We start from the raw sequence: 57671 nt of genomic DNA, 5'->3' as shown, positions 1-57671 counted from the left end.
GAAAGCGGCGCCGGCGCGCGGCAAACGAAGGAACCGCCGCGAGGCCGCACATGCCGCGTTTAAGATAGCAAGCACACTAACGATTCTCGCGAAGCGGAGCTCTAGCGAGGCGGTCAGCGGCGGCATCTCCGAGAAGTGTCTACCGGCTCATCACCGAGGTAATTCGCGCCGCGTTCGTTCGTCGTCCTTAACACTCATCGAAATAAGTCGCGTTCAGCAACCTGATTCAGCTAGCGCGTTTGCCGAAGGTTTCAATCCACCGGCAGAGCAATTCTTTCCCGAAGCTCGATGCGTGCACCATGTTGGCCGGTCATTCACGGACGCAGAGAACGGAAGCACCAACCGCACTTATGTAAGCGTGCACGACTCGAGTCGCCTGACATTCATTAGCTAGTTCACTATGCACGCGGGCATGCGGATCGCTGCAATGAGGGCACGCACCTCAAGCAACGCGCAATCGATGCTTCGATAGTTTTTTAGTAATCCTAGATTTCTCACCCACGAGATTATCTATGTCGTGGACAGACAGGAAGAGCAGGAACGCACGCCGACGCGTTAGCGCCAGAAAGGACGTACCGATAGATCAGGAGACCACTCGTCCCACGGGTACGCCTGTGGGTTCATCGACGCCGTCCACCGCGAAACGGTGCGAACGGCTCAGGCTTTCAATCGCCCTCTTTAGGAGAAGAACATGAAAGCAGTTGTATATCGCGGCCCGCACCAGGTCGCCGTAGAGGATGTACCTGATCCGAAAATCGAACGTCCAACCGATGCCATCGTCAGAATCACCAGTACCAACATCTGCGGGTCCGACCTGCACATGTACGAAGGCCGAACCGACTTCGAGCAAGGCCGCATCTTCGGTCACGAGAATTTGGGCGTGGTCGAAGAGGTAGGACCCGCCGTGGAGCGAATCAAGCCCGGCGACTGGGTGTGCCTGCCGTTCAATGTGAGTTGCGGCCACTGCGTGAACTGCGAGCGCGGCCTCACCGCGTTTTGCCTTCACGCGAACGGGCCGGGTATCGCGGGCGGCGCGTTCGGCTTTGCGGACATGGGACCGTGGCCGGGCGGACAGGCCGAGTATCTCAGAGTGCCCTGGGCGGATTTCATGTCTCTGAAGCTGCCGCCGGGCGCCGAGGAGAAACAGACCGACTACGTGATGTGCGCCGACATCTTCCCCACCGGTTGGCACGCCACTGAACTAGCCGGCATGCGGCCCGGCGATTCGGTCGTAATCTACGGCTCGGGACCGGTGGGCCTGATGGCCGCGCATTCGGCCATGATTAAAGGAGCGCGCAGCGTCATGGTGGTGGACTGCCACCCGGACCGGCTGAAGCTCGCGGAGTCGATCGGCGCCATTGCGATCGATTATTCCAAGGACGACCCGGTGCAGCGAGTGATGGACCTGACACACGGAATAGGCGCGGACGTGGGCTGTGAATGCGTAGGTTACCAGTGTCACGATCCGGCTCCGCAACGCCATGAACATCCCAATCTGACGATGAACAATCTGGTGTCGTCGGTCAAGTTCACTGGCGGGATCGGCGTGGTCGGCGTGTTCGTTCCGCAGGATCCGGGCGCGCAGGACGAACTGGCGAAGCAGGGAAAGATTGCGTTCGACTGGGGCAAGTGCTGGTTCAAAGGCCAGCACATTGCCACGGGTCAGTGCAACGTCAAGGCGTACAACCGGCAGTTGCGCGATCTCATTTCAGTCGACCGCGCGAAGCCATCGTTCATCGTGTCGCATGAGTTGAAGCTTGACGAGGCGCCCGACGCCTATCAGCACTTCGACGTGCGTGACCACGGCTGGACCAAGGTTGTGTTGCACCCCGGAGGCTAGTGCAGCGACGCGGCGATCGGGGCCGCAGGAGCATCCATCGACACCCGGATAGAGACGCGAACCGGCTAGCTGAGTCTTGGCGATGCAGACACGGTGCAGTTCCGCGTTTATGGGAACGTTCGGGTGAGCGCACGTGTCGCGATCGACTTAGCCTCCCGCCTGCGCACGCATGAGTGCGCATCTTCCTGACCCGGCCGCGTGTCTGCGGTCAGTAAGGCGGCTCGCAGATAAAGCCATGCAACGTCGCTGGAGGCGAGTGCTACGTGAGCATGGCTCTGCGAACTCGCCGCGGCCGATGCAAAAGGCTACGCCTTCCGCGCGGCCCTTCAGGCACCTCAGCGATTCAACAGAATTCGTAGAACCACAAAGTTTCAGACGTGCCCTCCGACCCCTTTGAACTTCTCGACGAATGCTGCGATCTTTTGAAATACGCTCTGCTTCTTAGTGAGGTATTGCGGATTAAGCGGGCTCATCTTCGGAAGAACGGCGTTAAGTTCCGTCCCGTTGTCGCTGGCGTACTCCCGCTTCAGTGAGTTGGTGATATAGCGCCTGGCCGCCTCGGCGTGCAGGTTCTCGGTGCTGATCAACTCTTGAGCCTCACGCTGCTGTTCCGACTGCGCAAAAGTGAAGAAGGCGTCGATCACACTCGCTTTATCGCCAATCTGGTCTAGATCGGTCTGGTTGATGAAGTCCACGACTAAGCTCTCTTTGGCGCGGTTGCCGAGGCTGGCGCGAATCACCCGGCGCACTTCATCCACTAGCTCCGATTTGCTCTTGGTCTTCTTGTTGTGCTCAAAAATCAACTCCAGGATGTAATCCAAGTTGATCTCCTGAGACCTAAGCAGATCCACCTCGAAGACCACGTCATCCCAATCAATCGTAGACTTTTCTCGCCCGCCAGAATCCTTTTCCCGACGCAGCCAATCGCGCACGTCGTTGTAGGTCGAACGGTAATCTTGAATCTTCCGCTCAGCGGGAAGCGTGATGGCTTGCATTTCGGCTAGATCGTCGTCGCTCACATAGTACTTTGACTTGAACGCCTCCACCGCCGCAGCGTCATCCATATCAAGATCTTGCAAGGCCTTGAGGCTGGCGAACTCGTCATAGTTTTGCAGCAGGTTTTCCACGCGCAAATATTCGCCAAACAGTTTCGCGAAAGCCTTCTTGTCAGCTTCCTTCTCAATGGCAGCGGGGTCGGGAAAGCGTGATTCCAACTCCTTCACCACGTCCACGAAGCCACGCCGCGCTTCACCGGTGGCCACGTCGGTGTAGCCCTCCATGTATTCCTTGTAGCTCTTCTCCAGCACCACATTCTTCGTGTTCTTGTCGCCAAAAAGGGTAATGGCGTCGATGGTCGCCTGCTCCAGGTCGCGGAAGGTAACGATATTGCCGAACGTTTTAGTGGCGTCGAAAATGCGGTTGGTGCGCGAGTAGGCCTGCATCAAACCATGGAAGCGCAGGTTCTTGTCGACGAACAAGGTGTTCAGCGTGGGAGCATCAAAGCCTGTCAGAAACATGCCGACCACAATCAGCAGGTCGACTTCCTTAGCTTTGACTTGCTTGGCCAGATCACGGTAATAGTTCTGGAAGCCATTGCTGTCCACGCTGAAGTTGGTTTTGAACATCGCGTTGTAGTCAGCAATGGCTGCGCTCAAGAACTCCTTTGCGCTGCTGTTCATGGCGGAGACATCGAAGCTCTCGTCCTGTATATCGCCTACCGCGTCCTGCTCTTCGTTGGCCGCATACGAGAAAATGGTGGCGACTCTCAGCGGCTTATCGCTAGTCTTCTGTAAGTCCTTGAAGCACTCGTAATACAGCTTGGCTGCATCCACGCTGCTTACCGCGAACATGGCATTGAAACCCTTATTGCCCGGTTGAAGCCGGTGGGTCTTCTGCCGGAAGTTCTTCAAGATGTATTGAGTGATCTCGCGGATACGGTCGGGGTGCAACAGGGCCTGCTTATTCTCGGCCGCGCTCAGCTTCTTCTCGTCCTGCTCGGTTTCAATCGCCTTGAACTGCGGTCGTACGTCGTTGTAGTCCACCTTGAACTTCAACACTTTTTCGTCCCGAATCGCATCTGTGATCACATACGAGTGCAGTTCACGGCCAAACACGCTGGCCGTCGTATCCGCGCCCAGCGCGTTCTGCGGGAAGATCGGCGTTCCGGTAAAGCCAAACTGGCAGAACTTCTTGAACTTCTTCTTCAAGTTCTTCTGTGCCTCGCCAAACTGGCTGCGATGGCACTCGTCAAAAATAAAAACGACCTGCTTGCCGTAGATAGGCAGGTCCGTCTCACTCTTCATGAGGTTGTTGAGCTTTTGGATGGTAGTGACGACGATCTTGTTGTCGTCCTTGTCCAGGTTGCGCTTGAGACCAGCAGTGCTGTCCGACCCATTCACGCTGTCCGGTGAGAAGCGTTGATATTCCTTCATGGTCTGGTAATCCAGATCTTTCCGGTCTACCACGAAGAACACCTTGTCGATGAAATCCAGCTCAGTGGCAAGACGCGCCGCCTTGAAACTGGTCAAGGTCTTGCCCGACCCAGTGGTGTGCCAAATGAAGCCACCACTTTCCGTATTGCTCCAGTTCTTACCTTGATGGCTACTTCTGATCTTCCAGAGAATGCGTTCCGTGGCAGCAATCTGGTAAGGGCGCATCACCAGTAGCGTGTTGCTGACATCAAACACCGAGTAGTTGAGGAGCACATTGAGCAGCGTGTGCTTCTGAAAGAAGGTGGCCGTGAGGTCCTTCAGGTCTTTGATGAGCGTGTTGTCCGCCTTCGCCCAATTCATGGTGAAGTCGAAGCTGTTCTTGTTGCGCTGGGTGGTGTTTGCGAAGTAACGGCTATCCGTGCCGTTGGATATCACAAACAGTTGCAGGTACTTGAACAAGGAACGCTCAGTGTTGAAGCTTTCCTTGCTGTAACGATGCACCTGATTGAACGCTTCGCGAATGGCAACACCGCGCTTTTTCAGTTCCACTTGCACCAGTGGCAAGCCATTGACCAGAATCGTCACGTCATAGCGATTGGCGTGCGTGCCGGTCTGCTCGAACTGCTTGATCACCTGCACTTTGTTGCGAGCGACGTTTTTCTTATCCAGAAGGTAGATGTTCTGGATACGACCGTCATCGAACACGAAGTCGTAAATGTAATCGTCGTGGATCTTCCGCGTTTTTTCGACAATGCCGTCGCTGGGCTTGTCCAACCACGTTTCCACGAAGCGCAACCATTCGCCTTCGGCAAACTGCACGTTATTGAGCGTTTGCAGCTGGACGCGCACGTTGGCGAGCAGGGCTTGGGGCGAATTCAGGCCGGGCACGTACTCATAGCCCTGATCCTGCAAATCCTGAATGAACTCTCGTTCCAGATCACCTTCGGTCTGGTAGCTTTCCGCGGCACTCCATTCCTGGACGTATCGGTCCAGTACGATGAAGTTCTTCGACTCGGCGATGGTGTTGTATTCGATCATTTTGTTTTTCTCCTGCCAGAATCGATGGCGGTCGATGACGTGCTTGAGCAATGTCATGAGACCTGTGTCCCGGTCATCTTTTACGCCATCGGTTCAGGCGTGACGGCTGCTTGAGCTTGCGCGACAGGCGTGCGCCTTCCGTGCCGTTGCAGGCTTAGATAAGCTTGACCGTTTATCCGCAAGACTCGGTTGCCGGCCGTATATCGTCAGCGTCTTCATCACACAACGCCTCCATCTCTGACGGCTTCGGGAAGCTCAACAGGAGGTTGCGGTAATACTCGTATTGCTTCTGACGCAGTTCGATCTCGCGCGGTAAGCCCTCGCTGATGGAGTTCGTCAGAGCGTCGAATTTATCGAGGATAGCGACGATGCGAGCTTGTTCGGCGAGTGATCTTTCAGGGTCGTCGGCGTATGGAATCGGGATCTTGAAACTTTTTATGATGCTTGAATTGAGGTCGCCTCTGGCCCCCTGACCAAGCGACTTGATGTTCTCATAGTTGTAACTTACCCAGTGAAAGACATAGCGATACAGTGCCTTCGCTTCGTCTATCTCCAAGCAACCACAGTGCTGATTAGTTGTCAAAGGTATCTTGTTGATCGCGGATCGACCAGCGGTTGCACCGGATATCGCAATGATCACGCAATTCCGCGGAATCCACTTGGCAGCCGAATTTCTTAACGCCGATTGGGTGATTCGCACTTCTGTGTTATGAATGTCATTGAACTTTACCTCTTGGGTCCTCAACCACGGAATGTCGCCACCATCGTAGAATTCCGGATTGCCGGCTGTTGGCGTGCCGCCTGAGTACCACTTTTTAGTTACGTCCCCCAACGTCTTCCACTCCACACCCCTTTCGTCGAAATTCAGCAACTGATCCCGATAGTAGTTGTATTGTTTCTTACGAGCGGTGAGCTCGGCGGTGAGCTCGGCGGTGAGCTCGGCGAAGCTATCTAAAACGCGGACAATTTCGGCTTGAATTTGCAGCGACCTTTTCGGGCTCTTTGGGCAAGGCACGGGAATTCTTATTTTCGCCATGTCAGTCGCTGAGACATCAATCACCTTTGTCCCTTTGGCGTACTTTCTTTTTTCGCTTGCAAATATTTCTGTCTGCGTGAAATAGGCAAAGTATTTACCCAATAGGCATTCGCCGGGCTTCAGAATAGTTGCATGCCCCCCAGTGACAGCCTGACGTTCACCGAGATACACCAAAGCCTTGCCTACATCTTCAAGGTTTTCGCTCGTGTTAGTAACTACAACATCACCTTTGTCGACCTTGCGCAACTGCTTGGCCAATTCCGGTGACACGAAAGACTTTGTTGTTGTGGTAGATAGATCGTAATACGTATAAATTTGACCATAGTGAATGGCAGGCACCCCTGTTTCTGTGAAGTCTTTCTTTTGCAGCCCGTTGCCGCGAACCAGCTCGCCAAGTTGGCCTAGCGTTCTCCACTCAACCGCCACTTCACCCAGCAGCTTTTGCAGAAAGTTCACGTTGCTCATGCCCCCGCCCCCTCTCCCTCAATCTCCGCGACAATGGCATCAATATCATTCCGAAGTTGGTCAATCTTGGCCACGGTTACTTTGATCTCGGCATTAAGCTGCGCAATGTCCACCACTTCGCGATCGTCCTTCGCTTCAACATAGCTGCTGACCGACAGGTTGTAATCGTTGCCGACGACCTTCTCAAAAGGTACCGACTGTGCAAAGTGATCGACATTCTCCTTGCTATCGAACACCTTCATGATCTGTTCGATATGCGCATCCAGCAGCACGTTGTTGTTTGTCTCTTTCTTGAAGAGGCCACTGGCGTCGATGAACTGCGTATTGGTATCGGTCTTGTGCTTGGAGAGCACCAGAATATTCACCGCGATGGTGGTGCCAAAAAACAGATTGGGCGCGAGTGAAATAACGGTTTCAACATAGTTGTTATCCACCAAGTACTGGCGGATCTTCTGCTCAGCTCCGCCGCGATAGAAGATGCCCGGAAAGCACACAATGGCCGCACGCCCTTTACTGGAAAGGTAACTCAACGCGTGCAGCACGAACGCAAAATCGGCCTTGGACTTGGGAGCCAACACACCTGCCGGGGCAAAGCGCTCATCATTGATCAGCGTGGGATCGTCCGCGCCAATCCACTTAACCGAATAAGGCGGGTTGGAGACGATCGCATCGAAGGGTTTGTCATCCCCAAAGTGCGGGTCGGTCAGCGTATTCCCGAGTTGGATGTTGAACTTGTCGTAGTTGATGTTGTGCAAGAACATGTTCATCCGCGCCAGGTTGTACGTGGTGTGGTTGATCTCTTGCCCGAAGAAGCCTTCTTCGATGATGTGCGCATCAAAATGCTTCTTGGCTTGCAGCAACAGCGAGCCGGAGCCGCAGGCCGGGTCATATATCTTGTTGACGCTGGCCTGCTTGTGCATGGCGAGCTGGGCAATCAGCTTCGACACATGCTGCGGAGTGAAGAACTCGCCGCCGGATTTGCCGGCATTGGCGGCGTAGTTGGAGATAAGAAATTCGTAGGCATCGCCGAACAGGTCGATATGGCTGGCGTCGAAATGCCCAAAATCCAGTTCCGCGACACCCTTGAGCACGGCGGCCAGACGGGCGTTTTTGTCTTTGACCGTATTGCCGAGACGATTGCTGGTCGTGTCGAAGTCCGCAAACAGCCCTTTGATGTCGTGCTCGGAGGGGTATCCGTTGGCGGATGACTCGATTGCGGCGAAGATGGTGGCCAGGTCGGTATTCAGGCTGTCGTTGGTGTTCGCGCCGGCTGCGATCTTGGCAAACAGTTGACTCGGGTAGATGAAATAACCCTTGGTCTTGATGGCGTCGTCTTTGATGGCTGGCGTGATGACGCTGTCGGGCAGGTCGGCGTAATGGACGCTGTCGTCGTCTGCCTCGATGTAGCTGGCGAAGTTTTCGCTAATGAAGCGGTAAAACAAGGTGCCGAGCACGTATTGCTTGAAGTCCCAGCCATCGACTGCGCCTCGGACATCGTTGGCGATTTGCCAGATTTGGCGTTGCAGGGCTGCGCGTTGTTGCGTGCTTGTCATAGTGTTATTTCTGTTCCGATACTGGTTTTCGCAATCATTCCGTTGCAGTTGGAAATGACTTAGATCGGGTTGATTGTGCGTGGCTGTGCCCGATGGCATAACAAGCTCGGAATTCTACGTGCCCCGCGAATGGATGTCGTACCCAAACAGGCGTCGTGGAACTAGAAAGCAACACCTAGCGACGCGACGTCGCGTTGTTATGGCATCACTGGGTGATTACGAATTGCACGCTGCCTTATGCCGGGAAACGAATGACTGTTCGTGCGCGCATGGTTGAGTCGTTACCTTCGAACGCCCTCGCCCGCCCGAGCCCGAACGCAAAGAAAGGCGCCAGCGCGCGTCGCCAAAGCTCGAGCGCGGAAATGGAGGAGCCGCTCCAACTGCCAAGGTCTTGCGCAAGCGGCTGTGAGTGGCCGGCTCAATCCTGTTCGCAAGCAGTCCCGCGATCCGCCAACCACCAAAAACAAAGCCCGGCACATTGGCCGGGCTTCGCAACAAAGCGACTGAGCAAATCACCCAGCCACAGCAGCCGACGCCGCCTGCGGCGTACTCGCCGCGCCGACATCGGCGGGCGCTGCGGGCGCTACGGGCGCTGCAGGCGCATCCGCCGGGCGCGGCGCATCGCCGGTATGCTCGATCCACCCGCCGCCCAGCGCCTGATAGAGATTGACGAGGTTGGCGAGCCGCTCGGTGCGCACAGTGATGAGCGTCTGCTGCACCGAGTACAAGTCCTGCTGCGCGGTCAGCACGTTCAGGTAGCTATCGACGCCCTGCCGATACCGCATCGTCGACAAATCCAGCCGGCGCTGCTCCGCCGCCGTGTCGCGCTCGAGCGCCCGGATCTGCTGATCGTAGGTGCCGCGCGCGGCGAGGCCATCGGCGACATCGCGGAAAGCGGACTGAATCGCCTTCTCGTACGCCGCGATCTGGATGTTCTTCTGGATGTTCGCCAGATCCAGATTCGCCTGATTCTGACCGCCCTGGAAGATCGGCAGTGTGATCGTCGGCGCGAAACTCCACGCCGCCGAACCGGGCTTGAACAAGCCGCCGAGCGTCGGACTGAGCGTGCCGAAGCTGCCGGTGAGCGAAATGCTCGGGAAGAACGCCGCCCGCGCCGCGCCGATGTTCGCGTTCGCCGCGAGCAGGTTCTGCTCGGCTTCCATGATGTCCGGACGACGCGTGAGCAGATCCGACGGCAAGCCAGCGGGAATGTCCGTCAGCAAGTCCTGCTCGTTGAGCGGCATGCCGGTCGGCAGATCGTCGGGAATCGGCTCGCCGATCAAGAGCGCCAGCGCGTTCACCGCCTGCGCCCGCGCGCGCTGCTGCGCCTGCAAGTTAGCCGCCGCCGTTTCCACCGCCGTCTGCGACTGCGCGAGATCCAGCTCGGATGCCGTGCCGTTGTCGAACTGCAGCTTGACGATGTTGTACGACTCCTGCGTCGTCTTAAGCGTCTGCTCGGTGACTTGCAGCAGGTCATCCGCTTGCAGCACCTGCAGATATTGCGAGGCCACCTGCGACACGAGCGAAATCTCGAATGCCTTGCGCGCGTAGGCCGTGGAAAAATACTGCGCGAGCGCCTGATCCTTCAGGCTCTGCACGCGGCCGAACAAGTCGAGTTCCCACGACGCGTTCAGGCCCACGGAATACGTGTTCGAAATGGTCCGGTCGAAGAACGACAGATTGCGCGGCGTGCGCTGCTTCGACTGATCCGCCTGCGCCGTGATCGACGGGAACAGCTCCGAGCGCACGATGCGGTACTGCGCCTGCGCCGCCTGAATGTTGAGCACCGAGGCGCGCAGATCGCGGTTGTTCTTCAGCGCGATGTCGATGAGCCGCTGCAAACGCGCATCCACGAAGAAATCGCGCCAGCCGATCTCCGCGCCCGCGACACCGTTCGCGCTGCGCGCGCCGGCATCCGCCGCGCCCGGCTGCGTCGAGTACACGCCGCCGGTCGGAAACGTCGACGAGACCGGCGGCGCGGGACGCTCGTACTTCGGGGCCAACGTGCAGCCCGCCAGCACGGCGACGGCCGCTGCAATCAAGGAAAGTCTACGCATTTCAATGTCCTTCGTTGGAGCCGCCGCCATCGCGCGGACGGTGCTCATCGGGATGATGCTGCTCGTAGTGCTCGAGCGCCGTCTCCGGATTTTCCTTCTCGCCGCTGAACTGCGCGCGGATCACGACGAAGAACATCGGGACCATGAAGATCGCGAGGAAGGTCGCGGTCAACATGCCGCCGATCACGCCGGTACCGATCGCGTGCTGGCTCGCGGAACCCGCGCCGTTGCTGATCGCGAGCGGCATCACGCCGAGAATGAACGCGAGCGAGGTCATCAGAATCGGGCGCAAGCGCAGCCGCGCCGCTTCCATCGCCGCTTCGATCGGGCCCATCTTCTCCGACATCTGCAGTTCGCGGGCGAATTCCACGATCAGAATCGCGTTCTTCGCCGACAAGCCGACCGTGGTCAAGAGACCCACCTGGAAGAACACGTCGTTTTCCAGACCGCGCAACGTGACGGCAAGCAGCGCGCCGATCACGCCGAGCGGCACGACCATGATGACCGAGAACGGAATCGACCAGCTTTCATACAGCGCCGCGAGACACAGGAACACGACGAGAATCGAGATGCCGTACAGAATCGGCGCCTGCGAACCCGACTGGATTTCCTGATACGACAGCCCCGTCCATTCGTAGCCGATGCCCGCCGGAAGCTTCGCCGCGATGGCTTCCATCGCCTGCATCGCCTGACCCGTGGACTTGCCGGGGCCGGCCGCGCCCTGGATTTCGACCGACGAGATGCCGTTGTAGCGTTCGAGCTTCGGTGAACCGTACGTCCAGTCGCCGGTGGCGAACGCGGAGAACGGCACCATTCCGCCCGATCCGTTGCGCACGTACCAGTCGTTCATGTTCTCCGGCGTCATGCGGAACGGCGCGTCGGCCTGCAGGTACACCTTCTTGATCCGGCTGTCCGTATCGAGGAAGTTGTTCACGTACTGCGAAGCCCACGCGATCGAGAACGTCTGGTCGATCGCGGCCGCCGTCACGCCCAGCGCGAGCGCCTTCTCACGGTCGATGTTCACCTTGAACTGCGGCGTATCGTTCAGGCCGTTCGGACGCACCTGCGCGAGCGTCGGGTCTTTCGCGGCCATGCCGAGCAGCTGATTGCGCGCGGCCATCAGCGCGTCGTGGCCCACGCCTGCGCGGTCCTGCAACTCGAAGTCGAAGCCCGCGGCCGTGCCGAGTTCAGGAATCGACGGCGGATTGACCGGGAACACCACCGCGTTCTTGTAGCCCGAGAAGCGGCCAAAGAGCCGGCCGACCAGCGCCTGCACCTTCTGGTCGCCCTTCTGGCGCTGCGCGTAGTCCTTCATGCGCACGAACACGAGACCCGCGTTCTGACCGCGGCCCGCGAAGCTGAAGCCGTTGACCGTGAAGGTCGATTCGACGATGGACGCTTCCTGATTCAGCAGATAGTCGGAGACGTCCTTCAGCGCGCGCGCCGTGGTTTCCTGAGTGGAGCCGGCCGGCGTCTGCACGAGCACGAACATCGTGCCCTGGTCTTCGTCGGGAAGGAACGACTTCGGCAGCTTCACGAACAGGAAGCCGACGGCGACGATCACCACTAGATAGATGACGAGCCAGCGCCCGGAGCGCCGGATCACGTGATAGACGCCCGAATGGTATTTCTCGCGGCTCTTGTCGAACGTGCGGTTGAACCAGCCGAAGAAGCCCTTCTTCGCTTCGTGATGCCCTTGCGGGATCGGCTTCAGAATGGTCGCGCACAGCGCCGGCGTGAGAATCAGCGCGGTCAGCACGGAGAGCACCATCGCGGAGACGATCGTCAGCGAGAACTGTCGATAGATCGCGCCCACCGAGCCGCCCGACAACGCCACCGGCACGAACACCGCGGACAGCACGAGTGCCACGCCCACCAGCGCGCCGGTGATCTGGCCCATCGCCTTGCGAGTCGCTTCGCGTGGAGATAAGCCCTCCTCCGCCATCACGCGCTCGACGTTTTCCACGACCACGATCGCATCGTCCACCAGCAAGCCGATGGCGAGCACGAGACCGAACATCGACAGCGTATTGATGGAGAAGCCCACCGCGCCCATGATCGCGAACGTGCCGAGCAACACGACCGGCACCGCGATGGTCGGAATGAGCGTGGCCCGCAAGTTCTGCAGGAACAGATACATCACGAGGAACACCAGCACGATGCCTTCGATCAGCGTCTTGACCACGTCCTCGATCGACAAGCGCACGAACGGCGTGGTGTCGTACGGATACTTCACGACGAGGCCGTTCGGGAAGTACTTCGAGAGCTCGTCGATCTTCTGGCGCACGGCCTTCGCGGTGGCGAGCGCGTTCGCGCCCGTCGCGAGCTGAATACCGAAGCCCGCCGCCGGCTGGCCGCTGTACTTGGTGTCGAAGTTGTAGTTTTCGCCGCCAAGCTCGATGCGCGCGACGTCCTTCAGACGCACCTGCGAGCCGTCCTGATTCACCTTCAGGAGCACGTTGCCGAACTGTTCCGGCGTGGTCAGGAGCGTCGCTTCGGTGATGGTCGCCTGCAGCAACTGACCCGGCACCGACGGCGTGCCGCCGAGCGAGCCGCCCGCGACCTGCACGTTCTGCGCGGTGAGCGCCGCTTGCACGTCGACCGGCGTGAGACTGTATTTGTTCAGCTTGTCCGCGTTGAGCCAGATTCGCATGGCGTACTGCGAGCCGAAGAGCGTCACCGTGCCGACGCCGTCCAGACGGCTCACCGGATCCTGAATGTGCGACGCCACGTAGTTCGCGAGGTCGTACTTGCTCATGCTGCCGTCCTGCGAGACGAACGCCAGCACGAGCAGGAAGCTGTTGCTCGACTTGGTGACCTTGGTGCCCAATTGCTGCACGATCTGCGGCAGGAGCGGCGTCGCGAGCTGCAGCTTGTTCTGCACCTGAACCTGCGCGATGTCCGGGTTCGTGCCCGGCGCGAACGTCAGCGTGATGGTCGCGGTGCCGGAGTCATCGGACGTGGAGGACAAATACAGCAAGTGGTCGAGACCACTCATCTGCTGCTCGATCACCTGCGTGACGGTGTTTTCCACCGTCTTCGCCGATGCGCCCGGATACGTCGCGCTGATCTGAACGGCCGGCGGCGCGATGGTCGGATACTGCGCGACCGGCAGCGTGAAGATGGACGCGATACCCGCGAGCATCAAAACGATGGCGATCACCCACGCGAAAATCGGGCGATCGATAAAGAACTTTGCCATGAGGCGGGCTCCTGGTTTTACGCGCCCGACGCAGCAGACGCGGGCTGCGCGGACGAGGCGGGCTGCGCGGCTTGCGCATCGCTCGCCTGCGACGCTCCGGCTGCGGGCGCTGCGGGCAGTTGCGCGGGCACGGTCTTGACTTCCATCCCCGGACGCACCTTGTCGACGCCCTGCACGATCACGCGATCGCCGGCGGCAAGACCGCTATCGACCACCCAGTTCTGACCGTAGGTGCCGGACGTCACGAGCTGGCGCAGCGCGACTTTGTTGTCCGCGCCGACGACGAGCGCGGTCGGCGTGCCCTTCTGATCGTGCGTGATGCCGATTTGCGGCACGACGATGGCGTTCGGATTCACGCCTTCCTCGATACGCGCGCGCACGAACATGCCGGGCAACAGCACGCGGTCCTTGTTCTGGAAGATCGCGCGGACCGTGACCGAGCCGGTGGTCGGATCGACGGTCACGTCGGTGAACTGCAGCCTGCCCTTCTCCGAATAGACGCGGCCGTCTTCCAGCACGAGCGAGACTTTGGCCGCGTTCGGGCCGCTCGTCGTGAGGCGGCCTTGCTGGATCTGCTGGCGCAGCTTCAGGCCGTCGAGGCTCGATTGCGTCAGGTCGACGTACATCGGGTCGAGCTGCTGGACGGTCGCCATGAGCGTCGCCTGGCTCGCCTGCACGTACGCGCCCGGCGTGACCTGCGAGATGCCGACCTGGCCGGTCACGGGCGCAACGACATCCGTGTAGCCGAGGTTGATCGCTGCGGTATCGACCGCGGCCTTGCCGGCGGCCACGTCGGCGGCGGCCTGGCCTTGCGCGGCGACGGCGTTGTCGTAGTCCTGCTTGCTGACCGCGTTCGCCGAGACCAGCACCTTGTAGCGATTCGCCTGCGCGGTCGTCGACGCGAGGTTCGCCTGCGCCTTCGCGAGCGACGCCTTCGCGTTGTTCAACTGCGCGATGTAGGGCGCCGAATCAATCTTATAGAGCCGCTGGCCCGCCTTGACGATGCTGCCTTCCGTGAACTCGCGACGCAGCACGACGCCGTCCACGCGCGCCCGAACCTGTGCGACGAGATACGCGCTCGTGCGGCCCGGCAATTCGGCCGTGACCGGCACGGCCGTCGACTGGATCGTCACGACGCCGACTTCGGGCGTCTGCGGCGGCGGCGCCGATTGTTTTTGTCCGCACGCCGCCAGTAGGATGGCAGCCGTCGCGGCACTGACGAGGTGAAACGGAACCCTTTCGAAGCGCATGGAGCGACCTCTGTGTGTGACTGATAGCGAAAAAAAACACGCGCATCGCCGGATCGGCGTCTCAGTGACGAGACGCAGTTCTCTTTACGACGGCGATGCACACATTAGCGAGCATCTGGCGCGCGTCCGAACGACGGCGGCGCCACACGCAAATCTGAACAACGTTGATGACGAAACTGACGAGCCGACGATTGTTGCGTCTTGACGGCGTGTGGGCTGGTATTATAAATACATTCACGAATGGATGTAAAAATAAGATACCGCGAAGATTACGGCCGTAACGAGACGTTCCCGCGCCGTCGTTGGACAAAAAAGGTACAGCTTTTCGTTCACCGCATTCACACCCCGCATCGCGATTTCGATTTGCAGCGGCAAGCCGTCAATCCCAGGATATGGTCAGACGAACCAAGGAAGAAGCGCAGGAGACGCGCAACCGCATTCTCGACGCCGCCGAGCGCGTTTTTTATGAAAAAGGCGTGTCTCGCACGTCGCTCGCGGACATCGCGGAGGCGGCGGGCGTGACGCGCGGCGCCATCTACTGGCACTTCGCCAACAAAGGCGATCTTTTCAACGCGATGTTCGACCGCAGCCTGCTGCCACTCGACGAGCTCGTCGCAGCCACACTCGATGGCAAGGAGCCCGACCCGCTCGCGCGCATCCGCGAGATTTTCATCTGGTGCATGCGCAATATCACCGAGGACGAAAAACGCCGCCGCGTGTTCGACATCCTGTTTCTCAAGTGCGAATTCGTCGAGGAAATGGGACCCGTGCGCGAGCGCCAGCAAAACAACATGCGCGACGGCATGGAACGCATCGCGCGGGCGCTGCGCAATGCCATCGACAAGGCGCAATTGCCCGCCGCGCTCGACGTGCGCCGCGCCACGACGCTCCTGCACGCGCTCTTCACGGGCATCCTGCACGATTCGCTGATGATGCCCGAGCGCGTCGATCCGTCGAAGGACGCCGAAGCGCTCATCGACGCCTGCTTCGACGCGCTGCGCGCGAGTCCCGCGCTGCTCACGACCGCCAGCGTCTGAGCGCTGCGCTCAGCGGCCACGCGCGCGCTGGTTCGACGCGTAGATGTTGTCGCGCGGCGGCGCCTCGCCGCTTTGGAGCGCCGCGATCCATTCGTCCGTCGTCAGCACGGCGGCAAAGCGCGACTGCATGACGACCGTGAACACGCGATGAATTTCCTCCGCGCTCGCCCGTCCCGCGCGGTTTTCGTACGGCACGGCGCCGGTGGCGTCGGTCAGGAATTCGACCGATAAGCCGGCGTGCACCGCGTGCCGCACCGTGGAATCGTCGCAATTGTGGGTCATGTAGCCGGCGATCACGATGGTGTCGATGTCGTGCGCGTTCAGCCAGTCGCCCAGATCCGTGCCGGCGAACGCGCTTGGCAGCGCCTTTTCGACATAGTGAGCGCGCGGGCGCGTCGCAACCGATTCGTGCAACTCCGCCATTCTCGAGCCGCGCGCGAAGATCGGCGCGGTCGCGGGCGCGAAGTTCTGCACGACGACGATCGGCACGCCGTGCGCGTCGGCGGCATCCATCGCGCGCGAAATATTGGCGAGCGACACGTTCACATCGGGATATTCGATCGGCAGATTGCCGGTGACATACTCGTTCTGCACGTCGATGACGATCAGGGCGCGGCGCGGCATGGTGGATTCCTTCCGAAAACGTCGGGGAGAAACGCAGCACTCTAGCGCCGATCGCCGTTCAATGCAGGCTTCCGCGCTCCGCGAAGAAGGCGAGCAGCGCGACGAACACGAGCATCGCGGCCCACGCCCAGCCCGGCAGCCCGAACGGATGCGGATCGTGCTCGCGATGGTGACTGTGATGGTGACTGTGATGCCCCTCGCGATGCGCGAACGGATGCCCGCCCAGCCGATGCCGCAGCACGCCGCTCGGCGCGGCATCGCCCGGCGCGCCGTGGACCGCCCGCGCGGTCGCCCCCGCGCGGCGCGAAAACGCCGCCGACATGCCGCCGGGGCGCAGGAACACGTGACGGCGCGCACGGTCGCCGGCCGCGCGCATCGACGGCAGCCCGTGCTTCGCGCGCACGACCTCGCAGAATTCCGCGAAGAAATCGTCGGCGCCTTCGCGCAGCGCATTTTCGATCTGGCGCGCAGGCAAGCCCGCGAGCGGCCCGGAGACCGTCGCCCAGACGGTGTATTCGATCCACGTCGACTCGCCGCCGTCGCCGGGATTGAGCGCCACGGCAATCTGTCCGCGCAACGAACCGACGCCCTCGCCGCGCGCCTTGAAACTGAGCGTGCGGGCGTAGTCGCGGTCGTCGTCCTGTTCGGAATCGCCCTGCCGCGTGCGCCCGGCCGGATGCGCGCGCACGTCATACCGGGCGCGCAGCGCGCCTAGCGGCACGACCAGCGTGAGCGCGTACTCGCCGGCCGGCGTGCGCGTGAAGGATTCGCAATTGTCGAGACTCGCGCGCAACAACGCGAGATCGCCGAGCGCGTCCTCGACATGTGCCGGCTCGAGCGGCACGCGCAACGCTTCGGTGACTTCCATCCGAGCCTCCGGGACAAGAAACGCGTCTGCGTGCTTTATCGCACGCCGGGGAGCATGCGTCTGTTGGCCGGGCCGCTAAGCCGTCTCGTCGATGCGGTCCACGCGCGACGGATAGAACGCGAGATAGCCTTTGATCTGCGCGGCAGCGTCGAACGGGTTTTCGTAGCTCCACGCCGCGTTTTCCACCGGACCGTCTTCCGTCAGCAGATGATAGTGCGTGGCCTCGCCCTTGAACGGGCAGTGCGTGGTGTAAGCGGAGCGTTGGAGCCGCGCCATGTTGACATCGGCGCGCGGGAAATAGTGAACGGGCTCGTGCCCGATTTCGATGAGCGTCATCGACGCATGCGTGTCCGCGAAGGTGACGCCCTGATGAATCACGCGGCAGCGCCGCGCGTTCGGCTTGATCTCGATGCGGCGCGCCTCCTGGCCGTGGTTCAGGTCCGTGCTCATCGTGCGTCCTCCGCGCTGCGGTCGAGAGAATCGCGGGCGCGGTGGCGCCTCGCTCACAAAAAAGCCACGAGCCGGGAGCGACTCGTGGCTTCATTATGAGACAAGTTTTCGCCGCGAGACAGAGGCGGCGTTCGATGCGCGGACTACCGCCTCATTGAATACTCCAATGGAACGCGGCCTTCGCCTTGCCCGGCCCGGACACGTTGACGGCCTGCTTCTTTTCCTGATCTTTGTACTTGGCGTACACGGTATAGCTGCCCGGCGGCAGCTTGACGAGCATGTACGGCCCCATCGATTCGGTGTTCAGCACTTCGCCGCCCTTGCCGCCGACGATGCGCACGGTCACGCCCGAGAGATAATCGGCGGTCGGTCCCGTGAAGCGCAACGAGAGCGGCCAGTGCGCCTGTTCGCGCAACAATGCGCGCGATTCGTCGAGCCCCACGCCGCCAGACGTGTACGACACATCGCCTTGTTGCTGGATTTGCGGCAGCCCGCCGCCGTTCGCGTTGCCGGCGCTGCCCGTATCGCTCGTGCCGGCGCTCGCTGCATTGGCCGAATCCGCGGACTGCTGCGCCCACGCGCCGCCAGCCAGCCCGGCGCTCAATGCGGCCGCGATGACAGTCGCGGCCAGTTTGCCCGTTTTGCTCTTCATCTTCTTGGCTCCTTTAACCGATGCCGCCGCGCCACGGCGCAGCGGCGTCACGCCCGATGCGCGGTGACACGCGATGGGGCCCCGGCGAGCGTTCGAGCATGCTCCGTGCCCGCATCGCGGGTCGCTGCGTCAGCCGAGGTCGACCGGAACGAAGATCTGCGCGTCGTCGCGCTGGATCAGAAGCGCGATGCTGTCGCCGGCGTGCGAGATCATCGACTTGAGCTGCTGCACGCTCGCGACCGGCTGGCCGTTGACCGCGAGAATCACGTCGCCCGGCTGGATGCCTGCGCTCGCCGCCGCGCCGCTCGCCTGCTGCACGACGAGTCCGCGCGAAAGCGAAGCCTGCTGCTTTTCGTCCGGCGTGAGCGGCCGCACCGCGACGCCGAGCCGCGCATCCTGCGACGCGCCGCCCTGATCGCCGTTCGCGTCCGCGCTGGCGGTCTTCGCGTCCTTGAGCGCGCCGACGGTCACGGTCAAATCCTTCGAGCTCTTGTCGCGCCACACCTGCACCTTCGCCGAGCTGCCCGGCGACAAGCCGGCCACTTGCGACGGCAGCGAGGTCGAATCCGTCACCGGCACGCCGTTCAGCGCCGTGATCACGTCGCCCGGTTGGAGGCCGGCCTTCGCGGCGGGTCCGCCCGGCTCGACCGAACTCACGAGCGCGCCCTGCGGCGACTTCATGCCGAAGGAATTCGCGAGCGTCTGGTTCATCGCCTGCACGGTGACGCCCAGACGGCCGCGGTCCACATGACCGGTCTTGATGAGCGCGTCCTTGACCTTGATGGCTTCGTTGATCGGGATCGCGAACGAAAGGCCCTGGAAGCCGCCCGTCTGCGAATAGATCATCGAATTGATGCCGATCACTTCGCCTTGCAGGTTGAAGAGCGGCCCGCCCGAATTGCCCGGATTCACCGGCACGTCGGTCTGGATGAACGGCGTGTAATTCTCGTTCGGCAGCGACCGCGACTTCGCGCTGATGATGCCCGACGTCACGGTGTTATCGAAGCCGTACGGCGAGCCGATCGCCACGACCCACTGCCCGACCTTGCTACCGTTCGGATCGCCGATCTTGACCGTCGGCAGGTTCTTGGCGTCGATCTTCAGCACGGCGACGTCGGACTGCTTGTCGGAGCCGATCACCTTCGCGCGATACTCGCGCTTGTCCGTGAGCTTGACGGTGACGACGTTCGCGTTATCGACGACGTGCGCGTTCGTCAGAATGTAGCCATCGCTGCTCACGATGAAGCCCGAACCGAGCCCTTCGCTCGGACGGTCCGCGCCGGGGCCGTTATCGCCGCCGCCGAAGCCCGGCATGCCGCCGAAGCGCTTGAAGAACTGGTAGAACGGGTCGTCCGGGTCCATCGGCAACTGGTTCTGGCTGCGGCGCGCGGATGTCTGCTTGACGAGATGCTTCGCGCTGATGTTGACCACGGCCGGGCCGTACGTTTCGACGAGGCCGGAGAAGTCGGGCACGCCTGTCTTGGCGGCGGCTTCGGCCGGCATCATCGCGGCCTGCGCGGGGGCAATGACTTGCGGCGCGGGAATGTTGTTGTGACCGGCGACATAGCCTGCCGACAAGGCAACGGCGACGGCGGCTGCGACGGCGCTGCGGGTAAGGATCTTCGCTTTCATCGTGTGCTCCTGACGGATTGCAATGCGCTTGAGAAGTTGGCGCAGTGGGATGAATGAAGATTACGGGGCGTGGCTTAAACGTCTCTTAAACGATGAAAGCGCGGCCACAGGCGGCGAAGCGCCATAGAAAACGGGCGGCTACCCTTCCGGATAGCCGCCCGTCCTACTGCTCGATTGCGCTCGAGCTTAGAACTCGTAGCCGACCTGACCGCGCACGCCGGCATCGCCGCGCTGTGTGATCGACGCCGCAGCGTTCACGAGCCAGCGGCTGTCGCGCGAACGATACGTCGCACCGAAGCCCATCGCGGTATAGCCCTTGTAGTTGCCGACGCCAGCGGCGACCACCGTCTTGCCCGGCTGGCTCGGCGTGAGGTTAGGCATGGCCATGGCGGCGGCCACGCCCGAGAACGCCTGGCGCGCCGTGGCGTTGACGCTGTTCTGAACCGCGTTCAACTGGTTCATGTTAGCCGCGTCCGTGCCGTTGACGCCCGGTGCGACGTTCGTCAGGCGACGTTCGTTACCCGCCGAGCCGATAGACACCGTGTTGTCTTCGTCGGCGACGGAACCGCTGCCGATCGCGACCGAATTGTTGCCCGTCGCTTTCGAACCGTTGCCCATCGCAGTCGAATTCGCGCCCGATGCGACCGCCGGTGTATCGGTGCTCTGCGATGCGAACGCCGAGCTGGCAGCCGCGACGTTGTTGATCTGCTGCGTCAAACTCGCGACGTTCTGGTTCGTGGCGTAAAGCTGCGAACCGTTGACCGCGTCGAGGCTGTCGGAGGAGAGCGTGCCGGCGGCGACGCCCGTCACCGTGCGCGCGCCTTGCGTGCCCGTCATGTCGACGACCGTGCCGTCGTTGTCCTTGGCGACCGTGATATTGCGCGTGGTCGCGTCCTGCTTCACCAGACCAACGTTGCCGCTGGAAATCTGCTGATTGATGTTGCTGATGTCGGTCGTGTTCTTCGCGATATCGACCGTGTTCTGCGCGACATTGGTGTTCAGGTTGGCGATGTCCGCGGTGTTCTTCGCGATATCGGCGGTGTTCTGAGCGATGTTCGCGGTGTTCTGCGTGACGGTCGTGTTCAGGTTCGCGATATCGGCTGTGTTTTGCGCCACGTTCTGGTTGGTCGCATAAAGCTGCGAGCCGTTGACTGCGTCGGTGCTCGTCGCGTTCAGTTGACCTGCCGTCACGCCGGTCACCGTGCGCGTGCCCGCCGTGCCCGTCATGTCGACCACGGTGCCGTCGGTGTTCTTGGCGACGGTAATGACGCGCGTCGTCGGGTCCTGCTGGACCAGACCGATTGATCCGTTGTTGAACTGGTTGACGATGTTGTTAATGTCGGACGTGTTCTTGGCGATATCGGTCGTGTTCTGCGCAACGGCCTGATTCGTTGCGTAGAGTTGCGAGCCGTTGACCGCATCGGTGCTGGTCGCGTTCAACTGCCCCGCCGTCACGCCCGTCACCGTGCGCGTGCCCGCCGTGCCCGTCATGTCGACGGTCGTGCCGTCGGTGTTCTTCGCGACCGTGATATTGCGCGTCGTCGCGTCCTGCTGCACCAAACCGATCGTGCCGTTGTTGATCTGCGTCGACATGTTGTTGATGTCGGTCGTGTTCTGCGCAACCGCCTGATTCGTTGCATAGAGTTGCGAGCCGTTGACCGCGTCCGTGCTGGTCGCGTTCAGTTGACCCGCCGTCACGCCCGTCACCGTGCGCGTGCCCGCCGTGCCCGTCATGTCGACGGTCGTGCCGTCGGTGTTCTTCGCGACCGTGATGTTGCGCGTCGTCGCATCCTGCTGCACCAGACCGATCGTGCCGTTGTTGATCTGCGTCGACATGTTGTTGATGTCGGTCGTGTTCTGTGCGACAGCCTGATTCGTGGCGTAGAGTTGCGAGCCGTTGACTGCGTCGGTGCTCGTCGCGTTCAACTGCCCCGCCGTCACGCCCGTCACCGTGCGCGTGCCTGCCGTGCCCGTCATGTCGACGGTCGTGCCGTCGGTGTTCTTCGCGACCGTGATGTTGCGCGTCGTCGCGTCCTGCTGCACCAGACCGATCGTGCCGTTGTTGATCTGCGTCGACATGTTGTTGATGTCGGACGTGTTCTGTGCGACAGCCTGATTCGTGGCGTAGAGCTGCGAGCCGTTGACTGCATCGGTGCTCGTCGCGTTCAGTTGACCCGCCGTCACGCCCGTCACCGTGCGCGTGCCTGCCGTGCCCGTCATGTCGACGGTCGTGCCGTCTGTGTTCTTCGCGACGGTGATTTTGCGGGTCGTCGGGTCTTGCTGCACCAGACCGATCGTGCCGTTGTTGATCTGCGTCGACATGTTGTTGATGTCGCTCGCGTTCTGTGCAACGGCCGTGTTCAGCTTGCCGAGCGCGCTGTCGACCGTCTGGAACGCCGATCCGACGTCGTTCGCGGCGCCGGTGGTGCCATCGATCGAATTGGCGTTAGTCAACGCGTAGCTCGGAGCGGAAACCGAGCCGTCGGCGTTCACCGACGCGCCGCCACCCAGCGCCGAGGCAGTCGAGCTCGCAAGCCCGAACAGTTGCGAACCGTTGACGGCGTCAAGGCTCGTGCTCGACACCTGACCAGCCGCGAGTCCGCTCAGCAACACGTTCGAACCCGAGGCCGTCGCGGTCATCACGTTGCTCGCCATCGAGCCGCTGCTGTTCAGATAGAACGTCGCCTTGCCGGAAGTCAGGGCCAGCGCGGAGTGACCGGCCGGACTGCCGTTGTCCAACACCGCGTACGGTCCGCTCAGACCTGACACCCAGCTCGTACAGCCGGAAGTGGCCGAGCCCGACGTTGAACCATAGTTGTATGTACCGTTTGCGTCGCTCAGACACATGACGCTGGCCGAGGCGGGAGCGGCATGAGCCAGAACGGCGGCAACGGCGCTTGCGCCAATCACGATTCCGCGGTGCGACTTCGGCTTGTTGTTGCAAATTACTTCAATGATTTTCGTCATAAAAATGCATGCCGGGAAAACAACACCGGCGGATTCTCGATGGGTTAGGGTGGCCCCATAGATTCGTAGTCCGAACGACTCGTCTGTAACAGCGAACCAACCGGCGCGGCCTTCGACTGTCAGGGAGCCGTCGCCGATGAGAAAGTATTCGAGCCCTTCTTCGCGGAAATCAACAATCTATGGATGAAGGCATGGTATGCAGATGTACGCATGCTTCAAAGCAGACACTTCCGAAAAGATATCGAAGGATTTCGAAAATTCGGACTGCGGGCAGGAAAGCTGGCCGGCGCGTTCTGAACGTCAACAAACGATTCGAACGAGCAAACCGCCAGCCGGCGATTCCCCAAGCGCGATAGAAAAACCGTGGCGGTCGGCAATACGCCGTACGATGGCGAGGCCTAATCCGCTGCCCGCCACGTCGGTGCGCTCCCTGTCCGCGCTTTGCCCCACGCGATAGAAGCGGTCGAAGACGCGCTCGCGCTCGGCTGCCGGAATGCCCGGTCCCGTGTCGGCGATTTCCACTACCGGACGTCCCTCTTGTACTTTTATTGAGACATCCACGCGTCCGCCGACCGGCGTGTACTTGGTCGCGTTGTCGATCAGATTGTTGAACATGACGCGCAGCGCATCCGCGTCGCCTTTGACGGTCGCGGGCTCGCTCTTCTCGATGCCGAGATCGACGCCTCGGTCCTGCGCGACGAGCACATAACCGCGCACGCACTCGCCGAGCAGCGCGCACAGGTCGACGGGCGCCCGCGCGACCTGCGTATCCGGCTCCGACCGCGCAAGCGCGAGCAATTGCTCCGCAAGCCGCGTCGCGCGCCCGATGCCTTCGTTCAGATCGGTGAGCGCCTCGCGGCGCGCGGCGTCGTCCTGTGCGCGCCCGACGAGTTGCGCTTGAATCTTCACGGCGGCGAGCGGCGTGCGCAGTTCGTGCGCGGCATCGGCGACGAAGGCTTTCTGCGTGTCGAGCGCCGTGGAAAGCCGCGCGAGCAGCGCATTGAGCGCGCGCACGAGCGGCCGCACTTCCTGCGGCAGACGCTGGTCCGACAGCGGATCGAGCGCCTCCGGATGCCGCGAGTCGAGCGCGCGCGTCACGCGTTGCAGCGGCGCGAGCCCCCGCCCGACGATGATCCAGATCGCGAGCCCGAGCAGCGGCAACAGCAGCACGAGCGGCCATAGCGTGCGCCACGCGACGCCCGCCGCGACACGGTTTCGGATCGACAGCGGCTGCGCCAACTGCACCACGTTATCGCCGACGATCGCGCTGTACACGCGCCATTCGCCGCGCGGCGTCATCTCGGTGGAAAAGCCCAGTTCGGCATGCGGCGCAAGCGGCACGCGCGGATGCGAGTAGTACATCAGCACGCCGTTGCGGTTCCAGATCTGGATGACGACGCCTTCGTCCGTCTCGCTGCGCGAACTGAGCACCGACGAGAACGGCTCGGAAGGCAGCGCCGCCGCGATCTGCTGGAGCTGGTAATCGAAGAGTTCGTTGGCTTCGGCGAGCGCCTGCCGGTAGATGAGCCATCCGGCGAAGCCCACGCCCACGATCACGAGCGCGAGCAGCCAGACGAGAAGCTGGCGGCGAATCGACCGCATCAGGCGTCCTTCGCGACCATGTAGCCGAGGCCGCGCACGTTGCGGATGAGATCGGCGCCGAGCTTCTTGCGCAGCGAATGGATGTAGACCTCGACCGTGTTGCTGCCGATTTCCTCGCCCCAGCCGTAGATTTTTTCTTCGAGCTGGCTCTTGGAAAGCACCGCGCCGGGCCGCGCCATCAAGGCTTCGAGGAGCGCAAACTCGCGTGCCGAAAGCGCGACGGGCGCGCCCGCGAGCGTCACCTGATGACCGACCGGATCGAGTGTCAGATTGCCATGCCGCACCAGCGATTCGCCCCGACCCGCGTGACGGCGGATCAGCGCGCGCATGCGGGCGCCAAGTTCGTCGAGATCGAACGGCTTGACGAGATAATCGTCCGCGCCGGCGTCGAGACCTTTCACGCGATCCGCGATGGCATCGCGCGCGGTGACGATCAGCACCGGCAGCGCATTCGCGCGGGCGCGCAGCGTCTTCAGCACGTCGAGGCCGTCGCGTTTGGGCAGGCCGAGGTCGAGCAGCATCAGGTCGTAGGCTTCGCCGCTGACGGCCGTGAGCGCCGCTTCGCCGTCCTGCACCCAATCGACCGCGAAGCCGTCCGCGCGCAGCGCCTTGCGCACGCCCTCGGCGATCATCCGGTCATCTTCGACTAGCAGGATTCGCATGTTATTTCGGGAAGATTGGTGTGCGGCTCATTTTAGCCGCGCGGCTCGGCGGCAGGCTTAAACCGGACTTAACGCAACGAAGCACGCCGCCCCGCCCGCCGCGTACGATTTCCGCAAGCCGGCTTGTCTACAATAGCCGCTTCGCCCGCGCGGCCCGGCCCAGCCGCGCGGGGCAGTCTCAGAACTCACACCAAGAACGCACGTCCGTATGCCGCTCTTTTCCGCTATTCCTCGTTCACTCTCCGCGCGTCTGTCGACGCTCGCTTTCGCGGCGGCGCTCGCCTGCGCCGGACTGTCCCACGCACCGGACGCGCACGCCCGCGGCGGCACGCGGTCCGACTCGCAGAAGCACGCGCCCGAGCGCGCGGCGCGCGGCGCTTTCGGCGCGAAGAAAAGCGCCAAGGCGGAGAAGGTTGCACGCGTCGCGCCGGCCGGTCCGCTGCCCGCCTCCGTGATGAGCGCGCTCGCCCGCGCGCACGTGCCGCTTTCGTCGATCAGCGTCGTCGTGCAGCGAATCGGCGCGCCTGAGCCGCTCGTCGCGATCAACGCCGACCGGCCGATGCTCCCCGCCTCGACGATGAAGCTCGTCACCACGTATGCGGGCCTTTCCCTGCTCGGGCCGGACTACCGCTGGAAGACGACCGCCTACGCCGACGGCGATGTCGACGCGCAAGGCGTCTTGCACGGCAACCTGTACATTCAGGGCACCGGCGACCCGAAGCTCGTGCCGGAAGAATTAATCGATCTCGTCGAGCAGATTCGCAAGAACGGCATCACCGGCATCGACGGCGCGCTCGTACTTGACAAGCGTTACTTCGACGCCTCCACGCGCGATCTGCCCGCCTTCGACAGCGACGAAGCCGCGCCGTACAACGTCGGCCCCGATCCGCTGCTGTACGCGTTTAAGTCGCTCTCGTTCACGCTGACGCCGAATCCGGACGGGCAAGTGTCCATCGACGTGCTGCCACAGCTCGCGCAGCTTCAGATCGACAACGAACTGCGCGTCACGCGAGGCGCGTGCGCGGGGACGCTGCCGGCGGCGTCGCCTAGCGTCGCGCAGACGCAGGGCGGCTTCGTGCAGGCGTCGTTCATCGGCGACTATCCGCTGCGCTGCGGCTCGCGCACCATCAACGTCGCCGCGCTCGATCACTCGACGTTCTTCGCGGGCGGCTTTCTCGCGCTGTGGAAGCAGGCGGGCGGCACGTTCCAGGGCGCGACGCGCGAAGGCCCGACGCCTTCGAGCGCGCGGCTCGTCGGCACGCATCGCAGCCCGGTTCTGTCGGACATCGTGCGCGACATCAACAAGTTCAGCAACAACGTGATGGCACGCAACCTGTTCCTGACCATCGGCGCAGTGCAGTCGAAACCGCCCGCCACGACCGCGAAGTCCGCGCAGGCCATTCAGACCTTCCTGCGCCGCAGCGCGCTGCCGATGGACGGTCTTTCGCTCGACAACGGCTCCGGACTTTCGCGCGACGAAGCGATCTCCGCGACCTCGCTCGCCGACGTGCTTCAGGCCGCGAACGCCAGCCCGGTCGCGCAGGTCTTCGTGGAATCGCTGCCGATCGCGGGCGTGGACGGCACCATGCGCAACCGCCTCACGAACGCGGGCGCGGGCGGCAACGCGCACATCAAGACCGGCACGCTGCGCGATGTGCGCGCCATCGCGGGCTACGTCGGCGCCGCCAACGGCGAAAGCTATGTCGTGGTGAGCTTCATCAACGATCCGCGCGCGGAAGCGGCGCGCGCCGCCCACGACGCGCTGCTGGAATGGGTCTACGAAGGCGCGCGCAAGCCGGGCATCGAAGACTAAGCGGGCATGCACGCCGTCGCAGGCGCGGCAATCCTGCAAAACCCGCGTTTTTTGCGAACGATCGTGCGCGGGAGCCGAAGATTTCTTCTACGAAGTCGCGCCCGCCAAGGCTCGCGCGCCGTGTACGCTGTCGGAACGGCGCGTCGCCGGCCGCGCGTCTGGCTGAGCGGCTGGCCGCATCGCTCGACAAGCGCCTGCTTTGCGGCACAATGAGACGCGGCAGTGACACAGCAGTAACGCGGCCGCGAGCGCCGCGAGAAACGAATACAAAACACCGAAAACGGAGACGAGGTCCATGAAGAAGCAACTCTCGATGCGCGCCGCCGTGGTGCGCGCCACGCGCATTGCGGCCGCGAGCGCGGCATTCGCCCTCATCGCAGCGTGCGGCGGCGGCGGCGACGACAACAATTCGACGCCCGCGGGCGGCATCAAGCTACAGGTCGTGTCCTTCGGCGACAGCCTCTCCGATGTCGGCACCTATTCGCCTATCGCGGCAGCGAACTTCGGCGGCGGGCGCTTCACGACGAACCCCGGCGAGATCTGGGTGCAGGACGTCGCGAAGTATTACGGCGACACGCTCACGCCCGCGATGAGCGGCGGCTTCGGCGCGCCGCCGACCACGCTCACGGGCTTGGGCTACGCGCAAGGCGGATCGCGCGTGACCAATCCGATCGGCGTCGGTCATCAGAGCACCGACCCGGCGAACTACGCGGGCGCGCTGACGGTGCCGGTCGTGCAGCAGGTGACGAACTATCTGTCGTCGCATGGCAGCTTCAATTCGAATCAGCTCGTGATCGTCAACGGCGGCGCGAACGACATTCTCTATAACCTGACCGCGGTGCAGGCCGGGCAGATCACCGCCGCGCAGGCGCAGGCGGCGATCGGACAGGCGGCGATCGATCTCGCGGGCGTGATCGGCAAGATCGTGCAGAGCGGCGCGACGCATGTGCTGGTGTCGAATGTGCCGGATATCGGCGCGACGCCGCAAGGCGTGGCAAGCAACGCGTCGACGCGCGCGCTGCTCACGCAGGCATCGCTCGGTTTCAATCAGGTGCTCGCGGGCGCACTCACGCGAGCCGGACTCATGTCGAAGGTGATTTACCTCGATATCGTGCCGGCGCTCGCGAATATCACGGCGAACTATCAGCAGTACGGATTCGCGGTGTCGAACACCGGCACGGCCTGCAATCTACAGGCGATGGCCGCGGCGGCGCAGAAGTTCGGCGAGCCGAATCCGCAGGCGTTCGCCACGTCGCTGTTCTGCTCGCCGCAAACGCTGACCGTCGCCGGCGCGGACCAGACGTACATGTACGCCGACACCGTGCATCCGACGACGCATCTGCACGCCCTCTACGCGCAGACCGCGGAGCAGACGATCGCGAAATCGGGACTGGGCAAGTAACGCTTCGCGTTAATGCACGGTTTCGGAGCCGCCCGGGTTATAGCCTGGGCGGCTTTTTTGCTTCACGCTTTCCTTTTTCAACGTCTGCCTAAGCGTACAGACGCCAAGTCAGCGACGCCTCACTGCAAGCTGCTTTTTGTCAGTATTACTAAACGAAGCAAGCCGAAGAACGCGCCAATGCGTGCCTCCGCTTACCAGCGGTATCCGACTTGCGCCTTGATACCCGCCGATCCGCTATCGGTCGTCGAAACGCCCATCCCGACGTTCAGGTTCGCCGTCGCCTGATACGCCGCCGCGACGCCGACCCCGACACGACTGCCATACGCGCCCACGCTTGTCCCGACCCACTTTTCGCCCGCCTGAAGCATCGGAATGCTCGGCATGGAGAGAACCGTCGCCACGGCTTTGTCGGTGTAGTTCTTCGACTGCTGAACGCCGGCCGCAACCGCTTTGTCCGTGTACGCGTTCGCGCTCGACACCGCTTTGTCCGTATAGACGTTCGCTTGCTGCACCGCGCCGTTCAACTGGTTGACGTTCACCGCATCCGTGCCTTGTGTCCCGGCCGCAACATTGACGACCTGTCGTTCGTTACCCGACGAGCCGACGGAAACCGTATTCGCGCGATCGGCAGACGAGTTCGCGCCGAGCGCCACCGAATTATCGGCGCTTGCCGTCGCGTTCGCGCCCATCGCCGTCGAATGCGCTCCGCTTGCGACGGCCGCTTCGGTGGCCGCGTTCCCGTCGGCCGCGAAGAGCGGATTCGTGCCTCCCGAAACCGATATGTTCGCGATCTTATTGGTGATGGTCGACATCGCCGAATTGAGCTGGCCGACATTCACGGCATCCATGTCGGCCGAACCGGCGGCGAGGTTGTGAAGCGTCGTGCCGTTCGCGCCACCGAGCGTCACGTTGTCGAGATCGAGCGAGCCGCCCTTCGTGTCGTATCGCACGGCAGCCGGATCGGTTGCGCCGCCCGTGTTGTTCGCAATGTTCGCAATGGTCGTGTTGATGTTCGTGAGCGAGCTGTCGACGCCGTTCAGTGCGCTGCCGACATCGTGATACGTTACGCCGTTGATGACATACGACGGCATCAGAATGCTTGCATCGGGCAGCGCGGCAGCGCCGCCGCCCAGTGCCGACGCCGTGCCGCTCGCCAGAACTTTCAGCTGGCTCAGGTTCACCGCGTCAGTGCCTTGCGTGCCGGCCGCCACGTTGATGATGCGTCGCTCGGATCCGGCACTGCCGACGCTCACCACATTGCTCTGCCCGCCGTCGAAACTGCTTGCGCCGATGACCACGGAGTTATCGCCTTTCGCATAAGCATAGTTGCCGATGGCCACCGAATCCTGACCGCCCGATGTCGTACTATTGCCGATGGCCACCGACGTGCTGCCCAGCCCCACCGCATTGCTCCCGACTGCCACGGCGCTGTTGCCGCTTCCGCTCGCGTTGCGCCCAATCGCGACCGCGGCGTTCGCCGCGGTGCTGCCTCCACCGGCCGCCACGGCCGCGTCTGCCGCTGACGAATCGATGCCCAGGGCCACCGCGCGAAAGCCCGCGTTGGCGTTATCGCCGATCACGGTAGCCTGGTTGTTCCGGGCGAGTGCGTTTCGGCCGATCACCACACCGTTCTCTTGCGACTGGGCACCGAAGCCGATCGCCACGGAGGCCTGTTCTGCTGCCTGATTTCCGCCGTTCACGACTGCACCATCACCCACAACGACGCTTTCCTCGATATTGTTATGCGCCCCGTCATTTCCAATCAGGACGCCTGTGCTCGCGGAGGTCGTTCCATTGCCTTCGACGATGGCTTGCCCGCAAGCCGAGTTCATGGCCAGCCCGGCGAGACTGGCGGCGATAGCGGCGATAATCGGTTTGAGTCGGAATTTCGCTTTATTCATGCTAAGTTGTCCTTATAATATTAAACGTGTTGCGTACCTCATCGTTTCACTGCGTCTCGGTTTCCGGCGAAGGTGCCCGGTTGCAGTCGAAATATCTTGGGCGAAAGACTATTGGGTCAGTCGTTCGTTGCCGAATCTGACTTCGGCTCGAAATGAAGCCACGTCATCGGCTTGGCTCGGCCTTCCGAACATAAAAGCCAGCGGTCCGAGTCGGTCCAGTTATCGGCGATCAACGGAATTTGCGACAAGTCGCGTGCGCCGGCTTTTATCTCGGTGACGTTGAAATATTCGCTCGCGCGGGCGACGAGGTCGGGGAGCCACGTATGACGGTCCGGGCCGACAATCATGAAATCGTGAATTTCCACGATGACGTGAGCATGCCTCAGCGTGCGAAGGCAGCCTCGCGTGAGCGTCTCGAACTCGTGTCCCTCGATATCGCAAAGCACAACGCAGTCTTTGAAATCGACGCCATGCGCAGAGAGTTCATCGGCGAAAGTGGAAGTCGCGGCACCCAGAATATCCACACGGTCTCCAACGCCACGTTCACTCGCGAGATTTCTTAAGTTGTCGCGACTGGCTTCGTCAATCTCGTAACAAATCGAGCGTTCGAAGACGCCCGTCGAGACCAGACCTATTCCGTAGAAGCCGTCGGCCGCGCCGAGGTCGATAAACGTGCTGCGCCCGCGATGAACCCTGCGAATGAGTTCGCATACTTCGAGTTCATAGAGACCGACGAGCTTCGTTCCTGTGTCCTCATAGCGCCACGTGGCCCGTTCACCGAGGAAATATCCTTTGAGAAGCCCATGCTGCACGACGCCGTTCGTCGCTCGCCAAAGCCGGCGCCCGTTATACATGCGTCGCGCCTCTACCACTTCGGCACTCATCTTGATGAAATCCGGGGAGTCCAAAAATGAGTCGGCAGGGTTCATCGTGAATTCTAGTTTTGATTGCGAGCAATTGATTGGGAAGGAAGCGACTGACGCCGGTGAATCGCCTCAACGCCGACACTCTTCTGGCATCACTCGAGAAGAGCCGGCGCATTCATTTTTATTTGCAGTGCAGAATTCTAACGCGCGACGCCTGGACTTATTTAACGCAGACGCGGGTTTTTACTCATCATTGCGCTTCCGGGAGAAGTCGTCGCAATGAATAGGCGGAGGATTAATACTTCACGCCAGGACAACCGGCCATACGAAAAATCCGATAAGCACCGGATAATTCGACGGCCGATAGTATTTGATATTCAGACAGGCAACAGTTTGCTCAAAAGGCGTTCGCACGGCCGCCTTCACTCTTCGTTCTCGAACGCCGCAGCCGCCCTTCCGAGCCGATCATTCACCGCGACCCACTCGGCCGTTTCCGGCAGCTTTTCGATCAATATGCGCTCGACATTCGCCCGATCCAGCGCCCGCAGCAAGCCGTATAGCTCCCGCGCGTAAGTCTGTGGATCTTCCGGCGCCGCGACGAAATGCACGTGCGGCGCATGCGCCCACTCGCCCGCGCTCGACGGCCGCGCGACCAACGCGAGCTTCCCGCCACCCGCGCGGTCGAACGCCGCGAGCAACGGCTCGATCGACGCGAACGGCAACAGCGCCAACGGCGTGCGCGGCGCGTAATGCGCCTTGAGCGTGCCGGACGCGCGCGGCGCGGTGGCATCGCCGCCATCGGGCAGACGCGGCGCGGTGCCGATCACGTCGGCAATGGCCTGCGGGCTCACATGCCCCGGCCGCAGCAACGCCGGAAAGCCGCGCGACAAATCCAGAATGGTCGATTCGATGCCGACATCCGCCGCGCCGCCATCTAGCACATGCACCGCGCTGCCGAACTCGTCGCGGACGTGTTGTGCCGTCGTCGGGCTCACGTGCCCAAAGCGGTTCGCCGAAGGACCCGCCACGCCCGCTTGCCTACCAGTTCCTTGACGCCGCGCATGAAACGCCGACAACAGCTGCTGCGCGACCGGATGCGAAGGACAGCGAATCCCGACCGAGTCCTGCCCGCCGCTCACGGCCGCCGGAATATGCGCGGCACGCTTCAAAATCAAGGTCAACGGACCGGGCCAGAATGCGTCGATGAGCTTCTGCGCATCGGCGGGCAACTCGCGCACCCAGTAGCCGGGATCAGCCTGCGGCGCGAGATGCACGATCACCGGATGATTCGCCGGTCGGCCCTTCGCGGCATAGATTCGCGCGATCGCCTCCGGGTTCTCGGCATCGGCCCCGAGGCCGTACACCGTTTCGGTCGGAAACGCGACGAGTTCGCCCGCATCGAGCAGAGCCGCGGCTTCGTCGATCTGCGCGGCGCTCGGGTAAATGATGGTCATTGCCTAACTACTGCTTAAGGGTTGCCTGAGAGTTCAGTCGATCGCGATATGCAGCATGCGCGCGCAGTCGCGCGCCGCCGTGCGCGCTTCCTCGAGCGTCGCCGCCGTGAAGTTGATGTGCCCCATCTTGCGGCCCGGACGCGCTTCCTCCTTGCCGTAGAGGTGCAGCCGTGCCGCCGGCATCGCCACGACCTCGGCCCACGCGGGCGGGCGCGGCTTGTCGTCCTGGCCAGCGTCGAACCAGATATCGCCGAGCAGGTTCAGCATGGCGGCCGGCGAATGCTGGCGCGTGTCGCCGAGCGGCATGCCGGTCATCGCGCGGACCTGCTGCTCGAACTGGCTCGTGGCGCAGGCATCGACCGTGTAGTGGCCGGAATTGTGCGGACGCGGCGCCATTTCGTTCGCGATCAGCGAGCCGTCTTCCAGCACGAAGAACTCGACGCACAGCACGCCCACGTAGCCGAGCTTCGCGGCGATGGTGAGCGCCGCGTCCTGCGCCTGCGCGACGAGCGCGTCCGACGCGTCCGGCGCGGGCACCACCGTCTTCGCGAGAATGCCGTTCACGTGCGAGTTCTGCGCGAGCGGAAACACGGCGGACTTGCCGTCGCCGCCACGGGCGATCAGCACGGACACTTCGTATTTCAACGGCATGCGCTTTTCCAGCACGCACGGCACGCCCGACAGCGAGCCGTACGCCGTGCGCACTTCCTCCACGTTGCGCACGCTGACCTGGCCTTTGCCGTCGTAGCCGAGGCGCGCGGTCTTGAGAATGCCCGGCAGCACGGCGGCGATTTCATCGTCGGGGAGCGCGGCGAGTGCTTCCGGCGATTCGATCACCACGTGCGGCGCGACCGGCACGCCGGCTCCCGCGATGAAACGCTTCTCGGCGACGCGATCCTGCGCAATCGCGACGCAACTCGCCGCCGGACTCACAAAGGTGAGCGACGCCAGAAAATCGAGGCTCGCGGACGGCACGTTCTCGAATTCCGTCGATACCGCCGCGCACAGGCGGCCGAGTTCTGTGAGCGCCGTTTCGTCGTCGTACGCCGCGCGGATATGGCGATCCGCCACCGCGCCCGCCGGACTCGTTTCGTCCGGATCGAGCACGGCCACGCGATAGCCCATGGATTGCGCCGCGAAGCAGAACATGCGGCCGAGCTGGCCGCCGCCGACCATGCCGAGCCACGCGCCCGGCAGAATGGGGGAATTCGGGGAGTGTTGTGGGTTCATCGTGGGACTGGCCGATAACCTGTATGGGGAGTTTCGCCGACGCCGCGCACGAGACGCGCGGCCCGGCCGACGGAACGCTCAGAGCGGCGGCAGCGTCATGGCGTGCGCGGCCTGATTCTGCTTCACGCGAAACGCGGCGAGCGCTTCGGCATAGCGCGCATCCGTCACGCTCAGGATGGACACCGCGAAGAGCGCCGCATTCGCCGCGCCCGCTTCGCCGATTGCAAACGTCGCGACAGGCACGCCCTTGGGCATCTGCACGATCGAATGCAGCGAATCGACGCCCTTCAGATACTTGCTCGCCGCCGGCACGCCGAGCACCGGCACCGTCGTCTTCGCAGCGAGCATGCCCGGCAGATGCGCCGCGCCGCCCGCGCCCGCGATGATCGCGCGCAGTCCACGCTCGCGCGCGCTTTCCGCGTAGGCGAACATCTCGTCGGGCATGCGGTGCGCGGAGACGACCTTCGCCTCGTACGGCACGCCGAAATCCTGCAGGATCGCGACCGCGTTCTTCATCACGTCCCAGTCGGAACTGGAGCCCATCAACACGCCGACGAGCGGCGCATCGTGCGCATGCGCTCCGGTCTGTACTTCGCTCATTGCTTTTCCCTCGATCCGAGCGCGCCGGGTCGGTGTCGGTGCCACGGCGCGCGTGCCGACATTACGACAGCGTCTTGCCCGTGATGCGTTGCAGCGCTTCCTGATACTTCTCCGACGTCTTCGCGATCACGTCGTCCGGCAGCTTTGGCGCGGGCGGCTCCTTCTTCCACGGCTGCGTTTCGAGCCAGTCGCGCACGAACTGCTTGTCGAACGACGGCGGATTCGTGCCGACCGTGTAGCCGTCCGCCGGCCAGAAGCGCGAGGAATCGGCGGTGAGCACTTCGTCCATCAGGAACAGTTCGCCTTTGTTGTCGAGGCCGAACTCGAACTTCGTATCCGCGATGATGATGCCGCGCGTGGCCGCGTACTCGGCCGCTTCCTTGTACAGCTGGATGGAGATGCGCTTGATGGTCGCCGACAGTTCCGTGCCGATGCGGCGCTCCATCTCGTCGTAGGTGATGTTTTCGTCGTGATGGCCCATCTCGGCCTTCGCCGCCGGCGTGAAGATCGGCTCGGGCAGCTTCTCGGCGTTTTGCAGGCCCGGCGGCAGTTGCACGCCGCAGACGGCGCCCGTCGCCTGATAGTCCTTCCAGCCGCTGCCCGCGAGATAGCCGCGCACCACTGCTTCGACGAGAATCGGTTCCAGGCGCTTCACGACGACCGCGCGGCCCTTCACTTGCTCGGCCTCGTCCGGCGCGACCACCGAAGCGGGATCGATGCCCGTGTTGTGGTTCGGCACGATATGGCCGAGCTTCTCGAACCAGAAATCGGCCATCTGATTGAGCACGCGGCCCTTGTTCGGGATCGGCTCGCCCATCACCACGTCGAAGGCGGAAAGGCGGTCGGTCGTCACGATCAGCAGCTTGTCGTTGCCGACGGCGTAGTTGTCGCGGACCTTGCCACGGCCGAGCAGCGGCAGCGATTTGATCGTGGATTCGTAGAGCGTGGACATCGTCATGTACCGAAGAGGTGCCGAAAAAAGTGAATCGCCGCCACGAGCCTTGCGCGGCGGCGATGGAAAAAAGCGAACGGGTCCCGTCGCCGGAACCCGTTGATTTTACTTTACAAATGAAGCGAGCTTAATCCACACCTGCGCGCTCACCGGACAATCTGCGCGAGTTCGCCGGATTTGTACTTCTCGGCCATCTTGTCGAGCGTGACGGGCTTGATCTTGCCCGCCATGCCCTCGCAGCCGAACTGCATGTACCGCTGACGGCAGATCTCCTTCGCTGCCTCGCGCGCGGGCTTCAGATAGTCGCGCGGATCGAACTTCGACGGATTTTCGAACAGATAGCGACGGATCGCGCCGGTAATCGCGAGACGCAGGTCCGTGTCGATGTTCACCTTGCGCACGCCGTGCTTGATGCCTTCCTGAATCTCCTTGACCGGCACGCCGTAGGTTTCCTTCATGTCGCCGCCGAACTCGCGGATTTCGGCGAGCAACTCCTGCGGCACCGACGACGAGCCGTGCATCACCAGATGCGTGTTCGGAATGCGCTGGTGAATTTGCTTGATGCGATCGATCGCAAGAATATCGCCGGTCGGCTTCTTCGAGAACTTGTACGCGCCGTGCGACGTGCCGATGGCAATCGCGAGCGCGTCGCACTGTGTGAGCTTCACGAAGTCGGCGGCCTGCTCGACGTCGGTCAGCAACTGCTCGCGCGTCATCGTGCCTTCCGCGCCGTGGCCGTCTTCCTTGTCGCCCTTCATGGTTTCCAGCGAGCCCAGCACGCCGAGTTCGGCTTCGACCGTGACGCCGATGGAATGCGAGAACTCGACGACCTTACGCGACACCTCGACGTTGTACTCGTACGACGCAACGGTCTTGCCGTCCGCTTCCAGCGAGCCGTCCATCATCACGCTCGTGAAGCCCGAGCGGATCGCCGCCATGCACACGGCCGGCGACTGTCCGTGATCCTGATGCATCACGACGGGAATGTGCGGATACGACTCCACCGCCGCTTCGATCAGATGCCGCAGGAACGCTTCGCCCGCGTACTTCCGCGCGCCCGCAGACGCCTGCATGATGACGGGCGCGTTGACTTCGTTCGCCGCCGACATGATGGCCTGCACCTGTTCCAGATTGTTCACGTTGAATGCCGGGAGACCGTAGCCGTGTTCGGCTGCGTGATCCAGCAATTGACGCATTGATACGAGAGGCATTGAGAAACTCCGGGATGTGAAACGAAATCCTTCGCGCGCACGGTTCTGCTCTCTGCTTCTTGTCAGCATCTTTGGCAGCTTCCGGCCTTCTTCGTGGCGACGACTTGCGTTCGAGTCGTCCAGCGCGCTCTTCGGCGTTCGCGGACCGGACCGCGAACGCCTTGCCATGCGTCGAATCGCGCCGATCAGAAATGATCGCCGACGCGCACGATCTTCAGCGTGTTCGTGCCGCCCGCCTGTCCCATCGGCTCGCCGACGGTGAGCACGACCATGTCGCCGCGCGCCGCATAGCCTTTGGACACGACCACTTCGAGCGCCTGATTGAGCGCCGTGTCGCGGTCCATGTTGGTGTCGAGATGCAGCGGCGTGACGTTGCGATACAGCGCCATCGTCCGCTCGCTGCCCACGCGCGGCGTCAGCGCGAAGATCGGCACATGCGTCCAGTGGCGCGACATCCACAGCGCGGTCGAGCCGGATTCCGTCAGCGCGACAACGGCTTTCGCGCCCAGATGGAATGCGGTGAACAACGCGCCCATCGCGATCGACTGGTCGATGCGCGTGAACGTGCGATCCAGGAAATCGCGGTCCAGTTGCGATTCCTCGGACTTCTCGGCTTCGATGCACACGGCGGCCATCGTTTCGATGGTCGTCACCGGATACTTGCCCGCCGCCGTTTCGGCGGAAAGCATGACGGCGTCGGTGCCGTCGAGCACGGCGTTCGCCACGTCGGAGACTTCGGCGCGGGTCGGCACGGGCGCGTGGATCATCGATTCCATCATCTGCGTGGCCGTGATCACGAGCTTGTTCGACTCGCGCGCCATGCGGATCATGCGCTTTTGCAGCGCGGGCACCGCCGCGTTGCCGACTTCCACCGCCAGATCGCCGCGCGCGACCATGATGCCGTCGGATGCGTCGAGGATGCCTTGCAGCGCCGGAATGGCCTCGGCGCGCTCGATCTTCGCGATCATCTTCGGCTTGATGCCGTACGGCGCGCCCGCGATGTTGGCCAGTTGCCGCGCCATTTCCATGTCCGTCGCGTTCTTCGGGAACGACACCGCGACGAAATCCGCGCCGAGCGACATCGCCGTCTTGATGTCCTCCATGTCCTTCTCGGTCAGCGCGGGGGCGGTGAGCCCGCCGCCCTGCCGGTTGATGCCCTTGTTGTTCGACAGCTCGCCGCCGACCTTCACGGTCGTGTGAATCTCCTCGCCGATCACGCGCGTCACGTCGAGCACGATCAGGCCGTCGTTCAGCAGAAGCACGTCGCCTGCGCGCAGATCGCGCGGCAGATCCTTGTAGTCGAGGCCCACGCGATCGTTGTTGCCCATCTCGCAGTTCGCATCGAGGATGAACGTGTTGCCCGCGACCAGCATGGTCTTGCCGTTCTCGAACTTGCCGACGCGAATCTTCGGGCCTTGCAGGTCCGCCATGATCGCGACTTCGCGGCCGACCTGCCGCGCCGCCTCGCGCACCCACTCGGCGCGCTGGCGATGATCGTCGGCGGTGCCGTGCGAGAAGTTGAAGCGAACGACGTCGAGCCCGGCCTGCATCATCTGCAGCAGGATTTCCGGATTACTCGACGCCGGACCGATGGTGGCGACAATCTTGGTGGCGCGATGCATGTCTTTCCTCGTCTCTTTGGGAACGGCCGTAACCAGGCTGCGAGCACGTTGCGCTTGCAGTGATGTGTTGCTCACTGGCTGCGCGCGCGCGCCGGTTCGTGCCGGCGTCGCTTTATCGATGGGCTGCGCGGCATGAACGGGCATGCCGCCGATGGTGACGACAGGAGCCGTCTGTTCTTCCAGATGCGGCTCTTCGCTCAGAGCCGCCTCCGCGATGATCGAAGCAGCAACGGCGGCGGCATCGGGTTGACTGCCGCTTTCGATCACATCCGCTTGCGCGCCGCCGGCTGCTTGCGCGCCCTTCCTTGCTGCTTTCGCCGGATTGTCTCGGGCCGTCACCGGGCGTTACGCCCGCGACTCGAGCACTTCCACCGCCGGCAGCGTCTTGCCTTCGAGGAACTCGAGGAACGCGCCGCCGCCGGTCGAGATATAGCTGACCTTGTCGTGAATGCCGTACTTTGCGATGGCCGCGAGCGTGTCGCCGCCGCCCGCGATCGAGAACGCCGACGAAGTCGCGATGGCCTGCGCCAGCGTCTTCGTGCCGTTGCCGAACTGGTCGAATTCGAACACGCCGACCGGGCCGTTCCACACGATGGTGCCCGCCGTCGCGAGTTGCGCGGCGAGCGCGTTAGCGGTGTCCGGGCCGATGTCGAGAATCATGTCGTCGTCGGCGATATCGGCGACGGGCTTCGTTTCGGCCTTCGCGGTCGCGGCGAATTCCTTCGCGGTCACGACATCGCTCGGAATGGGCACCGAAGCTCCGCGCGCGCGCGCCTCTCCGATGATCTCCTTCGCCTCGCCGACGAGATCGGCTTCGGCGAGCGACTTGCCGATCTTGAGGCCCGACGCCAGCATGAACGTGTTCGCGATGCCGCCGCCGACGATCAGTTGATCGACCTTCTCGGCGAGCGACTTCAGAATGGTGAGCTTGGTCGACACTTTCGAACCGGCGACGATGGCCACGAGCGGGCGCTTCGGGTTGCCGAGCGCCTTGCCGAGCGCGTCGAGTTCGGCGGCGAGCAGCGGGCCGGCGCACGCGACGGGCGCGTACTTGGCGATGCCGTGCGTGGTCGCTTCGGCGCGGTGGGCGGTGCCGAAGGCGTCGTTGACGTAGATGTCGCAGAGCTTCGCGAGCTTCTGCGCGAGGCCGTCGTCGTTCTTCTTCTCGCCCTTGTTGCAGCGGCAGTTTTCGAGCAGCACGACATTACCCGGCTGCACGTCGACGCCGTCCACCCAGTCGGCGACGAGCGGCACGTCGCGGCCGAGCAGTTCCGACAGGCGCGCCGCGACCGGCGCAAGCGAGTCTTCCGGCTTGAACTGGCCTTCGGTCGGGCGGCCCAGATGGGACGTGACCATCACGGCCGCGCCGGCATCGAGCGCTGCCTTGATCGCCGGCACCGAGGCGCGCACGCGCGTGTCCTCGGTGATGTTGCCGGCGTCGTCCTGCGGCACGTTGAGGTCCGCGCGGATGAACACGCGCTTGCCGGAGACTTTGCCTTCGGCGATCAGATCGGTGAAACGCAGTACTTTCGTCATGGGAGTCAACGTTAGTCAGAAAAGCGGTTCGGGCGAAGATGGCCGGACGAGCGCCGGCCGGTTCGTTGAGAGTTTGGCGCGAGGCCTGAAAACCGAAACTGGGAACTGAAAGACGCGCAAGCGAAACGAGCGGCCGGCGCGTGCAGCGCAAACGTGCCGAGGGTCGAGTGGAGTAAGACGCGGAGAAAGATACGCGCCAAGCGCGCAGACACGGACGCAGCGGACAAGCCGGAGGCGGCGAGCTTCGGAACCGTTGCGGTGACTGCCGGACTCACTTTCGACCTCGCTCCATGCGACAGGAAAGACCGACATTTTAACCGATCACCCCGCCCGCTTTTAGCCGGTGTTTCTTGATGATGCGTATTTGGGGCGCAGCGCGGCTCACGCGGCGAGGCGCAGCAGCGTGAAAACGATCATGCCGACCGCGATGGTGCCCATCATGCCGCGCCGCCACACGTAATACGCGAGGCCGGCGAGCGACGCCCACACCGCATGATTGGAGAACGCGATCGAGAAACCGGCGGACGTTTCGAGCAGATCGGGCACGACGACGCCCGCCAGCGCGGCGGCCGGCGCGTAGCGCAGCACGCGTTGCACGCGCGGCGGCAGCACGGTGCGCTCGCCGCCGATCAGGAAGAACGCGCGCGTCGCCGCGGTCACCACGCCCATGCCGAGAATCGCGAGCCAGATCTGGAGCGTGGTCATCGCGCGGGCCTCGCGGGCTCAGGCTGGACGTCGGCCGCTGCATCCGGCGCGGCGGGCGCTTCGGCGTCACTGGAACGCAGAGCCGCCGGGCGCGCCTTTTCCGCGATCAGATCGGCGAGCGTGCCGGCCAGCAGCGCGGCGAGCACCGCGAGCGGCAAGCCGAAGCGATACGGCAGATGAAACGCGAGCAGCGCGACCACGCTCGCGACGACGACCGCGGCGAGCGTCGAACGCGTGGCGATGGCGGAGACGATCAGCGGAATCAGCGCCAGCGTTCCCGCCAGTTCCAGCCCCCAGTTGTCGGGAATGAGGCTCGCGAGCAGAATCCCCGCCACCGACGACGCCTGCCACGCGAGCCAGCACGTGGACGCGAGTCCCCAGAAGAACGCTTCCTTGCCGGGCTGCCGGCCGACGGGAAAGTTCCGCGCGGAGAACATCAGGTAGATGATGTCGCCGTTGAAGTAGCCGATCGCGAGGCGCCGCCACATCGGCAGATACGAGAAGTGCGGCGCGAGCCCGGCGCTGAAAATGACGAAGCGCAGGTTTACCATCGCGGCGGTGAGGAGCACGGTCCAGAGCGGCAGCTTCGCGGCCAAGAGCGGCAGCACGGCGAGTTGCGACGACCCCGCGTACACCGCGAGCGACATGCCGAGCGCCTGCGGCACCGTGAGCACCGATTTTGTCATGGCGACGCCGGTGACGAGTCCCCACGAGAACGTCGCCATGACGGCGGGAGAGAAAGCGCGGGCACCGTCGAGAAATGCGCGGCGATTCGTGTCGGATAGCCGGTGGAGCATGCAAGGTGCGCGGCCGAGTGGCCGCGATGACGAAATGGGGAAACGCCGCGCGCCGGCGTCGCGAAAAGCGGACGACTCGGCGCAGCTTGCCGCTTGCCCGGTCGGCACGACGCTTTCGGGCGGCTTTGCCGGTTCGCGGCGAAAGGCAAAGTATAGCCGCGTGAAAGGCGCTTCCTATCCGGTCTGATCACGAAAAGAAGCTAAAATGACGAACTTTGACCGCTCCTGCAGCCGGCAGCGCCGGCAACGCGCGGAATGGGAAGATTCACCCCGAGATTCACCCGGATTCATCGAATTTCTGAACGAGACAGCTAGGAGAACCGTATGTCAATGGCCGACCGCGACGGCAAGATCTGGATGGATGGCAAGCTCATCGACTGGCGAGACGCCAGCATCCACGTTCTGACGCACACGCTGCACTACGGCATGGGCGTATTCGAGGGCGTGCGCGCGTACAAGACCGCCCAGGGAACGGCCATTTTCCGCCTGAAGGAGCACACCAAGCGCCTTCTGAACTCGGCGAAGATCTTCCAGATGGAAGTCCCGTTCGATCACGCGACGCTCGAAGCCGCGCAACTCGAAGTCGTGCGCGAGAACAAGCTCGAATCGTGCTATATCCGCCCGATCATCTGGGTCGGCTCCGAGAAGCTCGGCGTTTCGGCCAAGGGCAACACCATTCACGTGGCCATCGCCGCGTGGCCGTGGGGCGCGTATCTCGGCGAAGACGGGCTCGCGAAGGGCATCCGCGTGAAGACGTCGTCGTTCACGCGCCATCACGTCAACGTGTCGATGGTGCGCGCGAAGGCGTCCGGCTGGTACGTGAACTCCATTCTCGCGAATCAGGAAGCCGTCACCGACGGTTATGACGAAGCCCTGCTGCTCGACGTGGACGGCTACGTGTCCGAAGGCTCCGGCGAAAACTTCTTCCTCGTGAACAACGGCAAGCTGTACACGCCGGACTTGTCGTCGTGCCTCGACGGCATCACGCGCGACACGGTCATCACGCTGGCGCGCGACTTCGGCATCCCGGTCATCGAGAAACGCATCACGCGCGACGAAGTCTATACGTGCGACGAAGCGTTCTTCACCGGCACGGCCGCTGAAGTCACGCCGATCCGCGAACTCGACAACCGCACGATCGGCGAGGGCAAGCGCGGCCCGATCACGGAGAAGCTGCAAAGCGCGTTCTTCGACGTGGTCGGCGGCAAGAACGAAAAGTACGCGAGCTGGCTCGCGAAAGTCTGACGCCGCGAGGGCCGCGCTGCCCTCGCGCGACAGACGACAGCAACGAACGACATTGAAAGAGATAGCAATGAGCGACCTGAAGGAAATGCCGCTGGTGGAATTGTCGGCGAAAGATATCCCCGCGTTCTGCCCGAATCCGAAGATGCAACGCTGGAGCGCGCATCCCCGCGTGTTCCTCGACGTGACGCACGGCGAAGCGCGCTGCCCGTATTGCGGCACGCGCTACAAGCTGAAGGACGGCGAAGTCGCCAAAGGGCACTAAGCTCGCCGAAGCAACCTCCGAGCGTCGTCGATGCGCGCGTTCCGGTTCATCCGAGCGCGCGCTTTCGTTCGCTCTCGCTTGTTTTTGCCGCATGGCCGCCGCGCCATGACACCACAGGACCGACGCCCCGCCGCCCGAGCGCGGCGAGCCGCTATATTTTGAGATCGGAAAACGACTGATGCGCCGTGCGCTGGTTATAGCACCGAACTGGATCGGTGACGCGTTGATGGCGCAGCCGCTGTTCACGCTTTTGCGAAAGCTCCATCCGCGCATCGCGATCGATGCCGTCGCGCCGAGCTGGGTCGCGCCCGTGCTCGAACGCATGCCGGAAATCCGCGACGTCTACGCGACTGATCTCGCGCACGGCAAGCTGCAACTGCTGCGCCGCTGGCAGCTTGCGAGCGACCTGCGCGATGTCGGCTACGACGCCGCGTACGTGCTGCCCAACTCCGCCAAGTCCGCGCTGATTCCGTGGATGGCGGGCATCCGGCTGCGCATCGGCTACAAGGGCGAGGCGCGTTACGGGCTCTTGAACGTGCGCCACCCGAATCCGCCGAAGACCGAGCGCCCGCCGATGACCGCGCAATACGCCGCCCTCGCCTATGCGCCGGGCGCGAAGCTGCCGTTCATCGACCGATACGCGCAAGCTCACGACGCAGCGGCAAGCGACGCGCCGCTCTTGCCCGTGCCGCGCCTCGAAGCCGATCCGAACGAAGCGGCGCGCGTGTCGGCGCGCTTCAATCTGGATACGCGCGCGCCGCTCGTCGTGTTCTGCCCCGGCGCGGAGTACGGCCCGGCCAAGCGCTGGCCGCCCGAGCACTTTGCGTCGCTCGCGCAGTTCGTGGCGCAGTCGTTTCCGTATGCCCGCATCGTCGCGCTCGGGTCCAAGAAAGATTCGGCGGTCGCGCAGGCCATCGCGGAGCGCGCGCCGAACGTGCGCAATCTGTGCGGCCAGACATCGCTCGGCGAAGCGTGCGCGCTGATCGCCCGGGCGAGCGCCGTCGTCACCAACGACTCTGGGCTCATGCACGTGGCGGCGGCGCTCAAACGTCCGCTCGTCGCGGTGTACGGCTCCACCGATCCGCGCCACACGCCGCCCTTGTCCGACGTCGCAAAGGTACAATGGCTTCACCTTGAGTGCAGTCCGTGCTTTTCCCGCGAGTGTCCGCTCGGCCATCTGAACTGCCTGCGCGAACTCTCTGCCGAACAGGTTTTCGCCGATCTGCGCGGCATGTTGCTCGCGCATCGCTGAGGCGTCGCTCCTGCCCGGCGTCACGCCGCCGCCTGATCGCGGCGGCTTTGCGGCGGCATCGGCATTTTCGTGTGCGGGCGCGGACACGCGAGTGTCTCCGAACGGAGGCATGCTTTGAACCATGACCGATGCGGCACGCCATCGTGACACGGCGTTGCGCGCGAATGCCAGAGACCCACGAGCCCATGCCACGTTTCGCCCGCCTATTCGAAGCCGCCGCCGACACTCTCAACGCTTACTATCAGGCTGTCGCGGACAACAGCATCGACGCTGTGATGTCGCTTTGGATCGACGAGGAGTTCGCCACCTGCATCTGCGCGGACGGCACGCATCTGCATGGCCTCGAAAGCATTCGCGCGGGCCTCGGCAAGCAGTTCGGCGCGCAGGCCGTCAGCATCGAGCCGCTCGATATTCGCGTGTACGACAGTCTCGGCACGGTCGTGTATGCAATCGCGGAGGCGCATCAGCCGGCCGGGACCGCCGCGCCGCGCATGATTTTCTCGACTTACGTGATGGTTCACGAACGCGGCGAATGGCGCATTGCGCATATTCACGCGAGCGAGATGCCGATGGAAGCGGCCGGCCAGTTCGCCGCGAAGCTGCGTCACGGGCAGGGACCGTTGCACTGAAATACCGCAGTCACGAAGCATAGAAAGACGTTCGCCGGGGAGAAGGCCATGAAGCGCGATCCGTTGTTGAAACACGATTCGTCGTTCGTGGACAAGGCGCCCGCCGTCGCGCTGAAGGAAACCGCGCAGGCCGCGGGCAGCGTGCTCGCCGAACCCGTCTCGCAATGGCTCTACAGCGCGCCGCGCTGGCTGCCGACGAGTCACGCGCAAACCATCGTGCCCGCGCTCTTCGGGCGCAAGCCGGCGGTGCGTTACCGGCGCGAACGCTGGGATACGCCGGACGGCGACTTCATCGACGTGGACTGGCTCGCGCACGATGACGCGGCGCGCCCGGCATCGACCGCGCCGCTTTTCGTGCTGTTTCATGGCCTCGAAGGCAACTCGGACTCCCACTACGCCCGCACGATGATGGCCGCCGCGCACGCGCGCGGCTGGCACGGCGTGGTGCCGCACTTTCGCAGCTGCAGCGGGCCGATGAACCGGCTGCCGCGCTTTTATCATCTCGCGGATAGCGCGGAAGTCGACTGGATCCTGCGGCGACTGCGCGAAAGGCACGCGGGCCCGATTGTCGCGGCGGGCGTGTCGCTCGGCGGCAATGTGCTCTTGCATTGGCTATGCGAGCGCGGCACGGACGCTTCGATTATCAGCGCCGCCGCCGCCATTTCCGCGCCGCTCGATGTCCACGCGGGCGGTCACGCGATCTCGCAAGGCTTCGGCATGGTCTATACGCGCAGCTTCCTGAAGTCGCTCAAGAAGAAGGCGCTCGCGAAGCTCGACCAGTTTCCGGGTCTGTACGACCGCCATGCCGTGCTCGCCGCGCGCACGCTCTATGAATTCGACAACGTCGTGACCGCGCCGCTGCACGGTTTTCGCGATACCGATCACTACTGGACGACGGCGACCATCCGCGCGCATCTGAACCGCATCGAAGTGCCGGCGCTCGTCTTGAACGCTCGCAACGATCCGTTCCTGCCCGAGCGCGCGCTGCCATCGCAGGCCGAAGTGTCGGCGTCCGTCACGCTCGATCAGCCGAACCACGGCGGCCATGTCGGCTTCATGACGGGGCCGTTTCCGGGACGCATCGACTGGCTATCGTCGCGCGTGTTCGGCTACCTCGAACATTTTCTTCCGGGCGAATGAATCATGGATGAGATCGTCAAGCAGGCGCTGGCCAAGTGGCCGAACGTGCCGCATTGCACGGGCTGGCTGTTGCTGGACCGGCGCGGTCAGTGGCGCATGCGCGACGAGGCGGCGCAGGCCGCGGGCGCGCTCGGCGATGCCATTCGCCACGAAGCGCTGATCGGCTTCATCAACCGCAACTACGAGCGTGATGCCGACGGTCAGTGGTTCTTTCAGAACGGGCCGCAGCGCGTGTATGTCGAACTGGCATACACGCCGTGGATCGTGCGTCTTTCCGAGACGAACGGCGAATTGCGGTTGACCGACCACACCGGCGCGCCGTTCGAGCCGGCGCACGCATTTCTCGACGACGAAGGCGCCCTGCTCTTTTCCGACGATGCCACGCCGCCGCGCGTAGCCGCCCTGCACGATCACGATCTCGATCTGTTCTCGAGCCACGCGACGTTCGATGACGCGTCGGGCGGCGGCGTTTTTCATTGGCGCGATGGTGTCGATCTGCCGTTACAGCGTATCGCGCGCGCCGACGTCGAGACGCGCTTCGGTTTCGTCGCGAGTCCGGCTGCGCGCGCGGCGTCGAAAGCCTGAGGCGTCAACTCTTTTTCTCCTCGTCGCGCTCTTCCTTGTAGCGTGCTTCGAAGTCGCGCAGCCGCGCGGAAATCGTCGAGAGGTCGTAAAAGCTCGCGGTTTTGACATCGCGTGCTTCCTTCAACTGGCGAATGGCGGACGGCCATGCGCCGTCGAGCGCCAGTTTTTCGGCCATCGCCTGATGCTGGCGCAGCGGATCGTTCATGCCCGCGCTCGCCTGCGCCAGATACAGCCACCAGTCCGCGCGCTGCGGTTCCGCGCGCGTTTCGCGGCGCGCGAGCGTCTGCGCTTCCTCGTAGCGATGCGCGGCCATCAGCGATTGCAGATGCGCGTCGATCGCCGCGTGCGAATTCGGCCAGCGCGTCTGCGCGAGGTCGGCGAGGCGCACCGCGTCGTCGTAACGGCCCGAGCGACGCGCGATGTCGGCGGCGAGCACGTCAAGGCTCGGCGTGCTGCGGGCGGCTTGCTGGGCGGTCACGCGCACGGGCGGCAGCGCGATTCCCGCGCTGGCCGCGGCGGGCGCGGTGCTGTCGGCGGGCGCGGCGGTCAGTGCGCCGTGTGCGCTGCTGCTCAGGAGCGAAGACATCGAGACGGCCGGGGCGGAGGGGTTCGCGATCTGTGGCGTCGAGTGCGGGTTGGCGTTGTTCGTCGACGCATCTTTCAGCGCAGCCGCTTGCGCAGATAGCGGTCGGCCGCTTCGCGCAGGCGGGGCTTCTATCCCGGCGCGGGCGGTCGTCGCTGAGGCGGGCGTGCTTTGGGTATTGGCCGGTTGTGAAGATCGCGCTTCGTCGCGACCGGCACGTGCAGCTCCAACGCCCGCTCGAGCGTTCGCCGATGAACCCGACACGCCACGCGGCGATGCGCTGAGTCTTGCGCCCTGCGCCTTCGACGCGCCCTTCTGCTGCTGCGCGTGGCGCTCGTCATCGGAACGCGCATCGCGGCTTTGACCGCCTTCGACCGTCTGCGCCAATTCGCGCCGCGCCTGCATCGAAGCCGCCGCCGCGCTCGCCTCCTCGCTTTCAAACAGCCGCCGCGCGTTGGCGAGCGCATCGTTGGCGGCGGCGTAATCGCCCGTCAGCGAACGCGCGAGCGCGATGCCGTACCAGTTCGCGGCGGGATTGAGCGCGGTCTGATCGTCGATTTCGGACTTGAGACGGCTCGCGACCTCGCGATAGTCGCTCGCATAATTCACCTGAAGCACGCGCGAGCGCGCACGCACGAACGCATATTCCGGCGACTGCCGCGGCTGCCGGTACGGCACGCGTCGCGCGCGGTCCTCCATGTCGGCGATGCGCTCGGTCGTCAGCGGATGCGTGCGCGCGTAAGCCGGCACGCCGTTATCGGCCATCGACGCGCGATCGAGCCGCTCGAAGAACGCGGTCATCGCGTACGGATCGTAGCCGGCGGCCGCGAGCATCTGAAAACCGACGCGGTCGGCCTCGTGCTCGGCGGCGCGCGAGAAGCGCAGCTGGTTGTCGACGGCGAAGGCCTGTCCGCCCATCGCGATGCCCATGCCGAGATCGCCGCTGTGCGTCATGACGCCCGCCAGCAGCCCGGCGAGCATGGCCGCGAGCGCCGCGTACCCGCTCTTTTCCTGCGCGCCGATCATGCGCGCGATGTGGCGCTGGAGCACGTGCCCCATCTCGTGGCCGACGACGGACGCCAGTTCCGATTCCGTCTGCGTCGCCGAGATCAGCCCTGTGTTGACGCCGACGAAGCCGCCCGGCATCGAGAACGCGTTGATCTGCGCATCGCGCACGGCGAAGAGTCCGAAGTCCGGACGATAGCCGCCGAGGTATTGCGTCGCGGCGGCTGCAGAGAGCTTCGATGCGATGGAATTGAGGTAATCGCGGATCAGCCAGTCGTCGAGGTAGTCGGGATCGGCGCGGACTTCGCGCATCATCCGCTCGCCGAGCTTGCGCTCCGCCTGCGGCGAAAGCGTGCCGCCGGAGCCGTCGCCCAGATCCGGCAGTTGCACGGACGAAAGCGGCGCGCGCAGACCGGCCATCGCGCCGGGACGATTGGCGAAGCGGCTTTCGGCGCCGCCGTAGACGCCGAATATGCCGTCGGCGACGGTGTTGGGGGGTGTGCTGGCGGTGGACGTTGCCGGTGAGTTGGTGGTTGCGCTTGCCGAAGTTGCTCCGTTCGTCGCGTTCGTTGCGTTCGCGCCATCTTCCCCGTTCAATCCGCTTGCTGCGTCTGTGACGGTTGTTAGTTTTGCTGCGGCCGTCGTGTTCGTCGCGGTCGTCGCGACCGCCACGTTCCTCGAATATTTCGTGTTGGTCGGATTTGCCGCGTTTGCCCCGTCGGTCGGACTGGTCGCCTTCGTCGCGATTGACACGTTCAGCGGATATTTCGCGTCGGTCGGCTGTGCCGCGTTTGCTCCGTTGGTCGAACTGGTCGCGGTCGTCGCATTCGTCGCATTCGTCGCATTCGTCGCATTCGTCGCATTCGTCGCATGCGTCGCATTCGTCGCATCCGTCGCATCCGTCGCGATCGACACGTTCCGCGGATATTTCGCGTTGGTCGGCTGGGCCTCATTCCCCCCAGCACCCACGGACACGCCTCCCTGCGCCGCAGCGAACGGCGGCATGGCGAGACTGAGACACAACGCGAACACGAGCCCGCGGCTCGGACGATTCAGGAACATGGCGCGAAGCCGGAGGGTCGCCGGCGGTCAGCGTGAGGACGGGAACGCGCTTATCGTATCAAGTGTTGCGCGCCCGGCGGTACCTGTGGACACGGCTTCGCGCCGTTTTCGCCGCCGGCCCCGCTGGTAAGATAAGCGCCCACTGCAAGGAGACGCTATGTCCGGACTCACACATTTCGATGCCTCCGGCGAGGCGCACATGGTTGACGTCGGCGGCAAGAACGAGACGCGACGCATCGCGGTAGCGCGCGGCTCCATCGTCATGCGCGACGACACGCTCGCGCTGATCCGCGAAGGACGCGCTAAGAAGGGCGATGTGCTCGGCGTCGCGCGCATCGCGGCCATTCAAGGCGCAAAGCGCACCGCCGATCTGATCCCGCTGTGTCATCCGCTTGCCCTGACGCGCGTGGCCGTCGAGTTTTCCGTCGATGACTCGCTGCCCGGCGTGCAATGCGAAGTGCGCGTCGAGACCGTGGGGCGCACGGGCGTCGAAATGGAAGCCCTCACCGCCGTGCAAGTCGGCCTGCTGACCATCTACGACATGTGCAAGGCGGTCGATCGCGGCATGACCATCACGAACGTGCGCGTGATGGAGAAGCACGGCGGCAAGTCGGGGGACTGGGTGGCGGACTCTCAGCCGTCCGCCTGAATCGCGCCCGAACCGGGTGCTTACTGCTTACTCGTCGGCGTCATCGTCCGCGTGGGCATCCGCTCCGGCAGGCGGCCCGTAGCGCTTAACGAGATCGGCCCTGAAGTCCGTCAGCGGCGCGCCGATTTCATCGACCGACTGATACAGCGACGCGAGTTGCGTCGGCCAGTCGTTCAGTTCCGTCGCGAAAATCTGCAGGCGCGCCACGGTATCGAGCGCCTCTTTGCGCTGACCCGCGATCGCCTGCAACACCGCGTAACGGCGCAACACCGTCTCGCCCGGCAGCAGCGCAATGGCCTGCCGATGCGCCGCCAGCTTCGCTTCGATGTCCTGCGCGTTCATCGGCAACAACGTAGCGGCGCCATACTGGCCCCATGCGCCGAAGAGGAACGACGGATCGTCGCGATACTGCTCCGCCGGCCGCGAGCCGTAATACAGCACTTCGGCGCGGTTGTAGTCGCGCATCGTCGGATACAGCGCAATCAGACCCGCCACGACGAGAAAGACGTAGCCGCCGTACGACACCGGGCGCGCCACGAGCCGCAGCGGCCGCGTCTCCAGAAGACCGATCACGAGCATCGCGGGCATCAGAAAGAACATGTACTGCTGCGGATACTCGACGAGCGCGTGCATCATCAGCACGCCCAGCAGCGAGAGCGCAAAGATGCGCGCGGGCGTATGCGGCGCGCGCAGCACGCGAATCAGCCACAAGACGATGCCCGCCACCAGCACCGCGACCCCGAGCAGCCCGGTTTTTGCGAGCAGGTCGATGAAGATATCGTGCGCGTTGTTCGCGATCTCCACGCCGCCGAGTTCGCGCACCATGTCGAACTGATAACGCGGAAACTCGCCCCAGCCGACGCCGAGCAGCGGATGCGTCTTGAACATGGTCCAGCCGTACTTCCACAGCGCAAGACGCGGCGCGATCTGATTGGCGTCCTGCATGCGCTCCGCCGCCGACTGCGCGAGACCGAGCCCATACCGCACGTTGGCCCAGCGCACCGCGGCGTTGACCAGCAGGAACACCGCCGCGAGCGCAAACGGCATGATCCAGGCGCGGATGTCGCGTCCGCTGGTCGCTATCGGGCTGTCGAAGTCGTCGGCCGCGCCGGGGCGTCGGCGGATGAAGGCCATCCAGAGTCCGGCGACGACGATCACCGCCGTCTGCAGCCACGGCCCACGCGACACCGTGAGCGCGAGGCCGAACGACAGCACCGCCGACACCACGAGCCACACCACGACAGGCATGCGGCGCGTCTGCACGAAATACATCGCGCCCGCCACGGCGAATGCGATGACGGTCGCAAGATGATTCGCCTGCGCCATGTTCCCGAAAGGGCGCCGTTTGATGGCGACGTTGTATGCCACGACGAGCGGCGCGAATTTGGCCTCCATGTGCAACAACTGCACGGTCTGGCAGAACACCGCGAAGAGCCCGCCCGCGAGCAACGCGGCAGCGCCGATGCGCAACGCCTTCTCCGACAGTCCCGCGCGCACCAGCCCGAACCCCGTATGCACGGCCACGAACGATGCGAGCAGATAGGCGCCGCCGAGCCAGTTCATCGAAGGCTGCGCGACCGGCAGCAGCACCGTCTGCGCGACGAGCACGATGCCGAACGCGAGCGGCATCAGCGCGACCACCGGCGACGCGAACGGCACGCGCGGTTCCGAAACGCGCACGAGTATGGCGACCGTGGCTCCGAGCGCAAGATACAAGGCCAACGCGCTGTATTCGGCGTAGAACGTCGGGATCGGATACGTGTGGTTGACGACGCCGAACGGAATCGTCAACGCAAGACACAGAACGGCGAAGCAGAGGTAGCGCGCGAATTGGGAAGGCATGAGGGGCTGGGAACGTCGGGAACCGGCGCACTATACAAAACTTTGCGTCCGCTGTGCGCCGCGCACCCGCAAATGCTACGAAATCCACAGGTTCCCGCGCGGCGCTCATGCCTCTTGTTCACTGCGTGCAACTCGCTCAGGCGCGGCACTCCGGCGGCGCTAGATTCGCCGGCAGGGTGGCCGCTTGCGCCGGCACGGGTCCTGCGCCCGGCGCAGGCAGCGACGAAGCCGCCTTGCCCGCCGCGAAGCATTCCCACGTGATCGTGCCGGCTTGCACCGAGCCACGCGTCAGCGCGACGCGAGCCGTCGGCGTATCGGCGTTATCGGGCGCGGAAGGCACGAGCACGAGCGTGTTCGATCCGGCCGGCGCGACGCGCGTCGTATAGGCGATCGCGATCTGCCCGGTGTCGCTGTCGACGTGAATGGATTCGATGTTGCGCGTGGCCGGCGGCGACGCATACGCGCTCGCCAGATCCGCGCCGCTCGCGGCATTCTCGGCCACCGCGAGCCGAGCGGATGACGCGAGCGACATGCCCTCGCCCACGCGGCTGCGCGACAAATAGTCCTGATACGCGGGAATCGCGTAAGCCGCGACGACGCCCACGATCGCCAGCACGATCATCAATTCGATCAGCGTGAAACCGCGCGCGCCCGCCTGCGCGCGTTTCAGCCATGCACCGAAGCCGTCGCCGTCGCGCGGCGCATTTACATTCGAAACCATGCTCGTCATTGCCACTCCCTGAAAGACACGAAGCGTCGGCCGCGATATGCGAACCGAACGCTTCGATGGTAGGGAGGGCGCGACGGCCGCGACAGTCGGCCATTCGGCTAACGCCTGCGTCCGTGGCGGTCAGCCCGTGCTCGCGAGCGCGCGGCGCTTCATCAGCCAGCCCGCCGCGATCACGAGCGCCGCGCCCGCGAGGCGCGCGGCATACCCCGCCGCTTCGGTGTTGAGCGCGGGCCAGCGGTCGATGAACGGATCGTCGATGATGAGTCCGCCCGCGATCCACCCGAGCAAGCCCGCGCCGAGCAGCACGACGATCGGAAAGCGGTCGAGCAGCTTCAGCACCAGCGTGCTGCCCCACACGATCAGCGGAATGCTCACGACGAGCCCGAAGACCACGAGCACGAAGCGGTGCTGCGGGTCCGCAGTCTCGGCCGCGCCCGCGATCGCGATCACGTTGTCGAGACTCATGACCGCGTCTGCGACGATGATCGTCTTGACGGCCGCCCATAGCTTGTCCGACGAACTGATGTCGGGCTCGTCGTGGCCGGGTTGCAGGAGCTTCATGCCGATCCACAGAAGCAGCAAGCCGCCGAGAAACTTCAGGAACGGAATATCGAGCAGGAACACCGCGAACGCGATCAGCACGACGCGCAGAACAATGGCGCCGAGCGTGCCGAGCACGATGCCGCGCGTGCGCTGCGTGGCGGGAAGATCGCGGCAAGCAAGCGCGATCACGACGGCGTTGTCGCCCCCGAGCAGAATGTCGATGACGATGATTTGCAGGACCGCGCCCCAATGGAGCGTCGAGAAGAATTCGAGCATGGGCAGAACGAGCTGTGACCGGAAACAAAAAAGCGAGGAAGCCAACGCTCCCTCGCTTTTTCTTCGGCCTGAACGAAAGGAATCAGTAAGAGTACCAAACCCTCGCGTTGTGTGCCCGACTGCCTTAGATCACCGACTTCAGCAGGCGGCCCATCTCGGACGGGTTCTTCGTGACCTTGATGCCGCACGCGTCCATGATTTCGAGCTTGGCGTCCGCCGTGTCCGCGCCGCCCGAGATCAGCGCGCCAGCATGGCCCATGCGCTTGCCCGGAGGCGCCGTCACGCCCGCAATGAAACCGACGACCGGCTTCTTCATGTTGTCCTTGATCCAGTAAGCGGCGTTCGCTTCATCCGGACCGCCGATCTCGCCGATCATGATGACGGCGTCCGTTTCCGGATCGTCGTTGAACATCTTCATCACGTCGATGTGCTTTAGACCGTTGATCGGATCGCCGCCGATGCCGACCGCCGACGACTGGCCGAGGCCGAGCGCCGTCAGTTGGCCGACCGCTTCGTACGTCAGCGTGCCCGAACGCGACACGACGCCGATGCGACCCTTCTTGTGAATGTGACCCGGCATGATGCCGATCTTCAGTTCGTCCGGCGTGATCGTGCCGGGGCAGTTCGGTCCGAGCAGCAGCGTCTTGCGATTTTCGCGGCGCATGCGGTCCTTGATTTCGAGCATGTCGCGAACCGGAATGCCTTCCGTGATGCAGATGGCGAGATCGAGATCGGCCTCGACGGCTTCCCAGATCGCGGCGGCTGCGCCCGCGGGCGGCACGTAGATGACCGAAACGGTCGCGCCGGTTTCCGCCTTCGCTTCCTTGACGGACGCGTAGATGGGAATGCCTTCGAAGTCTTCGCCGGCCTTCTTCGGGTTCACGCCCGCGACGTACGCTTCACGGCCGTTCGCGTATTCGCGGCACGCGCGCGTGTGGAACTGGCCGGTCTTGCCGGTGATGCCCTGCGTGATGACCTTCGTGTCTTTGTTGATCAGAATCGACATGTAGTGACCTCTGTTCGTTTGGCGTCGCCAAAGCAGTTGCTGGCGCCGCCATTCGTATCTGGTGGAACGCTCTCTTAGGCTCGGTAAGCGAAGCGCGCTTACTTGCCTTCGGCAGCCGCGACGACCTTCTGCGCGGCTTCTTCCATGCTGTCGGCCGAAATGATCGGCAGTCCCGACTCCGCCAGCATCTTCTTGCCGAGGTCTTCGTTGGTGCCCTTCATGCGCACGACGAGCGGCACCTTCAGGTCCACGGCCTTCGACGCCGCGATCACGCCTTCCGCGATCACGTCGCAGCGCATGATGCCGCCGAAGATGTTGACGAGAATCGCCTTCAGGTTCGGGTTCTTCAGCATCAGCTTGAAGGCTTCCGTGACCTTTTCGGTCGTCGCGCCGCCGCCGACGTCGAGGAAGTTCGCCGGCTCGCCGCCGAACAGCTTGATGGTGTCCATCGTCGCCATCGCGAGGCCCGCGCCGTTCACGAGACAGCCGATGTTGCCGTCGAGCGAGATGTACGCGAGGTCGAACTTCGACGCTTCGACTTCAGCCGGATCTTCTTCGTCCAGATCGCGATACGCGACGATCTCCGGGTGACGGAAGAGCGCGTTCGAATCGAAGTTGAACTTGGCGTCGAGCGCGATCACCTTGCCGTCGCCGGTCAGGATCAGCGGGTTGATTTCGGCGAGCGATGCGTCGGTTTCGTAGAACGCCTTGTACAGACCTTGCAGGATCGCGCGCGCTTGCGGGATCGATGCGTCCGGAATGCCGATCTTGCGCGCGAGGTCGTCCGCGTCTGCGTCCTGCAGACCCGTCGCCGGCTCGACGGCGAACTTGTGCAGCAGTTCGGGCGTCTTCTCCGCGACTTCCTCGATGTCCATGCCGCCTTCGCTCGACGCCATCACGACGATCTTCTGCGAAACGCGGTCCAGCACGAGGCCGACGTACAGTTCCTTCTTGATGTCCGCGCCTTCTTCGATCAGCAGGCGGTTCACCTTCTGGCCTTCCGGACCGGTCTGGTGCGTGACGAGCTGCATGCCGAGGATCTGGTTCGCGTACTCGCGAACCTGTTCGATCGACTTCGCGACCTTCACGCCGCCGCCCTTACCGCGGCCGCCCGCGTGAATCTGCGCCTTGACGACCCAAACCGGGCCGCCCAGCTCTTCCGCGGCCTTGACCGCATCATCCACCGAGAACACGGGTTTGCCGCGCGGGACCGCGACGCCGAATTTCCGCAGGATTTCCTTACCCTGGTACTCGTGAATCTTCATGCGTGATTCCTTCAGTCTGAGAGTTGGAGTGAACTTCTTCGATTTCGAATTGCTTGAACCGCTGATTGTTTGATTCTTGACCGGTTGCCGGGAGCGTTCCGCGTTGGGAACGCGCGCGCGTCAGGTGTCCGGCTTTTCGCGTTCCGCCTGGCCACGATCTTCCGCACGCGATGGCTCATGGCCGAACCAGCGCGGATAGTATTCGCGCACGGCGGGGCCGTCGAAGCGCAGCGCGTGGCAGCGGCCGAGCTGGAACGGCGGCTGGACCGGCGTCGACTCGGGTCCGCCTTGCGCGAAAGGACTGCCGCTCTCGATGGACCACACTTCGCCGGAGAACGCCTGGATAGCGGCGGTCGGCAACACGGCGCACAGCTCGGTGAGATGCGTGCAGCCCGCCGTTCCGCGCAGGCGCGCGCCGGCTTCGCGACGAAAATTCTGGAGCAGATTGAGTCCGATGAGCGCGCGATACGCGGAATTCGACTCGGCGCACAACGCCGCATAAGGCGCCCATTCGGAAGACGCCTCGGCGTCGACGATGGTGAGCTTGCGGTCGATGGTGATGCGCAGCCAGAGTTCATGGATCGGCAGGCCTTGCGGCCGGACGCCCGCCGCGAGCGGAAAGTCGCGGGGCTTGTCATCGGTTAGACAGGCTTCGATGTCCCACAGGCCGTCGTCCCGCTCGAACGCTTCCAGCCGAATCGCGCGACGATGGCGCAACTGTCGGGAAACGGGCGGAGAAAGAGGCATGGGACCAAAGCCGGAACGGGGAAACCGTTGAATTTTAGCATAGCGAGTATTTCGGGCCGTGCATGCGCCTGATGATTGGCGAATGCCGGCGCACGGCGCGTCGCATGGCGGTCAGGGGTGCGTTAATCGTCGCTGGGCTCCTCGATCCAGTCTTCGTCGCCGCCTTTCAGAATTTTTCCGATGGTGCTGGCCGAGAAACCCCGCGCCGCAAGGAAGCGAGCCTGTTTCGCGCGCTCGGCGGGCGTCTCGGGCACGACGCCGTACTTCTTCTCCCACACGGCCTGAGCACGCGCGGTTTCGGTTTGCGCTAGCTTGTCCGCCGTCTCGCCGATCAACGCCTCGCCCACCGCGTGCCGCTTCAGTTCGTTAATGATCCGGCTGCCGCCCATGCGCGGCGCCCGACGATGAACGACGCTCTCCACGAAACGCTCATTGGACAACCAGCCGTCGCGTTCCAGGCTGTCGAGCGTATTCTCGAGCGAGTCGGCTTCCTGCACGTACGGACGCAGTTTGCGCGACAGTTCCGCGCGACTGTATTCGCGGCGCGAAAGGTAGGCCAATGCGCGGCCTTTCAGCGAGCGCTGCGGTCGTCTTGGGTTGCTCGCGTCCGGTGTCTTGCGCTGGCGTTCCGTCGAGCGGCTGTAGGACGGGTTTGATGGTGGTTCGGGCGCGCACTGCTCGAATGGCTCGAACGGATCGGCGTCTTCGAAGGGATTGGACAAGGGATCGGCGCTGTCGTCCGGTAAGCGGGCCCCTTTCGGCGGCTTGGGCGGCGCGTCGAACTTCTGGACGGGTTGCGTCGTGGCCTGAGCGAGAAGCGAACGCGCCTGCGCGAGACGAGCGGCGCGGTCGGGGTCTTGCGCCGCGAATGGCTCACGTGCGGCGTGTGATGGCGCGTCCGGATTCGCATCGAGCGTCGGGTTTGCGGTCTCTGACGAGTCAGCAGCCGAGCGCGGCGACTGGACCGTCGCGAATGTTTCTGTCGACGATGCCCGCTCGGATTCGTTCACGAGCCGTTGCGCCGCTCCAGAAACACCACGCGCCGTCGCGAATGGCTTCGCGTCGGCGCGTGATGTGATGCTTCGGGTAGACCAGCGAGATTTCGTCGATACCGCGCGCCGCTCGCTGCTGCGCTCGTAATGGTCTGTGCCATTGTCATGGTCGGCGGACTCACCGACGCTGCGCGCAGACGATCCGGACCCAGCATCGTCGCCCGACTCACCCGCGCCGTCAGACCGACCCGCACGGCCCCGCCGAACATCGGCGCTGCCAGCCTTCGATCCGAACCGGCGCTTGAACATCGACCGTGCGGCGGGACGCTTATTCGTCGTCCGCGACTGCTGCGCCCGCGGCGACGCCATCTGCCAGCGCCGCCACACCCAGCGATTCGCGGA

Annotated in this window: 46 protein-coding genes (1 of these 46 running past the window's edge); 12 read left to right on the top strand and 34 right to left on the bottom strand. The window is 63.6% G+C overall.

Annotation, left to right across the window (positions count from 1 at the left end; all coding sequences use genetic code 11):
* Window positions 1-691 precede the first annotated feature (691 nt).
* Window positions 692-1840 (top strand): glutathione-independent formaldehyde dehydrogenase, encoded by a 1149-nt coding sequence (locus JYK05_RS02350; RefSeq protein WP_175939589.1) that lies wholly within the window; start codon window positions 692-694, stop codon window positions 1838-1840.
* A 371-nt stretch (window positions 1841-2211) separates the two neighbouring features.
* Here the strand turns inward: JYK05_RS02350 and JYK05_RS02345 are convergent, their stop codons facing one another.
* The 6 genes from JYK05_RS02345 to JYK05_RS02320 form a co-directional block, all read right to left on the bottom strand.
* Window positions 2212-5367, bottom strand: a complete 3156-nt coding sequence (locus JYK05_RS02345; RefSeq protein ID WP_241269827.1) for an HsdR family type I site-specific deoxyribonuclease — start codon at window positions 5365-5367, stop codon at window positions 2212-2214.
* 115 nt (window positions 5368-5482) lie between these two features.
* Window positions 5483-6811, bottom strand: a complete 1329-nt coding sequence (locus tag JYK05_RS02340; protein WP_206467643.1) for a restriction endonuclease subunit S — start codon at window positions 6809-6811, stop codon at window positions 5483-5485.
* Window positions 6808-8364, bottom strand: coding sequence for a type I restriction-modification system subunit M (locus JYK05_RS02335; protein ID WP_206467642.1), 1557 nt, complete (start codon window positions 8362-8364; stop codon window positions 6808-6810). The genes JYK05_RS02340 and JYK05_RS02335 overlap by 4 nt, the downstream gene beginning before the upstream one ends.
* 512 nt (window positions 8365-8876) lie before the next feature.
* Window positions 8877-10421, bottom strand: a complete 1545-nt coding sequence (locus JYK05_RS02330) for an efflux transporter outer membrane subunit (protein WP_206467641.1) — start codon at window positions 10419-10421, stop codon at window positions 8877-8879.
* Between the two features lies 1 nt (window position 10422).
* On the bottom strand, window positions 10423-13623 hold the full coding sequence (locus JYK05_RS02325) for an efflux RND transporter permease subunit (RefSeq protein WP_175939587.1): 3201 nt from the start codon (window positions 13621-13623) through the stop codon (window positions 10423-10425).
* 17 nt (window positions 13624-13640) lie between these two features.
* Window positions 13641-14873: an efflux RND transporter periplasmic adaptor subunit gene (locus JYK05_RS02320; RefSeq protein ID WP_206467640.1), complete on the bottom strand. Its 1233-nt coding sequence runs from the start codon at window positions 14871-14873 to the stop codon at window positions 13641-13643.
* 392 nt (window positions 14874-15265) lie between these two features.
* Between JYK05_RS02320 and JYK05_RS02315 the strand changes: the two genes are divergently transcribed.
* Window positions 15266-15910, top strand: coding sequence for a TetR family transcriptional regulator (locus tag JYK05_RS02315; RefSeq protein WP_206467639.1), 645 nt, complete (start codon window positions 15266-15268; stop codon window positions 15908-15910).
* 9 nt (window positions 15911-15919) lie between these two features.
* Here the strand turns inward: JYK05_RS02315 and JYK05_RS02310 are convergent, their stop codons facing one another.
* The 6 genes from JYK05_RS02310 to JYK05_RS02285 form a co-directional block, all read right to left on the bottom strand.
* Window positions 15920-16534 carry a cysteine hydrolase family protein gene (locus JYK05_RS02310; protein ID WP_206467638.1) on the bottom strand — a complete coding sequence of 205 codons (615 nt, stop codon included), beginning with the start codon at window positions 16532-16534 and terminating at the stop codon, window positions 15920-15922.
* 58 nt (window positions 16535-16592) lie between these two features.
* Entirely contained in the window at window positions 16593-17402 is an 810-nt protein-coding gene (locus tag JYK05_RS02305; protein WP_206467637.1) for a CoxG family protein, read from the bottom strand.
* A 75-nt stretch (window positions 17403-17477) separates the two neighbouring features.
* The gene (locus tag JYK05_RS02300; RefSeq protein ID WP_206467636.1) at window positions 17478-17852 is read right to left on the bottom strand and encodes a DUF427 domain-containing protein; all 375 of its coding nucleotides are present in this window, start codon (window positions 17850-17852) and stop codon (window positions 17478-17480) included.
* A 151-nt stretch (window positions 17853-18003) separates the two neighbouring features.
* Window positions 18004-18504, bottom strand: a complete 501-nt coding sequence (locus JYK05_RS02295) for a carboxypeptidase regulatory-like domain-containing protein (protein WP_206467635.1) — start codon at window positions 18502-18504, stop codon at window positions 18004-18006.
* A gap of 129 nt (window positions 18505-18633) precedes the next feature.
* Complete coding sequence (locus tag JYK05_RS02290; RefSeq protein ID WP_206467634.1) at window positions 18634-20136, bottom strand: DegQ family serine endoprotease; 1503 nt, start codon at window positions 20134-20136, stop codon at window positions 18634-18636.
* A 186-nt stretch (window positions 20137-20322) separates the two neighbouring features.
* Entirely contained in the window at window positions 20323-22905 is a 2583-nt protein-coding gene (locus tag JYK05_RS02285) for a YadA-like family protein (RefSeq protein WP_175939579.1), read from the bottom strand.
* A gap of 102 nt (window positions 22906-23007) precedes the next feature.
* Here JYK05_RS02285 and JYK05_RS02280 point away from each other — a divergent pair, with 102 nt between their 5' ends.
* Window positions 23008-23151, top strand: coding sequence for a hypothetical protein (locus tag JYK05_RS02280; RefSeq protein WP_175939578.1), 144 nt, complete (start codon window positions 23008-23010; stop codon window positions 23149-23151).
* A gap of 252 nt (window positions 23152-23403) precedes the next feature.
* Here JYK05_RS02280 and JYK05_RS02275 read toward each other — a convergent pair whose 3' ends face one another.
* Window positions 23404-24705 carry an ATP-binding protein gene (locus JYK05_RS02275; protein ID WP_206467633.1) on the bottom strand — a complete coding sequence of 434 codons (1302 nt, stop codon included), beginning with the start codon at window positions 24703-24705 and terminating at the stop codon, window positions 23404-23406.
* Window positions 24705-25367, bottom strand: a complete 663-nt coding sequence (locus JYK05_RS02270) for a response regulator (RefSeq protein WP_040051669.1) — start codon at window positions 25365-25367, stop codon at window positions 24705-24707. Before JYK05_RS02270 ends, JYK05_RS02275 begins: the two co-directional genes overlap by 1 nt.
* Window positions 25368-25575: 208 nt before the next feature.
* Here JYK05_RS02270 and dacB point away from each other — a divergent pair, with 208 nt between their 5' ends.
* Together dacB and JYK05_RS02260 are read left to right on the top strand one after the other, a co-directional pair.
* Window positions 25576-27180, top strand: coding sequence for a D-alanyl-D-alanine carboxypeptidase/D-alanyl-D-alanine-endopeptidase (dacB, locus tag JYK05_RS02265; protein WP_241269826.1), 1605 nt, complete (start codon window positions 25576-25578; stop codon window positions 27178-27180).
* A 295-nt stretch (window positions 27181-27475) separates the two neighbouring features.
* A complete protein-coding gene (locus JYK05_RS02260) occupies window positions 27476-28582 on the top strand; it encodes an SGNH/GDSL hydrolase family protein (RefSeq protein ID WP_206467632.1) in 1107 nt (368 codons plus the stop codon).
* Window positions 28583-28773: 191 nt separating this feature from the next.
* Here the strand turns inward: JYK05_RS02260 and JYK05_RS02255 are convergent, their stop codons facing one another.
* The 11 genes from JYK05_RS02255 to JYK05_RS02205 form a co-directional block, all read right to left on the bottom strand.
* Window positions 28774-30483 carry a hypothetical protein gene (locus tag JYK05_RS02255; RefSeq protein WP_206467631.1) on the bottom strand — a complete coding sequence of 570 codons (1710 nt, stop codon included), beginning with the start codon at window positions 30481-30483 and terminating at the stop codon, window positions 28774-28776.
* A 116-nt stretch (window positions 30484-30599) separates the two neighbouring features.
* The gene (locus JYK05_RS02250; protein WP_206467630.1) at window positions 30600-31412 is read right to left on the bottom strand and encodes a hypothetical protein; all 813 of its coding nucleotides are present in this window, start codon (window positions 31410-31412) and stop codon (window positions 30600-30602) included.
* Window positions 31413-31771: 359 nt separating this feature from the next.
* Window positions 31772-32803 (bottom strand): L-threonylcarbamoyladenylate synthase, encoded by a 1032-nt coding sequence (locus tag JYK05_RS02245; protein ID WP_206467629.1) that lies wholly within the window; start codon window positions 32801-32803, stop codon window positions 31772-31774.
* A gap of 33 nt (window positions 32804-32836) precedes the next feature.
* Window positions 32837-34033 (bottom strand): 5-(carboxyamino)imidazole ribonucleotide synthase, encoded by a 1197-nt coding sequence (locus JYK05_RS02240; RefSeq protein WP_206467628.1) that lies wholly within the window; start codon window positions 34031-34033, stop codon window positions 32837-32839.
* Between the two features lie 78 nt (window positions 34034-34111).
* Complete coding sequence (gene purE, locus JYK05_RS02235) at window positions 34112-34633, bottom strand: 5-(carboxyamino)imidazole ribonucleotide mutase (RefSeq protein ID WP_206467627.1); 522 nt, start codon at window positions 34631-34633, stop codon at window positions 34112-34114.
* 61 nt (window positions 34634-34694) lie between these two features.
* Complete coding sequence (locus JYK05_RS02230) at window positions 34695-35585, bottom strand: phosphoribosylaminoimidazolesuccinocarboxamide synthase (RefSeq protein WP_206467626.1); 891 nt, start codon at window positions 35583-35585, stop codon at window positions 34695-34697.
* Between the two features lie 146 nt (window positions 35586-35731).
* A complete protein-coding gene (fba, locus tag JYK05_RS02225) occupies window positions 35732-36796 on the bottom strand; it encodes a class II fructose-bisphosphate aldolase (RefSeq protein ID WP_206467625.1) in 1065 nt (354 codons plus the stop codon).
* Window positions 36797-36981: 185 nt separating this feature from the next.
* Window positions 36982-38418 carry a pyruvate kinase gene (pyk, locus tag JYK05_RS02220; RefSeq protein WP_175940593.1) on the bottom strand — a complete coding sequence of 479 codons (1437 nt, stop codon included), beginning with the start codon at window positions 38416-38418 and terminating at the stop codon, window positions 36982-36984.
* 345 nt (window positions 38419-38763) lie between these two features.
* Window positions 38764-39954 (bottom strand): phosphoglycerate kinase, encoded by a 1191-nt coding sequence (locus tag JYK05_RS02215; RefSeq protein WP_206467624.1) that lies wholly within the window; start codon window positions 39952-39954, stop codon window positions 38764-38766.
* Window positions 39955-40335: 381 nt separating this feature from the next.
* Entirely contained in the window at window positions 40336-40659 is a 324-nt protein-coding gene (locus tag JYK05_RS02210; RefSeq protein ID WP_175939566.1) for an AzlD domain-containing protein, read from the bottom strand.
* Window positions 40656-41456 (bottom strand): AzlC family ABC transporter permease, encoded by an 801-nt coding sequence (locus tag JYK05_RS02205; protein WP_206467623.1) that lies wholly within the window; start codon window positions 41454-41456, stop codon window positions 40656-40658. Before JYK05_RS02205 ends, JYK05_RS02210 begins: the two co-directional genes overlap by 4 nt.
* A gap of 324 nt (window positions 41457-41780) precedes the next feature.
* Here JYK05_RS02205 and JYK05_RS02200 point away from each other — a divergent pair, with 324 nt between their 5' ends.
* The 6 genes from JYK05_RS02200 (at window position 41781) to JYK05_RS02175 (ending at window position 46569) form a co-directional block, all read left to right on the top strand.
* Window positions 41781-42701, top strand: coding sequence for a branched-chain amino acid transaminase (locus JYK05_RS02200; protein WP_206467622.1), 921 nt, complete (start codon window positions 41781-41783; stop codon window positions 42699-42701).
* Window positions 42702-42768: 67 nt separating this feature from the next.
* Window positions 42769-42963, top strand: a complete 195-nt coding sequence (locus tag JYK05_RS02195; protein ID WP_175939563.1) for a zinc-finger domain-containing protein — start codon at window positions 42769-42771, stop codon at window positions 42961-42963.
* A gap of 178 nt (window positions 42964-43141) precedes the next feature.
* Complete coding sequence (gene waaF, locus JYK05_RS02190; protein WP_206467621.1) at window positions 43142-44215, top strand: lipopolysaccharide heptosyltransferase II; 1074 nt, start codon at window positions 43142-43144, stop codon at window positions 44213-44215.
* Between the two features lie 185 nt (window positions 44216-44400).
* Window positions 44401-44844 (top strand): nuclear transport factor 2 family protein, encoded by a 444-nt coding sequence (locus tag JYK05_RS02185; RefSeq protein WP_175939561.1) that lies wholly within the window; start codon window positions 44401-44403, stop codon window positions 44842-44844.
* A gap of 48 nt (window positions 44845-44892) precedes the next feature.
* A complete protein-coding gene (locus JYK05_RS02180; RefSeq protein WP_206467620.1) occupies window positions 44893-45984 on the top strand; it encodes a YheT family hydrolase in 1092 nt (363 codons plus the stop codon).
* Window positions 45985-45987: 3 nt separating this feature from the next.
* Window positions 45988-46569, top strand: coding sequence for a DUF2946 family protein (locus JYK05_RS02175; RefSeq protein ID WP_206467619.1), 582 nt, complete (start codon window positions 45988-45990; stop codon window positions 46567-46569).
* 4 nt (window positions 46570-46573) lie between these two features.
* On the opposite strand, the gene JYK05_RS02170 is transcribed toward JYK05_RS02175, so the two are convergent.
* Window positions 46574-49219 carry a M48 family metalloprotease gene (locus JYK05_RS02170; RefSeq protein ID WP_241269825.1) on the bottom strand — a complete coding sequence of 882 codons (2646 nt, stop codon included), beginning with the start codon at window positions 49217-49219 and terminating at the stop codon, window positions 46574-46576.
* A gap of 157 nt (window positions 49220-49376) precedes the next feature.
* On the opposite strand from JYK05_RS02170, the gene moaC reads away from it, so the two are divergent.
* The gene (gene moaC / locus JYK05_RS02165; RefSeq protein ID WP_206467618.1) at window positions 49377-49868 is read left to right on the top strand and encodes a cyclic pyranopterin monophosphate synthase MoaC; all 492 of its coding nucleotides are present in this window, start codon (window positions 49377-49379) and stop codon (window positions 49866-49868) included.
* Window positions 49869-49895: 27 nt separating this feature from the next.
* Here the strand turns inward: moaC and JYK05_RS02160 are convergent, their stop codons facing one another.
* From JYK05_RS02160 to recA, 8 genes are all read right to left on the bottom strand, one after another.
* On the bottom strand, window positions 49896-51710 hold the full coding sequence (locus tag JYK05_RS02160) for a Wzy polymerase domain-containing protein (RefSeq protein ID WP_206467617.1): 1815 nt from the start codon (window positions 51708-51710) through the stop codon (window positions 49896-49898).
* Between the two features lie 136 nt (window positions 51711-51846).
* Complete coding sequence (locus JYK05_RS02155) at window positions 51847-52440, bottom strand: pilin (protein WP_206467616.1); 594 nt, start codon at window positions 52438-52440, stop codon at window positions 51847-51849.
* A 120-nt stretch (window positions 52441-52560) separates the two neighbouring features.
* Window positions 52561-53259, bottom strand: coding sequence for a TerC family protein (locus JYK05_RS02150; protein ID WP_206467615.1), 699 nt, complete (start codon window positions 53257-53259; stop codon window positions 52561-52563).
* Between the two features lie 124 nt (window positions 53260-53383).
* Complete coding sequence (gene sucD / locus JYK05_RS02145) at window positions 53384-54265, bottom strand: succinate--CoA ligase subunit alpha (protein ID WP_175939552.1); 882 nt, start codon at window positions 54263-54265, stop codon at window positions 53384-53386.
* A gap of 98 nt (window positions 54266-54363) precedes the next feature.
* Complete coding sequence (gene sucC, locus JYK05_RS02140; protein ID WP_175939551.1) at window positions 54364-55530, bottom strand: ADP-forming succinate--CoA ligase subunit beta; 1167 nt, start codon at window positions 55528-55530, stop codon at window positions 54364-54366.
* Between the two features lie 120 nt (window positions 55531-55650).
* Entirely contained in the window at window positions 55651-56277 is a 627-nt protein-coding gene (locus JYK05_RS02135) for a DUF2889 domain-containing protein (protein ID WP_206467614.1), read from the bottom strand.
* A gap of 122 nt (window positions 56278-56399) precedes the next feature.
* Entirely contained in the window at window positions 56400-57287 is an 888-nt protein-coding gene (gene recX, locus JYK05_RS02130) for a recombination regulator RecX (RefSeq protein WP_371826394.1), read from the bottom strand.
* A 310-nt stretch (window positions 57288-57597) separates the two neighbouring features.
* Window positions 57598-57671, bottom strand: the 3' portion of a protein-coding gene (gene recA / locus JYK05_RS02125) for a recombinase RecA (RefSeq protein ID WP_175939548.1). It continues 997 nt past the right edge of the window; only the last 74 of its 1071 coding nucleotides appear in the window; its start codon lies beyond the right edge, outside the window — the gene reads right to left on this strand; the stop codon is at window positions 57598-57600.

The sequence above is a fragment of the Caballeronia sp. M1242 genome (genome assembly GCF_017220215.1).
Taxonomy (GTDB): domain Bacteria; phylum Pseudomonadota; class Gammaproteobacteria; order Burkholderiales; family Burkholderiaceae; genus Caballeronia.
This window is presented reverse-complemented; position numbering and strand designations above follow the sequence as displayed.

Bases quoted from the DNA above. Each gene is read 5' to 3' on its own strand.
- JYK05_RS02350 (WP_175939589.1), top strand. From the start codon at position 692: ATGAAAGCAGTTGTATATCGCGGCCCGCACCAGGTCGCCGTAGAGGAT.
- JYK05_RS02345 (WP_241269827.1), bottom strand. From the start codon at position 5,367: ATGACATTGCTCAAGCACGTCATCGACCGCCATCGATTCTGGCAGGAG.
- JYK05_RS02340 (WP_206467643.1), bottom strand. From the start codon at position 6,811: ATGAGCAACGTGAACTTTCTGCAAAAGCTGCTGGGTGAAGTGGCGGTT.
- JYK05_RS02335 (WP_206467642.1), bottom strand. From the start codon at position 8,364: ATGACAAGCACGCAACAACGCGCAGCCCTGCAACGCCAAATCTGGCAA.
- JYK05_RS02330 (WP_206467641.1), bottom strand. From the start codon at position 10,421: ATGCGTAGACTTTCCTTGATTGCAGCGGCCGTCGCCGTGCTGGCGGGC.
- JYK05_RS02325 (WP_175939587.1), bottom strand. From the start codon at position 13,623: ATGGCAAAGTTCTTTATCGATCGCCCGATTTTCGCGTGGGTGATCGCC.
- JYK05_RS02320 (WP_206467640.1), bottom strand. From the start codon at position 14,873: ATGCGCTTCGAAAGGGTTCCGTTTCACCTCGTCAGTGCCGCGACGGCT.
- JYK05_RS02315 (WP_206467639.1), top strand. From the start codon at position 15,266: ATGGTCAGACGAACCAAGGAAGAAGCGCAGGAGACGCGCAACCGCATT.
- JYK05_RS02310 (WP_206467638.1), bottom strand. From the start codon at position 16,534: ATGCCGCGCCGCGCCCTGATCGTCATCGACGTGCAGAACGAGTATGTC.
- JYK05_RS02305 (WP_206467637.1), bottom strand. From the start codon at position 17,402: ATGGAAGTCACCGAAGCGTTGCGCGTGCCGCTCGAGCCGGCACATGTC.
- JYK05_RS02300 (WP_206467636.1), bottom strand. From the start codon at position 17,852: ATGAGCACGGACCTGAACCACGGCCAGGAGGCGCGCCGCATCGAGATC.
- JYK05_RS02295 (WP_206467635.1), bottom strand. From the start codon at position 18,504: ATGAAGAGCAAAACGGGCAAACTGGCCGCGACTGTCATCGCGGCCGCA.
- JYK05_RS02290 (WP_206467634.1), bottom strand. From the start codon at position 20,136: ATGAAAGCGAAGATCCTTACCCGCAGCGCCGTCGCAGCCGCCGTCGCC.
- JYK05_RS02280 (WP_175939578.1), top strand. From the start codon at position 23,008: ATGAGCCAGAACGGCGGCAACGGCGCTTGCGCCAATCACGATTCCGCG.
- JYK05_RS02275 (WP_206467633.1), bottom strand. From the start codon at position 24,705: ATGCGGTCGATTCGCCGCCAGCTTCTCGTCTGGCTGCTCGCGCTCGTG.
- JYK05_RS02270 (WP_040051669.1), bottom strand. From the start codon at position 25,367: ATGCGAATCCTGCTAGTCGAAGATGACCGGATGATCGCCGAGGGCGTG.
- dacB (WP_241269826.1), top strand. From the start codon at position 25,576: ATGCCGCTCTTTTCCGCTATTCCTCGTTCACTCTCCGCGCGTCTGTCG.
- JYK05_RS02260 (WP_206467632.1), top strand. From the start codon at position 27,476: ATGAAGAAGCAACTCTCGATGCGCGCCGCCGTGGTGCGCGCCACGCGC.
- JYK05_RS02255 (WP_206467631.1), bottom strand. From the start codon at position 30,483: ATGAATAAAGCGAAATTCCGACTCAAACCGATTATCGCCGCTATCGCC.
- JYK05_RS02250 (WP_206467630.1), bottom strand. From the start codon at position 31,412: ATGAACCCTGCCGACTCATTTTTGGACTCCCCGGATTTCATCAAGATG.
- JYK05_RS02245 (WP_206467629.1), bottom strand. From the start codon at position 32,803: ATGACCATCATTTACCCGAGCGCCGCGCAGATCGACGAAGCCGCGGCT.
- JYK05_RS02240 (WP_206467628.1), bottom strand. From the start codon at position 34,033: ATGAACCCACAACACTCCCCGAATTCCCCCATTCTGCCGGGCGCGTGG.
- purE (WP_206467627.1), bottom strand. From the start codon at position 34,633: ATGAGCGAAGTACAGACCGGAGCGCATGCGCACGATGCGCCGCTCGTC.
- JYK05_RS02230 (WP_206467626.1), bottom strand. From the start codon at position 35,585: ATGTCCACGCTCTACGAATCCACGATCAAATCGCTGCCGCTGCTCGGC.
- fba (WP_206467625.1), bottom strand. From the start codon at position 36,796: ATGCCTCTCGTATCAATGCGTCAATTGCTGGATCACGCAGCCGAACAC.
- pyk (WP_175940593.1), bottom strand. From the start codon at position 38,418: ATGCATCGCGCCACCAAGATTGTCGCCACCATCGGTCCGGCGTCGAGT.
- JYK05_RS02215 (WP_206467624.1), bottom strand. From the start codon at position 39,954: ATGACGAAAGTACTGCGTTTCACCGATCTGATCGCCGAAGGCAAAGTC.
- JYK05_RS02210 (WP_175939566.1), bottom strand. From the start codon at position 40,659: ATGACCACGCTCCAGATCTGGCTCGCGATTCTCGGCATGGGCGTGGTG.
- JYK05_RS02205 (WP_206467623.1), bottom strand. From the start codon at position 41,456: ATGCTCCACCGGCTATCCGACACGAATCGCCGCGCATTTCTCGACGGT.
- JYK05_RS02200 (WP_206467622.1), top strand. From the start codon at position 41,781: ATGTCAATGGCCGACCGCGACGGCAAGATCTGGATGGATGGCAAGCTC.
- JYK05_RS02195 (WP_175939563.1), top strand. From the start codon at position 42,769: ATGAGCGACCTGAAGGAAATGCCGCTGGTGGAATTGTCGGCGAAAGAT.
- waaF (WP_206467621.1), top strand. From the start codon at position 43,142: ATGCGCCGTGCGCTGGTTATAGCACCGAACTGGATCGGTGACGCGTTG.
- JYK05_RS02185 (WP_175939561.1), top strand. From the start codon at position 44,401: ATGCCACGTTTCGCCCGCCTATTCGAAGCCGCCGCCGACACTCTCAAC.
- JYK05_RS02180 (WP_206467620.1), top strand. From the start codon at position 44,893: ATGAAGCGCGATCCGTTGTTGAAACACGATTCGTCGTTCGTGGACAAG.
- JYK05_RS02175 (WP_206467619.1), top strand. From the start codon at position 45,988: ATGGATGAGATCGTCAAGCAGGCGCTGGCCAAGTGGCCGAACGTGCCG.
- JYK05_RS02170 (WP_241269825.1), bottom strand. From the start codon at position 49,219: ATGTTCCTGAATCGTCCGAGCCGCGGGCTCGTGTTCGCGTTGTGTCTC.
- moaC (WP_206467618.1), top strand. From the start codon at position 49,377: ATGTCCGGACTCACACATTTCGATGCCTCCGGCGAGGCGCACATGGTT.
- JYK05_RS02160 (WP_206467617.1), bottom strand. From the start codon at position 51,710: ATGCCTTCCCAATTCGCGCGCTACCTCTGCTTCGCCGTTCTGTGTCTT.
- JYK05_RS02155 (WP_206467616.1), bottom strand. From the start codon at position 52,440: ATGACGAGCATGGTTTCGAATGTAAATGCGCCGCGCGACGGCGACGGC.
- JYK05_RS02150 (WP_206467615.1), bottom strand. From the start codon at position 53,259: ATGCTCGAATTCTTCTCGACGCTCCATTGGGGCGCGGTCCTGCAAATC.
- sucD (WP_175939552.1), bottom strand. From the start codon at position 54,265: ATGTCGATTCTGATCAACAAAGACACGAAGGTCATCACGCAGGGCATC.
- sucC (WP_175939551.1), bottom strand. From the start codon at position 55,530: ATGAAGATTCACGAGTACCAGGGTAAGGAAATCCTGCGGAAATTCGGC.
- JYK05_RS02135 (WP_206467614.1), bottom strand. From the start codon at position 56,277: ATGCCTCTTTCTCCGCCCGTTTCCCGACAGTTGCGCCATCGTCGCGCG.